This is a genomic window from Bradyrhizobium cosmicum (genome assembly GCF_032290525.1).
Taxonomy (GTDB): Bacteria; Pseudomonadota; Alphaproteobacteria; order Rhizobiales; family Xanthobacteraceae; genus Bradyrhizobium; species Bradyrhizobium cosmicum_A.
On record NZ_JASXTA010000005.1, the window covers coordinates 111034 to 167374 of the forward strand.

General features: G+C 64.6%; 55 protein-coding genes and 1 pseudogene (2 of these 56 running past the window's edge). 20 read left to right on the plus strand and 36 right to left on the minus strand.

Features of this window, described 5'->3' with window-relative positions:
• The 7 genes from QSV46_RS11105 to lptF all read right to left on the minus strand — a co-directional run.
• Positions 1-533 carry the 5' portion of an alcohol dehydrogenase gene (locus tag QSV46_RS11105; RefSeq protein WP_314950235.1) on the minus strand. 526 nt of this gene lie to the left of the window's left edge, so 533 of the gene's 1059 nt are visible here — the first part of the coding sequence; its start codon is at positions 531-533; its stop codon lies beyond the left edge, outside the window.
• A 25-nt stretch (positions 534-558) separates the two neighbouring features.
• Positions 559-1413 (minus strand): 16S rRNA (adenine(1518)-N(6)/adenine(1519)-N(6))-dimethyltransferase RsmA, encoded by an 855-nt coding sequence (gene rsmA / locus QSV46_RS11110; protein ID WP_314950236.1) that lies wholly within the window; start codon positions 1411-1413, stop codon positions 559-561.
• Entirely contained in the window at positions 1413-2426 is a 1014-nt protein-coding gene (gene pdxA, locus QSV46_RS11115) for a 4-hydroxythreonine-4-phosphate dehydrogenase PdxA (RefSeq protein WP_314950237.1), read from the minus strand. Before pdxA ends, rsmA begins: the two co-directional genes overlap by 1 nt.
• Positions 2426-3361 (minus strand): SurA N-terminal domain-containing protein, encoded by a 936-nt coding sequence (locus tag QSV46_RS11120; protein ID WP_314950239.1) that lies wholly within the window; start codon positions 3359-3361, stop codon positions 2426-2428. Before QSV46_RS11120 ends, pdxA begins: the two co-directional genes overlap by 1 nt.
• A 67-nt stretch (positions 3362-3428) precedes the next feature.
• The gene (locus QSV46_RS11125; RefSeq protein WP_314950241.1) at positions 3429-5915 is read right to left on the minus strand and encodes an LPS-assembly protein LptD; all 2487 of its coding nucleotides are present in this window, start codon (positions 5913-5915) and stop codon (positions 3429-3431) included.
• Positions 5915-7012: an LPS export ABC transporter permease LptG gene (lptG, locus tag QSV46_RS11130; RefSeq protein ID WP_314950242.1), complete on the minus strand. Its 1098-nt coding sequence runs from the start codon at positions 7010-7012 to the stop codon at positions 5915-5917. Before lptG ends, QSV46_RS11125 begins: the two co-directional genes overlap by 1 nt.
• Entirely contained in the window at positions 7009-8178 is a 1170-nt protein-coding gene (lptF, locus tag QSV46_RS11135; RefSeq protein ID WP_314950244.1) for an LPS export ABC transporter permease LptF, read from the minus strand. Before lptF ends, lptG begins: the two co-directional genes overlap by 4 nt.
• A gap of 339 nt (positions 8179-8517) precedes the next feature.
• Between lptF and QSV46_RS11140 the strand changes: the two genes are divergently transcribed.
• From QSV46_RS11140 to QSV46_RS11150, 3 genes are all read left to right on the plus strand, one after another.
• Positions 8518-10017 (plus strand): leucyl aminopeptidase, encoded by a 1500-nt coding sequence (locus tag QSV46_RS11140; protein ID WP_314950245.1) that lies wholly within the window; start codon positions 8518-8520, stop codon positions 10015-10017.
• A gap of 6 nt (positions 10018-10023) precedes the next feature.
• Complete coding sequence (locus QSV46_RS11145) at positions 10024-10476, plus strand: DNA polymerase III subunit chi (protein ID WP_314950247.1); 453 nt, start codon at positions 10024-10026, stop codon at positions 10474-10476.
• Between the two features lie 168 nt (positions 10477-10644).
• Positions 10645-11130 carry a hypothetical protein gene (locus QSV46_RS11150; RefSeq protein WP_314950249.1) on the plus strand — a complete coding sequence of 162 codons (486 nt, stop codon included), beginning with the start codon at positions 10645-10647 and terminating at the stop codon, positions 11128-11130.
• A gap of 18 nt (positions 11131-11148) precedes the next feature.
• On the opposite strand, the gene QSV46_RS11155 is transcribed toward QSV46_RS11150, so the two are convergent.
• The 8 genes and pseudogenes from QSV46_RS11155 to QSV46_RS11190 all read right to left on the minus strand — a co-directional run bounded on the left by QSV46_RS11155 (position 11149) and on the right by QSV46_RS11190 (position 17489).
• Positions 11149-12132 carry a hypothetical protein gene (locus QSV46_RS11155; RefSeq protein WP_314950251.1) on the minus strand — a complete coding sequence of 328 codons (984 nt, stop codon included), beginning with the start codon at positions 12130-12132 and terminating at the stop codon, positions 11149-11151.
• A gap of 113 nt (positions 12133-12245) precedes the next feature.
• Positions 12246-12598 (minus strand): annotated as a pseudogene (locus QSV46_RS11160) (ABC transporter ATP-binding protein); the annotation flags it as partial.
• Positions 12595-13557: a tripartite tricarboxylate transporter substrate binding protein gene (locus QSV46_RS11165; RefSeq protein ID WP_314950252.1), complete on the minus strand. Its 963-nt coding sequence runs from the start codon at positions 13555-13557 to the stop codon at positions 12595-12597. The pseudogene QSV46_RS11160 and the gene QSV46_RS11165, both read right to left, overlap by 4 nt.
• Positions 13558-13653: 96 nt before the next feature.
• The gene (locus QSV46_RS11170) at positions 13654-13965 is read right to left on the minus strand and encodes a helix-turn-helix transcriptional regulator (protein ID WP_314950253.1); all 312 of its coding nucleotides are present in this window, start codon (positions 13963-13965) and stop codon (positions 13654-13656) included.
• 526 nt (positions 13966-14491) lie between these two features.
• Complete coding sequence (locus QSV46_RS11175; protein ID WP_314950255.1) at positions 14492-14770, minus strand: hypothetical protein; 279 nt, start codon at positions 14768-14770, stop codon at positions 14492-14494.
• A gap of 114 nt (positions 14771-14884) precedes the next feature.
• Positions 14885-16747, minus strand: a complete 1863-nt coding sequence (locus QSV46_RS11180) for an ABC-F family ATP-binding cassette domain-containing protein (protein WP_314950257.1) — start codon at positions 16745-16747, stop codon at positions 14885-14887.
• A gap of 100 nt (positions 16748-16847) precedes the next feature.
• Positions 16848-17021 (minus strand): hypothetical protein, encoded by a 174-nt coding sequence (locus QSV46_RS11185; protein ID WP_314950259.1) that lies wholly within the window; start codon positions 17019-17021, stop codon positions 16848-16850.
• Positions 17022-17231: 210 nt separating this feature from the next.
• Positions 17232-17489, minus strand: coding sequence for a sulfur globule protein precursor (locus tag QSV46_RS11190; RefSeq protein WP_314950260.1), 258 nt, complete (start codon positions 17487-17489; stop codon positions 17232-17234).
• Between the two features lie 323 nt (positions 17490-17812).
• Between QSV46_RS11190 and ndk the strand changes: the two genes are divergently transcribed.
• Together ndk and QSV46_RS11200 are read left to right on the plus strand one after the other, a co-directional pair.
• Positions 17813-18235, plus strand: a complete 423-nt coding sequence (gene ndk / locus QSV46_RS11195; protein ID WP_092294601.1) for a nucleoside-diphosphate kinase — start codon at positions 17813-17815, stop codon at positions 18233-18235.
• A gap of 41 nt (positions 18236-18276) precedes the next feature.
• Positions 18277-19137: a TerC family protein gene (locus QSV46_RS11200; RefSeq protein ID WP_314950265.1), complete on the plus strand. Its 861-nt coding sequence runs from the start codon at positions 18277-18279 to the stop codon at positions 19135-19137.
• 45 nt (positions 19138-19182) lie between these two features.
• Here the strand turns inward: QSV46_RS11200 and ppx are convergent, their stop codons facing one another.
• The 4 genes from ppx to QSV46_RS11220 all read right to left on the minus strand — a co-directional run bounded on the left by ppx (position 19183) and on the right by QSV46_RS11220 (position 24348).
• Positions 19183-20685, minus strand: coding sequence for an exopolyphosphatase (gene ppx, locus QSV46_RS11205; protein ID WP_314950267.1), 1503 nt, complete (start codon positions 20683-20685; stop codon positions 19183-19185).
• 15 nt (positions 20686-20700) lie between these two features.
• Complete coding sequence (locus QSV46_RS11210; RefSeq protein WP_314950941.1) at positions 20701-22893, minus strand: RNA degradosome polyphosphate kinase; 2193 nt, start codon at positions 22891-22893, stop codon at positions 20701-20703.
• Positions 22894-23036: 143 nt separating this feature from the next.
• Positions 23037-23714, minus strand: a complete 678-nt coding sequence (locus tag QSV46_RS11215; protein WP_314950269.1) for a DnaA ATPase domain-containing protein — start codon at positions 23712-23714, stop codon at positions 23037-23039.
• A 91-nt stretch (positions 23715-23805) separates the two neighbouring features.
• Positions 23806-24348: a CDP-alcohol phosphatidyltransferase family protein gene (locus QSV46_RS11220; protein WP_314950272.1), complete on the minus strand. Its 543-nt coding sequence runs from the start codon at positions 24346-24348 to the stop codon at positions 23806-23808.
• Positions 24349-24501: 153 nt separating this feature from the next.
• Between QSV46_RS11220 and purM the strand changes: the two genes are divergently transcribed.
• Positions 24502-25575, plus strand: coding sequence for a phosphoribosylformylglycinamidine cyclo-ligase (gene purM / locus QSV46_RS11225; RefSeq protein WP_314950273.1), 1074 nt, complete (start codon positions 24502-24504; stop codon positions 25573-25575).
• A 14-nt stretch (positions 25576-25589) separates the two neighbouring features.
• Complete coding sequence (purN, locus tag QSV46_RS11230; protein WP_314950944.1) at positions 25590-26243, plus strand: phosphoribosylglycinamide formyltransferase; 654 nt, start codon at positions 25590-25592, stop codon at positions 26241-26243.
• 14 nt (positions 26244-26257) lie between these two features.
• Here purN and QSV46_RS11235 read toward each other — a convergent pair whose 3' ends face one another.
• A complete protein-coding gene (locus QSV46_RS11235; RefSeq protein ID WP_314950275.1) occupies positions 26258-26470 on the minus strand; it encodes a hypothetical protein in 213 nt (70 codons plus the stop codon).
• Between the two features lie 98 nt (positions 26471-26568).
• On the minus strand, positions 26569-26775 hold the full coding sequence (locus tag QSV46_RS11240; RefSeq protein WP_007591938.1) for a cold-shock protein: 207 nt from the start codon (positions 26773-26775) through the stop codon (positions 26569-26571).
• A gap of 378 nt (positions 26776-27153) precedes the next feature.
• Between QSV46_RS11240 and QSV46_RS11245 the strand changes: the two genes are divergently transcribed.
• Positions 27154-28314, plus strand: coding sequence for an autotransporter outer membrane beta-barrel domain-containing protein (locus tag QSV46_RS11245; protein WP_314950289.1), 1161 nt, complete (start codon positions 27154-27156; stop codon positions 28312-28314).
• An 18-nt stretch (positions 28315-28332) separates the two neighbouring features.
• Here QSV46_RS11245 and QSV46_RS11250 read toward each other — a convergent pair whose 3' ends face one another.
• A complete protein-coding gene (locus QSV46_RS11250; RefSeq protein ID WP_314950290.1) occupies positions 28333-29373 on the minus strand; it encodes a LysR family transcriptional regulator in 1041 nt (346 codons plus the stop codon).
• A gap of 71 nt (positions 29374-29444) precedes the next feature.
• Here QSV46_RS11250 and QSV46_RS11255 point away from each other — a divergent pair, with 71 nt between their 5' ends.
• The 5 genes from QSV46_RS11255 (at position 29445) to QSV46_RS11275 (ending at position 33007) form a co-directional block, all read left to right on the plus strand.
• On the plus strand, positions 29445-30062 hold the full coding sequence (locus QSV46_RS11255; protein WP_314950291.1) for a hypothetical protein: 618 nt from the start codon (positions 29445-29447) through the stop codon (positions 30060-30062).
• Entirely contained in the window at positions 30049-30669 is a 621-nt protein-coding gene (locus tag QSV46_RS11260) for a GNAT family N-acetyltransferase (RefSeq protein ID WP_314950293.1), read from the plus strand. The genes QSV46_RS11255 and QSV46_RS11260 overlap by 14 nt, the downstream gene beginning before the upstream one ends.
• Before the next feature lie 25 nt (positions 30670-30694).
• Positions 30695-31258, plus strand: a complete 564-nt coding sequence (locus QSV46_RS11265; RefSeq protein ID WP_314950295.1) for an isochorismatase family protein — start codon at positions 30695-30697, stop codon at positions 31256-31258.
• Between the two features lie 34 nt (positions 31259-31292).
• Positions 31293-31463, plus strand: coding sequence for a hypothetical protein (locus QSV46_RS11270; protein ID WP_314950297.1), 171 nt, complete (start codon positions 31293-31295; stop codon positions 31461-31463).
• 161 nt (positions 31464-31624) lie between these two features.
• Positions 31625-33007 (plus strand): aspartate aminotransferase family protein, encoded by a 1383-nt coding sequence (locus tag QSV46_RS11275; protein ID WP_314950299.1) that lies wholly within the window; start codon positions 31625-31627, stop codon positions 33005-33007.
• Between the two features lie 155 nt (positions 33008-33162).
• Here the strand turns inward: QSV46_RS11275 and rnd are convergent, their stop codons facing one another.
• The 6 genes from rnd to QSV46_RS11305 all read right to left on the minus strand — a co-directional run bounded on the left by rnd (position 33163) and on the right by QSV46_RS11305 (position 40620).
• A complete protein-coding gene (gene rnd, locus QSV46_RS11280; RefSeq protein ID WP_314950301.1) occupies positions 33163-34347 on the minus strand; it encodes a ribonuclease D in 1185 nt (394 codons plus the stop codon).
• Between the two features lie 583 nt (positions 34348-34930).
• Positions 34931-36262: an ABC transporter substrate-binding protein gene (locus QSV46_RS11285; RefSeq protein WP_314950303.1), complete on the minus strand. Its 1332-nt coding sequence runs from the start codon at positions 36260-36262 to the stop codon at positions 34931-34933.
• Between the two features lie 11 nt (positions 36263-36273).
• On the minus strand, positions 36274-37143 hold the full coding sequence (locus QSV46_RS11290; protein ID WP_314950304.1) for a carbohydrate ABC transporter permease: 870 nt from the start codon (positions 37141-37143) through the stop codon (positions 36274-36276).
• Positions 37140-38090 (minus strand): sugar ABC transporter permease, encoded by a 951-nt coding sequence (locus QSV46_RS11295; RefSeq protein WP_314950306.1) that lies wholly within the window; start codon positions 38088-38090, stop codon positions 37140-37142. Before QSV46_RS11295 ends, QSV46_RS11290 begins: the two co-directional genes overlap by 4 nt.
• Position 38091: 1 nt before the next feature.
• Positions 38092-38940 (minus strand): phosphodiesterase, encoded by an 849-nt coding sequence (locus QSV46_RS11300; RefSeq protein ID WP_314950308.1) that lies wholly within the window; start codon positions 38938-38940, stop codon positions 38092-38094.
• A 204-nt stretch (positions 38941-39144) separates the two neighbouring features.
• Positions 39145-40620, minus strand: coding sequence for a protein adenylyltransferase SelO (locus QSV46_RS11305; protein WP_314950310.1), 1476 nt, complete (start codon positions 40618-40620; stop codon positions 39145-39147).
• Positions 40621-40815: 195 nt separating this feature from the next.
• On the opposite strand from QSV46_RS11305, the gene aspS reads away from it, so the two are divergent.
• Positions 40816-42588, plus strand: a complete 1773-nt coding sequence (gene aspS, locus QSV46_RS11310) for an aspartate--tRNA ligase (protein ID WP_314950311.1) — start codon at positions 40816-40818, stop codon at positions 42586-42588.
• A 156-nt stretch (positions 42589-42744) separates the two neighbouring features.
• Here the strand turns inward: aspS and QSV46_RS11315 are convergent, their stop codons facing one another.
• Positions 42745-44700: a hypothetical protein gene (locus tag QSV46_RS11315; protein ID WP_314950313.1), complete on the minus strand. Its 1956-nt coding sequence runs from the start codon at positions 44698-44700 to the stop codon at positions 42745-42747.
• 246 nt (positions 44701-44946) lie between these two features.
• On the opposite strand from QSV46_RS11315, the gene QSV46_RS11320 reads away from it, so the two are divergent.
• Positions 44947-47256: an NADP-dependent malic enzyme gene (locus QSV46_RS11320; RefSeq protein WP_314950314.1), complete on the plus strand. Its 2310-nt coding sequence runs from the start codon at positions 44947-44949 to the stop codon at positions 47254-47256.
• Positions 47257-47432: 176 nt separating this feature from the next.
• Positions 47433-47885, plus strand: a complete 453-nt coding sequence (locus QSV46_RS11325; RefSeq protein WP_314950315.1) for a DoxX family protein — start codon at positions 47433-47435, stop codon at positions 47883-47885.
• Here the strand turns inward: QSV46_RS11325 and QSV46_RS11330 are convergent.
• The 4 genes from QSV46_RS11330 to QSV46_RS11345 form a co-directional block, all read right to left on the minus strand.
• A complete protein-coding gene (locus QSV46_RS11330; RefSeq protein ID WP_314950317.1) occupies positions 47870-48433 on the minus strand; it encodes a dihydrofolate reductase in 564 nt (187 codons plus the stop codon). The genes QSV46_RS11325 and QSV46_RS11330 overlap by 16 nt on opposite strands.
• Before the next feature lie 7 nt (positions 48434-48440).
• A complete protein-coding gene (locus QSV46_RS11335) occupies positions 48441-49466 on the minus strand; it encodes a polysaccharide deacetylase family protein (protein WP_314950318.1) in 1026 nt (341 codons plus the stop codon).
• Positions 49467-49631: 165 nt separating this feature from the next.
• The gene (locus QSV46_RS11340; protein ID WP_314950319.1) at positions 49632-50201 is read right to left on the minus strand and encodes a glutathione peroxidase; all 570 of its coding nucleotides are present in this window, start codon (positions 50199-50201) and stop codon (positions 49632-49634) included.
• An 89-nt stretch (positions 50202-50290) separates the two neighbouring features.
• Positions 50291-51940, minus strand: coding sequence for a L,D-transpeptidase (locus tag QSV46_RS11345; RefSeq protein ID WP_314950321.1), 1650 nt, complete (start codon positions 51938-51940; stop codon positions 50291-50293).
• Between the two features lie 209 nt (positions 51941-52149).
• On the opposite strand from QSV46_RS11345, the gene QSV46_RS11350 reads away from it, so the two are divergent.
• Positions 52150-52698: a CreA family protein gene (locus tag QSV46_RS11350; RefSeq protein ID WP_314950323.1), complete on the plus strand. Its 549-nt coding sequence runs from the start codon at positions 52150-52152 to the stop codon at positions 52696-52698.
• On the opposite strand, the gene QSV46_RS11355 is transcribed toward QSV46_RS11350, so the two are convergent.
• The gene (locus QSV46_RS11355) at positions 52688-52894 is read right to left on the minus strand and encodes a hypothetical protein (RefSeq protein WP_314950325.1); all 207 of its coding nucleotides are present in this window, start codon (positions 52892-52894) and stop codon (positions 52688-52690) included. The two genes, QSV46_RS11350 and QSV46_RS11355, sit on opposite strands and share 11 nt — an antisense overlap.
• A gap of 405 nt (positions 52895-53299) precedes the next feature.
• Between QSV46_RS11355 and QSV46_RS11360 the strand changes: the two genes are divergently transcribed.
• Together QSV46_RS11360 and QSV46_RS11365 are read left to right on the plus strand one after the other, a co-directional pair.
• On the plus strand, positions 53300-53479 hold the full coding sequence (locus QSV46_RS11360; RefSeq protein WP_314950967.1) for a hypothetical protein: 180 nt from the start codon (positions 53300-53302) through the stop codon (positions 53477-53479).
• A gap of 35 nt (positions 53480-53514) precedes the next feature.
• Positions 53515-53880 carry a hypothetical protein gene (locus QSV46_RS11365; RefSeq protein WP_314950327.1) on the plus strand — a complete coding sequence of 122 codons (366 nt, stop codon included), beginning with the start codon at positions 53515-53517 and terminating at the stop codon, positions 53878-53880.
• A 4-nt stretch (positions 53881-53884) separates the two neighbouring features.
• Here the strand turns inward: QSV46_RS11365 and QSV46_RS11370 are convergent, their stop codons facing one another.
• Positions 53885-54130, minus strand: coding sequence for a DUF6719 family protein (locus QSV46_RS11370; RefSeq protein WP_314950329.1), 246 nt, complete (start codon positions 54128-54130; stop codon positions 53885-53887).
• A gap of 67 nt (positions 54131-54197) precedes the next feature.
• Positions 54198-55667, minus strand: coding sequence for a PLP-dependent aminotransferase family protein (locus tag QSV46_RS11375; RefSeq protein WP_314950331.1), 1470 nt, complete (start codon positions 55665-55667; stop codon positions 54198-54200).
• Positions 55668-55743: 76 nt separating this feature from the next.
• Here QSV46_RS11375 and QSV46_RS11380 point away from each other — a divergent pair, with 76 nt between their 5' ends.
• A protein-coding gene (locus QSV46_RS11380) for a pyridoxamine 5'-phosphate oxidase family protein (RefSeq protein ID WP_314950333.1) crosses the window boundary here: on the plus strand, positions 55744-56341 show its 5' portion. It continues 128 nt past the right edge of the window; the window shows 598 of its 726 coding nt (coding positions 1-598); its start codon is at positions 55744-55746; its stop codon lies off the right edge, out of view.

Consider the following 56341-nt stretch of genomic DNA (forward strand, 5'->3'; position numbering starts at 1 on the left):
TGGCGCGGACGATCGACCAGGCGCCTGAGCGCGCCATAGGCGGTGACGCCGGAGCACATCAGGGTCGCAGCCTGGTTGACCGGCAGGGGATCGTAGTCGAGCAGATACTTTGCGTCGGGCACCAGCACGTGGCTGGCGAAGCCGCCGTCGATGGAGACGCCGAGGAAGCGCTGCTTCGCGCAGAGGTTCTCGTCGCCATTGGCGCAATCGCGGCATTGGCCGCAGCCGATCCACGGGAACACCGCCTTCTTCGCTCCGACGAGGCTTGCCGGCACGTCGGAGCCGACCTCGTCGACGACGCCGGCGATCTCGTGGCCGAGCGTGAAGGGCAGCGTCATGCCGCGCGTGGTGTCGAGCTTCCTGCCGCCGCCGAGATCGGCATAGCCGTCCTGGATGTGCAGATCGGAATGGCAGAGGCCGCAGCGCTCGATGCGCACCAGCACCTCGGCGCCTTTCGGCTTCGGCGTGTCGACGATGGTCTCGCACAAGGGCGCATCGAACTTGACCAGGGACTGCCGACGCATCAACGCCATTTTCTTTCCTCCGGAATTTTCATTCTCACGTTTCGGCTCGTATATCCGCCAATTCACGCGCCATGGCAACAAAGCCGGAAATCGGAATGGTCTCCGCCCGCCGCGTCGCATCGACGCCGGCGGCGGCCGCGAGCCGCGCGGGATCGGTGCCCAGCGATCTCAGGCTCTGGCGCAGCATTTTCCGGCGCTGGCCAAAGGCTGCGGCCGCGACCTGCTCGAGCATCCTGCGATCGCAGGAAAGCGGCGTTTCGCGCGGTGTTAGCCGCACGACGGAGGAGGTCACCTTCGGCGGCGGCACGAAGGCGGACGGCGAAATGTCGAACAGGATTTTCGTCTCGCAGCGCCAGTTGGCGAGCACGCCGAGGCGGCCATAGGCCTCCTCGTCCTCGCGCGCCACGATGCGCTCGCCGACCTCGCGCTGAAACATCAGCACCATCATGTCATACCAGGGCGGCCAGGGCTCGGTGGTGAGCCAGTTGATCAGGAGCTGGGTCGCGATGTTGTAGGGCAAATTGGCGACGATCTTTGCGCGTTGGCCTGCGAGCCGCGGGCGCGGGTCGAAGCTCATGGCATCGCCATGCACGATCTCGAGCCGGCCGGGATAACGCGCGGAAATGTCCTCCAGCGCCGGGATCGCGCGCTCGTCATGCTCGATGGCGATGACGCGCCTGGCGCCGAGCGCGAGCAGCGCGCGGGTCAGCCCGCCGGGGCCGGGACCGATCTCGACAATGGTGGAGTCCTCCAGCGGCGCTGCCGCGCGCGCGATGCGCGCGGTGAGATTGAGGTCGAGCAGAAAATTCTGGCCGAGCGATTTGCGCGCCGACAGCGCGTGCTGGCGAATGACCTCGCGAAGCGGCGGGAGGTCGTCGATCGCGCTCATCAGCTTGTCGCAGCCGCCATGCGGCGCGCGAGCATCAAGGCCGCGATCAGGCTCGCGGGATTGGCCTTGCCGGTGCCGGCGATGTCGAAGGCGGTGCCGTGGTCGGGCGAAGTGCGGATGAAGGGCAGGCCGAGCGTGACGTTGACCGCGTCGTCGAAGGCGACCGTCTTGATCGGGATCAGCGCCTGGTCGTGATACATGCAGACCGCGCAGTCGTAGTTGTTTCGCGCGGCCTCGTGGAACATGGTGTCGGCTGGCAGCGGACCCCTGGCCTCGATGCCGTCGCCACGTAGCGTCTTGAGCGCCGGTGCAATCACCGTCTGCTCCTCGTGGCCGAGCGAGCCGTCCTCTCCCGCATGCGGATTGAGGCCGGAGATCGCGATGCGTGGCCTTGCGACGCCGAAGCGGGACTTCAGCTCGGCGGCGACGATGCGCACGGTCGAGACGATCAGCTCGCTGGTGAGCTGGGCCAGCGCATCGCGCAGGGAGACGTGGATGGTCACCGGCACCACGGCGAGCCGCGGCGACCACAGCATCATCACCGGCTGCGGCACGCGGCCGCCGTCCGCGGCGAGCTCGGCGAGGAATTCGGTGTGGCCGGGATGGCGGAAGCCCGCGCGGTAGAGCACGCTCTTGGCGATCGGATTGGTGACGACGGCGCTGGCGCGGCCCTCGCGGACATCCGCGACCGCCTGCCGGATCGAGGCCAGCGCGGCCGGTGCGCTGGATGCATCGGGCGTGCCGGGCGCAGCCGTCGCGCGCTCGCCGGTCGCAACCACGGGCAGGGCGTCGGTGAAGGCTGCTTCGGCCTCACCGGGACTCACGGAGGCGATCCTGACATCGGCGCCGAGCGCTTTGGCGCGGCGCGCGATCAGCGCCTCGTCGCCGAGCAGATAGAAGGCGGGCAGGTTCAGTTCGCGGCGCCGGAGCCAGGCTGCGATCGTGATGTCGGGGCCGATGCCGGCGGGCTCTCCCAGGGTCAGGGCGAGGGGTTTTATCGCGTCGTTGGCCATCAGCGGTTGCGATATTCGATCATCGCCGCCTTGCGAAGATCGTCGAGATAGGCCTTCTGAGTCTTCTCGTACTTCTCCTGATACATCTTCTCGCGGACCTCGCGCTTCTTCGGCGTGTCGATCATGGTCGGCTTGCGCGAGCACAGCACCACCATCTCGATGCCCGCCTTGGTCACCTCGGGCGCGGTCAAATGGCCGATCGCAGTGTCGTCGAGCACTTTGCGAAGTGCCTCGGGCAGCTCCGCGGTGGTCTTGGTGACGGTGTCGCGGATGGTGGCGTTGGGCGTCGAGCGGAACAGCGAATTGGCTTCCTCGCAGCTTCCGACACGCGAGCGATAGGTGTCGGCTTCCTTGCGCCGCGTCTCCAGGAGGGCCGGGGACGAGCCGCGCGGCACGATCAGCACGATCGGCTGCATCTTGTACTCGGTGCCCTCGATCTGAAGCTTGTCGCCGGTCTGGGCCTGCACGGCCTGCGCGACGTCGCGCTCGCCGACCATCAGCTTCTCCTTGAAGCGGCCGCGCACGAGGCTGGTCCAGACCATCTCGGCCTTCATGCGGCCTTTCAGCGTCTCGGGGCGGACGCCCTTGGTCTCGAGCGACTTGGTGAGCTGGTCCGGCGAGATGCGCATGCGTTGCGCCATGCCCTCGTAGGACTGGTTGATGTCGGAAATTCCGGGGTCGACGCCGTACTTCTTGCCTTCCTTGAGCTTCACCTTGTCGTCGATCAGCTCGTTGATGACCTGTTCCCGGGTCGGGGTCTTCTGCGTCGTCAGCGTGTCCAGCTTGGAGCGCTGGTCGATGTCGAAATCGGTGATCGGATCGCCGTTGACCATGACGACGATGTTCTGCGCGCCCACCGGCGCGGGCACGCCGGTCAGGACCAGCCCGGCAGCGAGGGCAAGGACAAGGCGGAAGACAGGCAATGGGGTCGTCATGATTGTCGCTCGGATGTCGGCCGGGATGAGCCTGCAATCGGGAACACGCCGCCGGCCCTTCAGACGATTACTGGAGGCCGGCAGAATTGCTGCTACCGCTTGAGGTCGCCAGCGTGCGCAAGCCGATCTGGAACATGAACGCGTGGCTCAGCACGGGCGGCGTCGTGCCCGCGGAATAGCTATACGAAGTTACATAGTTCGCCGCCAGCACGAAGCAATCGTCGACATAGCCGGCGCCGAGCACATATTGGTTGATCTTGTTGGCCTCGAGGTCCCAGCGCGCCGAGCCCGTCACCACCCAGTTGGCGGCGACCTTGATCGAGCCGCTGGTGAGGATGCCCTCACGGCGAGTCAGATAGCCGAGCTCCGGCTGCGGCGCGTAATTGCCGTACATCACGCTCATCGACCAGCGGTTGAAGTTGGCGCGGCCTTCCGCCTCGAAGCGCTGCACGTTCGTGGTCTGCTCGTCCATGCGGGAGCGGACGCTGAACGTGTAGGTGCTGTTGGGCGAGTAGCTGGCGCTCGCCACGTAATCGGAGCGCGGCTTGTCGAGGCCGGAGTCGAGGCCGGTGTTGATGGAGTCCTGGACCGCATAGGAGTTCATGCCGAACAGCTGGTAGGACTGGCCGAACAGCACCTTGACGGCGCCGCCCTTGTCGAACTGCGTGGTGGCCTGCACGCCGACATTGGCGCGGCCGCCGCCCTCGACGCGGTCATAGCCGGAGAATTTGTCGACGCTGAACAGGTTCGAGGTGTCGAACACCATGCTCTGGGCGTCCTCGTTCGGAAGCTTGCCGGCATAGGTCTCGTTCGGCCGGACGATGATCTGCGCGATCGGCTCGATGGTGGTGGAGCCCCAGGGCTGAACGTTGATGAAGGGATAGCGGTATTCCAGACCGACGGTCGGCATCAGGCGGAATGCCTGGGTGTCGCCGACGGGCAGGTAGTTGGACACGCCCGGCTGGCTGGAGACCGAGGAGTTGATCGCGTCGGCACGAAGACTGGCGAATGGCGTCCAGATCTGGCCGAACGGGTCGGTGAAGGATTTGCGCCACTGCGCTTCCGCCGTGAGGCGGGTATAGGTGCCGGGGAAGCCGCGCAACAAGCACTGCGAGGGCGTGCGCGCGAGCGGATCGGCCGACGCCGTCGTGCACAGGCTGCCGGTGTTGGCGAGCGTGGTGATCGGATCGAACACCGGCGCGTCACGCGACAGGTTCAGGAAATTGGTCTTGTAGCTGAATTCGCCGCCGAACACCGGATAGTTGAGCACGTTTGAGTAGTCGATCACGGGGTAGACGACCGGCACCTGGCTCTGGTTACCCGAATAGCTCAGCCAGTACATCGTGCGCGCGTCGAAGAAGCTGCGGTTGCCGACGCCGGTCAGATAGAGCTGCGAGACCGCGTCCGTCGGCAGATTCAGGAACGAGCCGAGCGGATCGCGGTATTGATAGAGCCGGTAGTCCGAGAAGAAATAGTAGTCGGACATTAGGACGCCGTCCCAACCCCAGACCCATTTGTCGTTCAGCGCGAACTGACCCTTGGTATCGACGGCGCCGCGGAACTGGCGATCTCCGGGCTGTCCGGCAAACGCTCCAGGATCGAGCTGGTCGATGCCGTAGGCGCGGATCTGATAGGCACCGTCGATCAAACGCTGACGGAATTCGCCTTGCAGCATTACACCTTGCCGCGACATGAAGCGCGGAGTGAAGGTTGCGTCCATGTCGGGCGCGATCGCCCAATAATACGGGACTTCGGCGCCGAAGCCGGTGTTCGTCGTGCCCGGAAAATAACCGGGCATCAGAAAGCCGCTCTTGCGCTTTACGGTCGGGTCGGGCGTCGAGAAATAGGGCATGTAGGCGAGCGGCACGCCGAAGAACTCGATCTGCGCCGTCTCGAAATACAGCATCTTCTCCTGCTGGTCGTGGATGATGCGCGCACCCTTGACCTGCCAGAGCGGCGGCTTCTTCGGATCGTCCTTACATGGCGCGCAAGCCGTGTAGACGCCGTTCTCGAACACCGTGTAGTTGCCGCTGGAGCGGTCGGCGCGGCTCGCTGCCATGCGGGTCTGGTCGGCGGTGTCCACGCGCAGCGAATCGACGAAACCGTCGCGGTAGTCGTCGCTTAGATCCATGATCTCGGCGTAGGTGATCTTGCCGTCGGCATCCGTCATGCGGATGTTGCCTTCGGCATGGAGGCGCTTGGTCTTCTGGTCGTAGATGACCTTGTCGGCCTCGACGCTGGTGCCGTTGTAGAACAGCTGGACGTTACCGACCGCGGAGACGCGCGAATTGTTGTAGTCGTAATCGACCTCGGTCGCCTGAACCAGCATCTGGTTGTCGTTGGCGACTTTCGGCGGCTTCGGACGCGGCGGCAGCGGATTGTACGTGAAGCTCTGTGCGGAGGCGGGGGCCACGAGGGCTGCGTCCATCACGCCGAGCGATGCAACGGCGGCGACGGCCAGCAGGAACCTGCGCGCGGACAAGCCGCAGCCGTTCGCGCGCATCACGATGCGGCGCGTCAAACGAGACACGGGTCCTCGATGGACGGCAGTCACTAACCGTCCTCCTGGTACAACAAGGCCAAAAAGCCGGTGAGGCCGCCCACCACCACGGGCAACCACGCCGCAGCGATCGGATGCATCAACTCAGCCTTGCTCAAGTCTTCAGTCACTTTCGACAAAACGTAGAGCAGAAAGCCTGCACCCACGCCACTCAAAACCATCTTCTGCACGCCGCCCATCCGGAAGAAGCGCAACGACACGGAGGCCGCGAGCATCACCATCGCGGCCAGCAAAAACGGCTGTGCCAGCAGCTTCTGATACTGGAGTCGGTAGCCGGCTGTCGCGAAGCCCGAGCTTTCGGAGGAGCGGATGTAGCTCGGTAGTTGCCAAAAAGACACAGTCTCGGGTGTGGAAAAGCTGTTGCGGATCTGCGCCTCGGTCAGCGCCGTCGGAATTTCCAACGTCGCCTGGTCGATCGGCGGCGAATCCAGCGAGTAGCGGCGGACGGTCTTGAACAGCCAATGGCCGGCCTCCAGCGTCGCCTCGCGCGCCTCGATCCGCTCCTTGAAATGCCAGTCCGTATCGAATCGGAACAGGGTCAGACCGGTCAGCCGGACGCCCTGCTGCTCGCTGCGCGCCGCGTTGATGATGACCTGGCCGTCATTGGTGACTTGGTTGAGCCAGAAGCCGGAGGCGTCCTGGATGCCGCCGCCGGGGGCCGAGCCGAACAGCTCGGCTTCCATGCGCTTGGAGAGCTCGCGCAGGTTCGCCGACATCGGATTGTAGGCGACGGTGGCGATCACCCCGATCAGCAGCGCGCTGCCGAGCGCCGGCGAGATGAACTGCCACGCCGAGACGCCGGCGGCGCGTGCGACCACGAGCTCGAGCCGGCGGGAGAGGGCGAGATAGCAGGTCATGGCGCCGATCAGCATGCAGAACGGCGTCAGCTTCTCCAGCAGCTGCGGCACCCGGAACAGCGAGGTCTCGGCCACCATGATCGCGGAGGCGGATGCGAGGCCTGAGGTCTTGCGCACCATCTCGATGTAGTCGACCAGCACCAGCAGCAGGAAAATGCTCGCGAACACGCCGAGCGCCGCGACGACGAAGCGTCCGGCGAAATAGCGCCCGAGTGTGTTGGTGAGCATGCTCATGCGGCGGCCGGCCGTCCGAACAGCCGCGCGATGCGCGCGTTCGACCTGTTGATGGCCTCCATGAGACGGGGCGGCGGCTCGACCACGACCCCGCCGATGATCATCCACAGCCCGATGCCGATGGCGCCCATGACCATCGCGTATTGGAGCAGCACCGGCCCAGGCGACTTCACCGCCATCACCGAGCAGGCAAATCCCGCCATGCGCAGGCCGAACACGGCGAGCACCGAGCCGCCGATCGAGAAGTTGCGGCTCTGGCGGGTGGTGCGCGGCGCGCCGAGGAAGGCGAAGGTCAGCACGGCAAAGCCGAAAGGATAGATCGGCGCCAACAGGCTGTCGTGCAAGGCCGAGCGGAACTGCCCGGGAATCTGCTTGTAGACGGGGTCGTCCTCGGACGGTGCGAACAATTCCCAGAGATAACGCTCGCGGATGCCGAGGGTGACGTCGTGGCCCTGGCCCGAGAACTTCGACATGTCGAAGCCGTAGCGGCCGAACGCCACCAGCGCAGGATCGCGCTTGCCGGTTTCGAAGCGCTGGAGATTGCCGTCCTTGAGCACCAGGAACGAGCCGTTCGCGTTCTTCACGACCTCGCCTTGCTCGGCGACGATCGAGACGCGCTCCCTCGGATCGCGGCGATCGTCGATGAAGATGCCGGCGAGAATGCCGCCGGGCTGGCGTTCGCGGATCCGGATCGTGAGGTTTTTGTCGAGCTGGGCGAAGCGCCCGGGCTGGAGGATGTTGGTGAGCACGTCGGCGGTGATCTCGGCGTCCCACTGCTTGATCCGCCGCATGCCGTCGGGGGCGAGATAGGCGGCGATGAAGGCGACCAGCAGTGCCACGACGCAGGTGGCGTAGACGAACGGATAGAACAGCCGGAACGGCGAGAAGCCGGCGGCATTCATCACGATGATCTCGGAATCGGTCGCGAGCTTGTTCAGCGTGTGCGAGATCGCGATCATCAGCGCGATCGGCGAGATGATCAGGACCAGGGCAGGCACGACGAGGCTGGTGATGCCGAGGAAGGTCAGGATGGTCTGACCCTGGCTCGTCATCAGGTCGATGCCGCGCAACGCCTGCGTAATCCAGATCACGCCGGTGAGGCTGACCAGGACCAGCGCAAACGACGCCAGCGTCGTGCGGAAGATATACCTATCGATTGACCCCATGCGCTACCGCACGAATCCCCACCAAAGCCCCAATGCAGTCCCGGGAATTTCCGGCTGTCCGACCCATCCCCAAAGGGATCCCCAGGGTCGCGCAGCCATCTTGTCCGCCGGCTAACTCTCTCACTACCATCCCTTTGATCCGTCAACAAAATGGCTGCCCCGTGGCACCCTCATTATATGGTTAATATTTCCCTCGTTGTGGCCTGGCGGCCACGGGGTGCTTGGCATCTGCCGGGCCGGTGGCCCATAGTGGGGAAAGTCCAGTGAATCGCCGTTCAGCTCCGGCCCGTGGCCGGGACCGCTGAGCGGCAAAAGCCCCATGTTTTTGAGGAGTTCCCTATGTCCGATGCCATCAAGGTCGGCTTTGTCCCGTTGTCATCAGCCGCCCGTGGCATCCTGGTCGTGTTCTGCGACGACGGCTTGAAGCTGGGCCCGGCGACAGCCAAGGCGCTCGGCGGCGCCACTGAGCTGGTGAAGCGGGCGGCCTCCGCCGCCGGCTTCAAAGGTAAAAGCGGCGCGGCCCTCGACATCCTGGCGCCGGAGGGGGTCAAGGCCACCCGCCTGGTCGTGATCGGGGCCGGCAAGGCGGCCAGCCTGAAGGGCAACGACTTCCTCAAATTCGGCGGCGTTGCGGCGAGCAAGCTGTCGGCCGGCTCCGCCGCCATGACCATCGTGGCGGAACTTCCCAATGGCGCCATGACGAGCGAGCAGGCGGTCGCGATCGCGTCGGGCCTGCGGCTGCGCGCCTACAAGTTCGACCGCTACAAGACGAAAAAGAAGGACGGTGAGGAGGGCGGCTTGCACGCTGACGTCTCGTTTGCCGTCAGCGATGCCACAGCGGTGAAGAAGGCGTTCGCCTCGGCCGGCCATGTCGTCGACGGCGTGATCATCGCGCGCGACCTCGTCAACGAGCCGCCGAACGTGCTGTTCCCCGAGGAGTTCGCCCGCCGCGCCGGCCAGCTCCGCAAGCTCGGCGTCAAGGTCGAGGTGCTCGACGTCAAGGCGATGGACAAGCTCGGCATGGGCGCGCTGCTCGGCGTCGGCCAGGGCTCGGCGCGGCCGAGCCGCACTGTGATCATGCGCTGGGACGGCGGCAAGAAAGGCGAGGCACCGGTCGCCTTCGTCGGCAAGGGCGTCTGCTTCGATACCGGCGGCATCTCGATCAAGCCGGCCGGCAGCATGGAAGACATGAAGGGCGACATGGGGGGCGCGGCCTGTGTCGTCGGCCTGATGCACGCGCTGGCGGCGCGCAAGGCGAGGGCCAACGTGGTCGGCGCCATCGGTCTCGTCGAGAACATGCCCGACGGCAATGCGCAGCGGCCGGGCGACATCGTCACGTCGATGTCGGGCCAGACCATCGAGATCATCAACACCGACGCGGAAGGGCGCCTGGTGCTGGCCGACGTGCTCTGGTACGTCGCGAAGAAAACCAAGCCGAAATTCATGGTGGATCTGGCGACGCTGACCGGAGCGATCATGGTCGCGCTCGGCACCGAGCATGCCGGCATGTTCTCCAACAACGACGAGCTCGCCGAACGCCTGCTGGCGGCCGGCATCGAAAGCGGGGAGAAGGTCTGGCGCATGCCGCTCGGCCCCGAATACGACAAGCTGATCGATTCCCAGTTCGCCGACATGAAGAACACCGGCGGCCGTCACGGCGGCTCGATCACCGCGGCACAGTTCCTCCAGCGCTTCGTCGACGGCACGCCGTGGGCGCATCTCGACATCGCCGGCACCGCGATGGGCGCGCCGAAGACCGACATCAACCAGAGCTGGGGCAGCGGCTATGGCGTCCGCTTGCTCGACCGGCTGGTCGCCGACCATTACGAGCGCAAATGACCCAAGATGACTGAAGTGCTGTTCTACCATCTGCAAAACATGACGGTGGAGAACGTGTTGCCGCCGCTTCTCGAGAAATCGCTCGAGCGCGGCTGGCGCGTCGTGGTGCAGTCGACGTCGGAGGAGCGCGCCGACGCGCTGGACGCCCATCTGTGGACCTATCGCGACGATTCCTTCCTGCCGCACGCGACCTGGTGCGTGAGCGATGCCGCCGATCAGCCGATCGTGCTGGCGGTCGCGGAGGACAATCCCAACGGCGCCAATGTCCGCTTCCTGGTCGACAACGCCGCACTGCCGCAGGACGCGCATGGCTATGATCGCATGGTGCTGCTGTTCAACGGCGACGATCCGGACGCGCTCGCGCTCGCCCGCAGCACCTGGACGGATTGCAAGGCGAAGGGATTTGATGTCACCTATTGGCAGGCCGACGAGCGCGGCCGATGGCAGAAGCGAAATTAGCGCGGTCGTTCGCAATTAATGATAATTTGCACTTTTCGGGCGACGATGGTTTTGGTCACCTTCGTGCCGCAAAGTGATGTTGGGACAAACGCTTAGGGTCGATCCTTCACGCGGGGAATTTAGTTTATCGTGCGACATCAAAAGCTTCCCAGCTCGCTCATAGTTGCGTTGGCTGCCGTAGCACCGCTGGTCGCGGGCTGCTCGGGGACCGATCTGCTGTCCAAGGACGCTCAATGGTTCAACACGCCGAGCCGGCTGTTCATCAAGAGCATCTCGATTGAATCGCCGCCTCTGACCCCGGACAAGCCGGTGACCGCCGAGGATATGGTGAGTGCCGACGGGGCCTGTCCCGGCATGGCGCCGCCCCCTGGGCCGGCTGATGCCAATGCTTCGACGACGGCGCCGGCCATGGGCGGCACGGTCGCGCTCGGCCACACCGAATGCGACGTGGTGCGCGGCATCGGCGCGCCCTCGACCGTCAATCTCTCCAACGACGCTGCCGGCCGCCGCGTCGCCGTGGTGACCTGGACCACCGGTCCGCGCGCCGGCATCTACACCTTCACCGCCGGCCGCCTGTCCTCGATCGAGGGTACGCCCGAAGCGCCGGCGATGCCGAAGGCGACCAAGCCGAAGCCGAAGAAGAAGTCGGCGTAAGGCGAGCGTACGGGCCGGCTATGGCCGTCCTTTCATGGCATCTTCGAACGAGAGGATCTGACCGCTCGGTCCCCGGAATATGGTTTTCTCGGGCCAGATCGTCTCGATCTCGTTGAGGAGATGACGGGCGAGCGGTTTCCAGTCCGAGTCTGGCTTCAGCGAGTAGATGCTGAGCATCATGCCTTCATCGGCACGAGGCGAATGCGCCCGTGCGAGCCACGGCTCGTCGTAGACATTGATGCTGATGCCGGCCTCGTTGCACAGGTCCAGTGTGCGCCATGTGCTGCGTCCGTTTCGAAGCTGTTCGTCGCCGCGAATTGACAGCGCATGCGTCTGACCAAAATCAGCGAAAGTTTGCTCGAGCTTTCTCCAGTCTTCGGCAGGCACCTTCAAATTTGCATAAACCTGCGGCCCTACGGACGTGCGCCCGTCTCTGAAGAGATTGTGGCAGCTTCTGTCCCTTACGACGATCGGTAAGATGATGACGCCACAGGTCAAAAGGGCGGCAGCGGAAACCACACCCCACGATCTCCGGGAGGTCCCGGACCGCATAGCAGCCCAAAAAGTGAGGCCGCCAACAAGGCCCAACAAACCGGCCAGTCCTATGGTGCGAATGTACCCAATCCAGAAATACAGGGTCGGCACGCCGTTGACGACTGTTGGCTTGCCATCGGTCCAGGCATTCTGGACACCGAGCATGGACACCAATGCCAGGACACCGAATGGTATTGCCGCGACGGCGAAGCCTCCGAGGGCGCAGGCTGCAATCCCGACGTGCGATCGCATGCGGCGAACAAGAAGAAAGAGAGGAAGACCGAGCAGCACGGCGTGAGCGATTGCGACCATGAACATCGTCATCGTCAAGTTCAGCACTTGCGTGACGACGAGGATGTTGATCGGCTCTTCGATCTGCATGCAAAATGGGATGACGAACGCTGCGGTCGCGCCGAACGCTGCAAGCAGCGCCGCTCCAAACAGGTGCAAATGTTGCCGAAGCCGCATGTCTCGCCGTTGCCCACAGGTTGTCGTGGTGGATCTCACAACTGACCAACCTAAAGCATGATGCGGAAAAATGCGAAGTGGTTTTCCGGAGAGATCATGCGCAACCAACAACCTAAAGCGTTATGACGATCCGCGATGCGCTTCTTCAGCGAGCCACGATTGTCCGATCTCGGGCGCTGCGTTTTCTCGCTTGGCGCGCTGCGCTCGCGCGGAGCGGGCTCGCTGTTGCGCGAGGACGGCAACAGGCGGCGTACTCGTCGAGATCGCCGTCGTAATTGGTGACGGTGCGGTCGGCGACGATCCAGAGCCGGTCGGCCGCCTTGCCGGAGAAGCCGATGGCGCCGGCGCGTGCGCGCACCTTGGCTTCCGGCGCGTCGCCCATCAGCTTGCGGACGTGGTCGTAGGCGTCCTCGTCGAGCTCATGCTGCGCGAAATAGGCGATCGACAGCTTTTCGGCGCCGGTCACTGGATCGGCGCGATTCCCACCCGTCTGATCAGTTCCGCCCACTTTGGCGTTTCGGCCCGGATCTCGGCGGCGAACTCGTCCGGCGTGCGCGTGACCGTTTCCATGCCAAGCGCAGAGAACTTCTCTCGCGCGGCCGGTGTTGCTGTCGCCTTCTGCGCCTCGTCGTGCAGAAGCGCGATGACCGAAGCCGGCGTTCCCGTAGGTGCCATAAGGCCGAACCAGGCGGTGGCATCAAAGCCGCGGAAGCCCAGTTCATCCAGCGTCGGCAGATCGGGCGCGGCCGGCGAGCGCCGCAGCGACGTGACCGCCAGCGCGCGAACTCCACCGTCGCGGACCTGCGGCAGCACTGACGCGATGCTGCCGAAGAACATCGTGACGCGGCCGGCCGTGAGATCGCTGAGGAGTGCCGCGCTGTCGCGGTACGGCACGTGCTGCACCTTGATGCCGGCCATCGTCTGGAATAGCTCGCCCGCCAGATGGGTGGAGGTGCCCACGCCCGCCGAGGCGAAGGTGAGGGGGGTACGCCGCGCCAGATCGACCAGCTCCTGGACGCTTGCCGCCGGCACGTCCTTGTTCACGACGAGGAGGTTCGGTGCGCTCGTGATCTGGGCCACGGCGACCAGATCGTGCGCCGGGTCATACGGCAGCTTTGCGCAGAGAGTCGGGTTGATCACGATCGCCGCATTGCCCGCCATCAGCAGCGTGGCTCCATCCGGCGCCGATTTGGCGACATGGTCCGCTGCGATATTGCCGCCCGCGCCCAACATGTTCTCGACCACGACCGGCTTGCCCCACTTCGCCATGAAATGTGCGGCCAGGATCCGGGCCGCGACGTCGGGCGCACTTCCCGGACTGAAGCCCAGGACAATGCGAATGGTCGATTGCGGGTAGATCGGCTCCGCTTGCAGCGGCTGCGCCAGCCACAGAAGCGACATCAAAGCAAGCACAGGCCGTATCATGATCGCTCTCCCTGTCCGGGCAGACTCTCCATATCGCCCGGTCGTTCGTCATCACCCCATAGGGTGACGAAGGCCTCGTGCGCGGCTGAGCGGACGTTACACCGAGGGATCGAGCGTCCGAGCGATTTGGGCAATCGACTGCACCAGCTCAGCGTGGCCGCGGATTCCGATCTTCGCGTATATCCGCTTGGTGTGGGATTTGAGCGTGTTGGAGCTGATGCCAAGCATGGCCGCAGTCGCCTGCATGCCGCTGGTCTGGGTGAGCGCGGTTGCCACCCGCAATTCGGCCGGCGTCAGCCCGTGGCGGGCCCGCCAGCAGCGCGCTCGCCGCCTCGCGGCTGCGCGATATGTCGACGAGGAACGCGATTGCGGCAGGACAAGCGGTCTTGTGATGCGACGGGTGATCAAATGCGCGCCCCCGCACCGGCGTCACGGTGATGCTCGTTTCGCTGCCGTTCGGCTGCGGCAGTCGACTTGTTCCTCCGGTGCCGTTGCGGACTGCATCCGCGACAAGTGCACGGACGCTGTTCACGACCGCTGGCGGACCCGACATTTCGCGGCCGGCGTGAATTCGAAGCGATAGTTCTTCGCATCGCGTCCGGGCCGCGGAGTTGGCGAACAGAACACGCAGCTCCGCATCAAAAGTGATAACTCCAGTCGACAATGCATCAAGTGCGTCACGCTCGCTCTGTGCCGCCTCGCGGTAGTCCAGCATGCGCAATCGCAGCTCGCAGGCGCCGCAAATGTGGCAGCAGCGAGCTCAAGATCGCAGTGTCTCGTTCGCTGAAGGGACCGCTCTGCTCGCTGCGTTCAACGTTGAGCGAAACCCGGAATTCCGGACGGCTCACCAGGTTGACGATCGAGCCGTGCGCGAGGTTCTGCGGCCGAAGCACGTCGTCGTAGAAGGCGGTCCGCTTAAGCTGAGGCAGCTCGATCAGGTCGTCGGATTGCACCACCCGGCCTGCCGGAAAACGGCCCGACCGCATCCAGGGATTGGCCACATGATAAAGTTCGTGGCGCCGCTTGCGATCCGGGCGAGTTCGTGGAACGTGTACAGCTCGCGATCGACGTGGTAGCCGTGGATCAGCGCCGCTGCGCTGTGCGTGATGTCGGCGATGCCTTCCAGAGCAGCGCCCCAGAGCGAGCCGTCGAGCACGGCATCATAGATCAGGCCAACAAGTGCGTCTCGCCTCTCTTCAAAGTCGGGCGGCATCCGCATTCCTTCCGCAACCGCGCCAGAATCGCCGATGCCAAAGCAATCTGCAAGCCGTTTCAGCTCCGCCGCTCGAGGGAACTCGCGTGCGCGAGGCAAATGTCTGCCCGATTGTTAGCCAACCGTCTCATCATACTGCGTGCTTGCCTCGAGCCATTGCTCTTCCGCGCGTGCCAGCGCGTCGGCGGCATTGGCGCGCGCCTTTGACAGTTGGGCTGCCTGCTTGGGGTCGCGGGTAAAAATGTCGGGCAAAGCGAGCGCGGTGTCGATCTTGGCGATGATGTCGGTGACGCGCGCGATCTCGCTCTCGGCTTCCGCGATGCGCTTCTTCAGCGAGCCACGATTGTCCGATCTCGGGCGCTGCGGTTTCTCGCTTGGCGCGCTGCGCTCGCGCGGGGCGGGCTCGCTGTTGCGCGAGGACAGCACCAGGCGGCGGTACTCGTCGAGATCGCCGTCATAATTGGTGACGGTGCGGTCGGCGACGATCCAGAGCCGGTCGGCGCAGGCTTCGATCAGATAGCGATCGTGCGAGACCATGATGACGGCGCCGGGGAATTCGTTGATCGCTTCTGCAAGTGCTGCGCGGCTGTCGATGTCGAGATGGTTGGTCGGCTCGTCCAGGATGATCATGTTGGGGCCGAAGAAGGTCGCAAGGCCCAGGAGCAGTCGCGCCTTCTCGCCGCCCGAGAGCTTACCGACCCTGGTGTCGGCTGCCTTGCCGGAGAAGCCGATCGCGCCGGCGCGTGCGCGCACCTTGGCTTCCGGCGCGTCGCCCATCAGCTTGCGGACGTGGTCGTAGGCGGAGCCGTCCTCGTTGAGCTCGTCGAGCTGGTGCTGCGCGAAATAGGCGATCGACAGCTTGTCGGCGCGTGTCACCCGGCCGGAGAAGGGCGCGAGGCGGCCCGCTAGCAGCTTGACCAGCGTCGACTTGCCGTTGCCGTTGGCGCCGAGAAGCGCGATGCGGTCGTCATTGTCGATGCGCAGTGTGACGCGGCCGAGCACCGGCGCCGCCGGATCGTAGCCGACCGCGGCGTTGTCCACGGCGATGATCGGCGGTGAGAGGATCTTCTCCGGCGCGGGAAAGCTGATCTCGCGCACGTCCTCGGTGACCAGCGCCGTGATCGGCTTCAGCCGCTCCAGCATTTTGACGCGGGACTGCGCCTGGCGCGCTTTCGAGGCCTTGGCCTTGAAGCGATCGACGAAGGCTTGCAGGCGCGCGCGTTCGGCTTCCTGACGCTTGACCTGCTTGGCGTCGAGCAGCTCGCGCGCGGCGCGCTGCTCCTCGAAGGAGGAATAGGTGCCCTTGTACAGCGTGAGCTTGCCGCGCTCCAGATGCAGGATCTGGTCGACCGAGCTTTCGAGGAGATCGCGATCATGGCTGATCACGATCACCGTGCGCGGATAATGCGCGAGGTGATCCTCGAGCCACAGCGTGCCTTCGAGGTCGAGATAATTGGTGGGCTCGTCGAGCAGCAACAGGTCGGGAGCCGCAAACAGCGTCGCGGCGAGTGCGACGCGCATGCGCCAGCCGCCGGAGAATTCGGCGCAAGGGCGAAGCTGATCGGCGGCGGAAAAGCCGAGGCCGGAGAGGATGGCGGCCGCACGGCTCGGCGCCGAATGCGCGTCGATGTCGACGAGGCGGGTCTGGATCTCCGCGATCCGGTGCGGATCGGTCGCGCTATCGGCTTCACGCAACAGCGCGTCGCGTTCGAGGTCGGCCTTGAGCACGACCGAGATCAGGCTTTCGGGGCCGTTCGGCGCCTCCTGGGCGAGGCTGCCCACGCGCCAGCGCGGCGGCAGCGTCACCGAGCCGTGCTCGGCGGCCAGCTCCCCCCGAATGACCTTGAACAGGGTGGACTTGCCGGTGCCGTTGCGCCCGACCATGCCGACGCGCGATCCGGGCGTGATCTGCACGGAACTCTGGTCAATCAGAAGGCGTCCGGCGAGGCGGATGGAGAGGTCGGTGATAGCGAGCATGCGGCCTTGTCACCGCAAGGCGCGCCGAACGCAACCCGTTTTTCCGTGACGCCAATTCGGGCGAGGTCGGCCCGGGTCGGGCCAGGCCGGCGCTGATCGGTCAGTGCGAATCGCGCTCGCGCCGCTCCAACTCGTCGAGCAACTGCTCGAGATGCGTTGGGAGCCGGGGTTCGGGGCGCAGGCTCTGGCGGAGCCTTTCGCCCACGGCATCGCAAATCGAGCGGCTGGTGCGCCGGTCGATCTGTTCGCTGTCAGTGGCAAAAAGGCCAGCCATCGCAGGGTTCCGTGTTCTCAAAGTAAAGATACGGTACCAAGTCCTTGGCCCCCAAATGGTTTCGCCACTCGCGGAGATTGCCTGGCGTTCTCGTGAAAGTCGTACGAACTTGTCGTATCCGCCCAAATACAAAGCCCCGGCGAAGGGGTCGCCGGGGCTTCGCTCGGAAGGCACCTTGGGGGCAGGTACCTCAGGGAGGTGCTGTCGGGCTCAGTAGCAGCGGTTGATCAGCCGCCAGCGGGGTCCCCAGGGGGTCGGGACCAGCCGGCGCACGTAGCAGCCGCCATAGCCGTGGGAAACGACGGGGCCGCGGGCATAAAGGCGCGGTCCACCCCAGCCGTGGTGCCAGCCACCGCCGCCGCCGCCGTGCCAGCCGCCGCCATGCCAGTGAGCGGAGGCGGAGGTCGGTGCCAGCGCGGCACCCAGCGCAACCGCGGCGACAGCGGCAAGCGAAAGTTTCCTCAACATAATGATCTCCTCAGAACTGCCGGCGCGGGGCTATCGCGCCGATGGAAAGGCCGCCGAAACGGTCCGCCTCATGATCAGGCTCGGCGATCAGGGCTCGGGTTTCGATGGGCTCACCTTACGCCGGCGAAGCTGAACCGAACCCCGACGGAGGTTTCAGACTGGGTTCATCTGGGTGAAATTGTTGTAATCCATGCTGGAATTCGGACGCGGACCCTGCGGCGAAGCGCCTGTGAGGCCGTTTGGGCGGTCGCTTGCCGGATGACGATGGCGCCGATATAAGCCCGGCAACTCCGAACCACCGCTTTCTTCCCAAGGACAAGATTATGGCCATCGAACGCACTTTCTCGATCATCAAGCCCGATGCGACCGCGCGTAACCTGACCGGTGCGGTCAACGCCGTGATCGAAAAGGCGGGCCTCCGCATCGTCGCGCAGAAGCGCATCCGCATGACCAAGGAGCAGGCCGAGACCTTCTATGCGGTCCACAAGGCCCGCCCGTTCTTCGGCGAGCTCGTCGAGTTCATGACGTCGGGTCCGGTCGTGGTCCAGGTGCTGGAAGGCGAGAACGCCGTCGCCAAGTACCGCGATGTGATGGGGGCGACCGATCCGTCCAAGGCGGCCGACGGCACCATCCGCAAGCTCTACGCAAAGTCGATCGGCGAGAATTCGGCTCACGGTTCGGATGCGCCGGAGACCGCCGCGATCGAGATCGCGCAGTTCTTCTCGGGCAACGAGATCGTCGGCTGATCCATCAGCCGATCAATTAATTTCGGGCGAAAGGACGTCTTGTGAACTGGCTCTGGCAAATCTTCGATCCCGCTACGATCGGGGTATTTTTCACCCAGTTTCGCAACGAGATGGCCGAGCCGACCTTCTGGATCGCGGTCGGCAAGATCATCTGGATCAACATCCTGCTCTCCGGCGACAACGCGCTGGTGATCGCGCTGGCCTGCCGCGGTCTCTCGCCGCGGCACCGGCTGTGGGGCATGATCTTCGGTGCCGGCGCAGCGGTGCTGTTGCGGATCATCTTTACCGGCATTGTCGCCACCCTGATGGAGCTGCCGTATCTCAAGCTTGTCGGCGGTCTCGCGCTGATCGTGATCGCGGCAAAGCTGCTGGTGCCCGAAAACGAGGACGAGGACGACGTCGAGTCCGCCTCGCATCTGTGGCAGGCGATTCAGATCGTCGTCGTCGCCGATATCGTCATGAGTCTCGACAACGTCATTGCGGTCGCTGCCGCTGCCAATGGTAGCGTGCCGCTGCTGATCCTCGGCCTTGCCATCAGCGTGCCGCTGATCGTCGCCGGTGCGGCGCTGATCATGGCGCTGCTCGCAAAGCTGCCGGTCCTGGTCTGGGCCGGTGCGGCGCTGCTCGGCTGGATTGCGGGTGAGGTGATCGCGACCGACCCCGCTGTCGCGCCGAAGCTGCACACGCTGTTCGACGGCCCGTTCGGTGCTTCGCTGGACAGCATGCTCGGCGCGCTGCGCATCCCGCCGCAGTTCGGCCACGGCGGCGGCGGCGGCGAATATCTCTGCGCGGCGCTCGGCGTCATCGTGGTGCTGGTCGTCGGCAGCATCTGGCGCCGGCGCAGCCTGAGTGCCGCCGCACTGGAATCGTCCGAGCGGCACGCGAAGGCGTCGGCGGAGTAGAGCTTTTCGAGGGACGTGCAGTTCACCTCCAAAGGGAGAGGTGAACTACCGCCGCACGATCGAGCCGGCGCGGCCGACCAGGCGCGCCAGCTGCTTGAAGCGGCTGCCGACGCGGTCGGCGACGATGTCGCCGAGGCGATGCTCGAACACCAGCATCAGATTGCGGCCCTGGCTGCGGAAATGCGTCGCAGGCAGCACGCCCGGGCGCGCCGCCGAGATCAGGTGGGCGACGCGGAATGCCGCGCCCAGCAGGCGCGCACGTTCGAGCTGGGCCGGTGTCAGCAGTTCCTGCGTGGTCACTGGTGGCTGATTCTCCTCGCTCAGCCCCGCATAGCGATAGAACACGGAGAGGCCGACGAAGGCGCGCTCGGTGTGGGTGATCGCGCCGAAATTGCCGTTGACGACCAGGCTCAGCGTCTGCTCGCCGCGATGGTCGGGGTGCACGCGCCAGCCGATGTCGGAGAGCAGGCACGCGGTGTGACGCAGGCGGCGGTCTTCCTCGGTCTCGCGCAGCTTCACCACGCGCACCAGGCGATCGGTCCAGGCGATCAGCTCGCGGGCGTGGCGCGCCGAGCGCGACAGCAACTGGTTCAGCTCTTCGGCCGCGCAGATCAGCCCGTCCTTGTTGCGCTCGGCTTCCGGCAGCTTCTCGTGCAGCAGACCCTCGCGTACGCCGAAGGTCGAGAACACGATGGTCTTCGGCTTTGCCACGCGGATGATATGCTCGAGCACCAGCGCGGCATAGGTGAGGAGCGGGCGGCGCGCGTCGGCGACGATCTCGATGTCGGCCAGCATGTCGGCAGCCGCGAGACGGCGGAGACGACGCGAGAAGTCGAGCGCCTCGGCGGCCGAAATCGAATAGCCGTGCATGACCTGGAGCGGATAGCCGCTCTGGATGATGTGGATGCGCGCAAGCGCGCGCCAGGTGCCGCCGACTGCATAGAAGGTGCGGCCGCTGCCCGCCTTGAGCTGCGGCACCTCGTCGATTTCCTCGCGGACGATGCGGTCGGCGCGCTTGAGCGATTTGTGGGCGAGATCCTGCAGCGCCAGGCCGCCCAGCGGCAGCGTCACGCCGCTGCGCACGCTGTTCCTGCGCACGTCGATCAGTTCGAGCGAGCCGCCGCCGAGATCGCCGACGATGCCGTCGGGATGGTGGATGCCGGAGATCACGCCGAGCGCCGACAGCCGCGCCTCGCGCGGGCCCGACAGGATCTCGATCTTCACGGCGCAGATGCGCTCGGCCTTCGCAATGAAGTCGGGACCGTTGGAGGCATCACGGCACGCCGCGGTGGCGATCGCGAACACGCGCCCCACCTGCATCACCCGGCACAGCGCGCGAAATCGCTTCAGCGAGGTCAGCGCCTTGTCGACGGCGTCCGGCGCAAGCAGGCCGGTGCTCTGCACCTCGCGACCGAGGCCGCACAGCGTCTTCTCGTTGAAGATTGGAATGAGGCTCCGCGTCAACCCCTCGTAGACGACGAGACGGACCGAGTTGGAACCGATATCGATGACAGCGACGCTCGAGCCGCGCTTGCGCGGCCGCTTCACGTCGACGATCCCGGATCAGGATTGATGACGTTCATTACGGCGCGTGAGACGGCGCGGCGAGGATTCCTTGAGCGACTTTCCACGGCCAGACAGACTCGGATTCGTCATGAAGTAGTTGTGGACGTTGAAAGGCTCCTCGCCTTTCGCGGTCTTCATACGCGTTGAGGACCCATCCGGCAACAATTGCCAACTCTGCTCATTATCCTTCAGGTTGGCGACCATGATCTGTTCGAGAACCTGCTGATGCACCGTGGGATTTTGCAGCGGACACAGCACCTCGACGCGGCGGTCGAGGTTGCGCGGCATCATGTCGGCCGACGAGATATACACAGCCGCTTTCGTGCTCGGCAGGCCTTGGCCCATGCCGAAGCAATAGATTCGGCCGTGTTCCAGGAAGCGTCCGATGATCGACTTGACGCGGATGTTCTCCGACAGGCCGGGGATGCCGGGCCTGAGACAGCAGATGCCGCGCACCACGAGCTCGACCTGAACGCCGGCTTGTGACGCCTCGTACAGCGCGTCGATGATGTCGGGGTCGACCAGTGCGTTCATCTTCATCCAGACCGCGCCGGGACGGCTGTGCCGGGCATGTGCGGTCTCGCCCTGGATGTGCTCGATGATGCGCTTGCGCAACGTCAGCGGCGACACCGCCATCTTCTCCAGATCGCTCGGCGCTGCATAGCCGGTGATGAAGTTGAAGACGCGCGCAGCGTCGCGGCCGATGGTCGGATCCGAGGTGAAGTAGGAGAGATCGGTGTAGATGCGTGCGGTCACGGGGTGATAGTTGCCGGTCCCGGTGTGGACGTAAGTCGTGAGGCTGCCGCCCTCGCGGCGCACCACCATCGAGAGCTTTGCATGCGTCTTCAGCTCGAGGAAGCCGTAGACGACCTGCACGCCGGCGCGTTCGAGGTCGCGCGCCCAGCGGATGTTGGCTTCCTCGTCGAAGCGCGCCTTCAGCTCGATCAGCGCCGTGACGGATTTGCCAGCTTCGGCGGCTTCCACGAGCGCGCGCACGATCGGCGAGTTGCTGGAGGTGCGGTAGAGCGTCTGCTTGATGGCGACGACGTCGGGGTCGCGCGTCGCCTGCTGGAGAAATTGCACCACTACGTCGAAGGATTCATAGGGGTGATGGACGACGAGATCCTTCTGCCGGATCGCGGCGAATATGTCGCCGCCTTGCTCGCGCACGCGCTCCGGATGGCGCGGAACGTAAGGGGTGAATTCGAGGTCAGGCCGGTCGAGGCGGGTGAGCTGCGAGAGCTCGTTCATGGCGAGCACGCCGTCCACGAGGAATACCTCGTCGTCGGCGGCCGAAAGCGCATGCTGCACGAAGTTGCGCAGCTGCTCCGGCATCTTGGCATCGATCTCGAGGCGGATCACCGAGCCACGGCGGCGGCGCTTCAGCGCGGTCTCGAACAGGCGGACGAGGTCCTCGGCCTCTTCCTCGATTTCGAGCTCGGAGTCGCGGAGGACGCGGAAAGCGCCCTGGCCGTGCAGATTGTAGCCGGGGAACAGGCGGTTGATGAACAGGGCGGTCGCCTGTTCCAGCGAGATCAGGCGCACCACCTTGCCCTCGGTCGGCAGCCGAATGAAGCGGTCGATCTTGCCGGGCATGCGGATCAGCGCGTTCATCTGCTTGCCGTCGGCGGCGCGCGTGAGTTGGAGCGCGATGGTGAAGCCGAGGCTCGGAATGAACGGGAAGGGGTGTGCCGGGTCGATCGCAAGCGGCGTCAGCAGCGGGAACACGTTGCTGAGGAAATAGTCCTCGATCCAGGTCCGTTCCGCCTTGGTGACGTCCTTGCCCTCGACCAGCGCGATGCCGACCTCGGCCAGCGTGCCACGCAGGTCGCGCCAGATCGCCTGCTGGTCGGAGGCTAGCTCGGAGACGGTGCGGTTGATCAGCATAAGCTGCTCGGACGGCGTTAGGCCGTCGGGGCTGCGTTCGGCGATGCCCTCGCGCACCTGGGCCTTGATGCCGGCGACGCGGACCATGAAGAATTCGTCGAGGTTATTCGCTGAAATCGACAGGAAGCGCACCCGCTCCAGCACGGGATGGCTGAGATTGACCGATTCCTCCAGGACGCGGCGGTTGAAATGCAGCCACGACAGCTCGCGGTTGATGAATCGCTCGGGGCTCGAGGCGATCGCCGGCAGGCTCTCGGCTTCTGGGGCTTTTTCTTTAACTTCAACAGCTTGCGCGGAGTCCATGAGAAGTCGGTCCATCCAGTTCGCCCCACTTTGCGACTTAAGCGCAAAACCGGCGGGAGCATGTGTTAGTGCGATGACGTTTCGATGACATTGACGTTCCGCCGCGCCGCCGCGTCAAGCGGCCTCGGAGGCGGTCGGTCGGGTCAGGCATCCCGAAGCAGCTCGACGGCGAGTGCCCTTGTGACCGGGCGGCCGAGGCGGAGGGCTTCGCTGTCGAGCAGTTCCACGGCCTGCCGGGCGGCGGCCGAAGATCGCTCCAGGCGGGTGGCGAGATAGCCGACCACGCTCTCATCCACGGCGAGCTGGCGATCGGCGCAGAATTTGACGATCAGGCCGCGGAAGAGCTGGTCATCCGGCGGCAGCAGCGAGACGACAGGCACCGCACGCAGGCGCGAGCGTAGGTCGCGCAGCTCGATCTCCAGCGCCGCCGGCACCTGGCGGCCGGTGCAAAGCACGTAGGCGCCGTCCTCGCGGGCGAGGTTCATCAGGTGGAACAAGGCCCGCTCGTCGAACTCTCTGGCTTTGAGATCCTCGACCACTAGCGCGCCGGTGGCGAGCGCGCCCGGGACGGCTTCGGCGGTCAGTCCATTGGCCGCGGCCGAGCGGGCGCCGGCATTGTCGGCCCAGATCGCTGCAAGATGGCTCTTGCCACTGCCCTCCGGACCGGCGAGCCACATGATCCGGTTTGGCCATTCCGGCCAGGCGTCGATGAGGGCCAGACCGGCTTCATTGGCGGGGCCTTCGAGGAAATTGTCCCGGCTGAGGCTCTCCGCATGCGGTAGCGAGAACGCCAATTGTCGGGGATGAACGCGGCCTGCCACGCTAGATTTGCTCCGTGCCGGATGGCCGGCTTGCTTAAAAGATTCGATCCAATCGAGCCCGAGTTGGCCTTTTGCGGGGCGGTATCCCCGCTCACTTGCCGTCAACCGTGCTCATGTGGCGCAGCCACTCGACGAGATACAGCGAGACGGACGAGAGTGTGAAGACCGTAACCAGGCCCATCAGGAGTATGTCATAGGGCGCCGGCTTGAAGCCGAAGGCAAGCGCGGCCAGCACCAGCGAGGCGTAGGCGACCTGAGCGGCTGTGTTTAGCTTGGATACTTTCGACGGCTTCATCTCGACCGGCTTGTCGAACAGCCAGGACACGATCACCGCGGTGACGATCATGATGTCGCGCGACACCACCAGGATTACGATCCAGCGCGGGATGTCGCCCCAGATGCCGAGCGCCAGGTAGATCGAGACCAGCAGCGCCTTGTCGGCGAGGGGATCGAGCAGGGCGCCGAGCTCGCTCGCCATGTTGAAGCGCTTGGCCAGGAAGCCGTCGACGGCGTCGCTGATGCCGGCAATGAGGAAGACGCCGAACGCCACCTCCATTTGGCTCGACACGATGGCCCAGACAATGATCGGGACCAGCAGGATGCGGCCCAGAGTAATGATATTCGGAATACTCACGCGGCGCTTCCCGGCACCCGGCCTGACCTCGAATCCAGCCCGTTTGAGGCTGAACCCGTTGATATCTACATAGTATGGCTGGGAGCGCCATGCGAGCCATTGCGCGTCCCCGGAATTCGACGTAACCAGCCGCAAACCCACTGGAAATCGGGCATGACCGACCGCAAAAACGGCCTTACCTACGCCGATTCAGGCGTCGATATCGACGCGGGCAACCGCCTGGTCGACCTGATCAAGCCGATGGTGCGCGCCACCGCTCGGCCGGGCGCCGACGCCGAGATCGGCGGATTCGGCGGCCTGTTCGACCTCAAGGCGGCCGGTTTCAAGGATCCCGTCCTGGTCGCCGCCACCGACGGCGTCGGCACCAAGGTCAAGATCGCGATCGAAACCGGCCTGCATGGCGGGATCGGCGTCGACCTCGTCGCCATGAGCGTCAACGACCTCGTGGTGCAGGGCGCCGAGCCGCTGTTCTTTTTGGACTATTTCGCCTGCGGCAAGCTCGACCCGGAGGCCACAGCCTCGATCGTCGCCGGCGTCGCCGAAGGCTGCCGCGAGTCCGGCTGCGCCCTGATCGGCGGCGAGACCGCCGAGATGCCCGGTCTCTACAAGGACGGCGATTACGACCTTGGCGGCTTTGCCGTCGGCGCTGCCGAGCGCGGTACGCTGCTGCCGCGCAGGGATATCGCCGCGGGCGATGCGGTGATCGGCCTCGCCTCGTCGGGTGTGCACTCCAACGGCTTCTCGCTGGTGCGCAAGATCGTGGAACAATCGGGCCTCAGCTTCGAGGCGCAGGCGCCATTCGCGCCGGTCATGACCCTCGGCGGTGCGCTGCTGACGCCGACGCGGCTCTACGTCAAATCCTGCCTGCGCGCGATCCGCGAGACCGGCGCGGTGAAGGGGCTCGCCCACATCACCGGCGGCGGTTTTACGGACAACATTCCGCGCGTGCTGCCAAAGGATTTGGGCGTCGGCATCGATCTCGCGCGGCTGCCGGTGCTGCCGGTGTTCAAATGGCTGGCAGCGCAGGCCGGCATCGCCGAGCTCGAAATGCTGCGCACCTTCAACTGCGGCATCGGCATGATCGCGATCGTCGAGCCGGACAAGGTCGATGAGGTTATCGAGGTCTTTACCGAGGCCGGCGAGACGGTGATGCAACTCGGCACCGTGATCCCGGCCGAGGGCGAGCACCGCGTCGTCTATAACGGCCACCTCGACATGGCACTGTAATGACCGGCGCTGTGATGAAGCGCCGCGTCGCCATCCTGATCTCCGGTCGCGGTTCCAACATGTCCGCGCTGATCAGGGCCGCCGCCGCGCCGGATTTTCCGGCCGAGATCTCGCTCGTCATCTCGAACAAGGCCGACGCACTCGGGCTCGAACGGGCCAAAGCGAGCGGCGTGAATACGCTGCTGATCGAGAGCAAGCCGTTCGGCAAGGACCGCGCCGGTTTCGAGAAAGTGCTGCAGGCAGCGCTCGACCAGCACGGAATCGAGCTGATCTGTCTCGGCGGCTTCATGCGCCTGTTCACGGCCGACTTCACAAAAGCCTGGTACGGGCGGATGCTCAACATCCATCCCTCCCTGCTGCCGTCGTTCCCGGGCCTCGACCCGCATGGTCAGGCTTTGCGCGCCGGCGTAAAACTGTCTGGCGCGACGGTTCACTTCGTGATCCCCGAGACCGATGCGGGTCCGATCGTGATGCAGGGGGCGGTGCCTGTGAGCGACCACGATACCGGGGCCACGCTGTCGGAGCGTATCCTCGAAGTCGAGCACCGCATCTATCCCGAGGCGCTGCGGCTGCTCGCGACCGGCAAGGTCCGGATCGAGGGCGATGTCTGCAAGACGGCGGGGAGCGCGGCGTCGGAGAACTTTCTGATCGCGCCGGTTGTAGGGTAAAGACGGTCTCTGGCTCACGAGCCACGAAATAGCAGGTCGGCCGGATTGTAGATTTGCCGGGGCTGATCGAACACACCTTCGAACGTCTCATCGGGAAGCTCCGACCCGAAAACGTCGAAGGCAGTATTCACCACGACATGAGTGCCTGCGGTATCGTGCGCCGAAGCCGAGCGTTGCTGCTCATCAGTCGTCATCGGTGGTGGCTTGGTGGTGATGGCCGGCTCCAAAGCAACGGCGTTTTTCGTTTATATCATCCAACAGAAACAAAACCCCCGGCAGAGCCGGGGGCAACGTCATGATCTCTCGCGCGTTGGCTTGAGAGAAATCAGGAGACCTTGAGGTTCTCCGCGGACGCCTTGCCGCGGTTCTCCACGAGGTCGTATTCAACCACCTGATTTTCATTGAGGGTCGAGAGTCCGGCGCGCTCGACGGCGGAGATATGGACGAACACGTCCTTATCGCTGCCGTTCGGCTTGATGAACCCATAGCCCTTGGTCGGGTTGAACCATTTGACGGTGCCCTTTTGCGGCATCGGTAGTCTCCTCCGCTAGATATAAAAAAGACGCGGCCGCTTTTCGCGTGCCACGCCACAAACGGGCTTCCGGAAGTCTGTTCGAGTCTTGAATCTCAATGTCGCGAAACGCACAGCCGAGCGCCAATTCCGATTGTGTCCGATATTGCAACATGAAAATCGCGCGTTAGCAAGTCGCGCGCGGATTTCAAGACCGGGCCGAATGTCGCCATCTGCAATTTGTGACCTGTGGCAACGGAACCACAATCGTGCGCAATAGGCTCGACCATCACGCCCCAACCCGTTGACCCTCCGTGGCAGTTCGGCACAAATCGCCGCACGCGCCGCAGATCGTGTTGCATTTTTGCGCGGTGCCACTTTGCTTCGGGATTCATCGTCATGTGCTGCACCGCGCTGCCCTCTGGGACACGGCAGACGATCGGGCTGGACCGTGTCCGCCGGATCGCGGCTGCGATTGCGACGCTGTTCGTGCTCGTCGTGACGATGTCGGCCGTGGCGTCGCCCGGTTTCGCGCAAAGTCCGACCCCCGTACCATCGCCGACGCCCACGCCGTCACCGACCCCGGTCCCCACGCCGTCCTCGACCAATTACGACCAGTCGGCCGGCAGCAGCGCGCTCAATCTCGGCTCGAATTTCCTGGAGCGCCTCGGCAATCAAGCATCCGGCGGCGTCAACCGGGCGTTCCGCACCAATTCCGGCGGGGGCGGCGCATCGGCCAGCACGGAAGACCCGCGCTATCGCACCTGGTTCGAAGGCTACGGCATCTCGGTGCGGACCGATGCGCAAGGCGACTTCGTGGGCGACAAGCGCAAGACCGTTGGCGGCGTTGCCGGCTTCGGTGCTCGGGTCGCACCGGGCGTCAATCTCGGCTTCTCGGTCGACCAGAGCCACACCGACATCGACGTGCCGCTGGCGCTGCAGTCGGCGACGCTCGACCTGACGCAGATCGGCTTCAACGGCTCGGTGGACAAGGGACCGTGGACCTGGGCCTTCGCGGTGGTGCACGGATTCGGCAAGGTCCATTCCAGCCGGGACACCGGCTTTGGTGTTGCGACCGCCGGCTATCGCGCCGCCGTCGACGGCGCGCTGACCGAGATCAGCTATTACTGGACCAAGGATCAGATGCGCATCGTGCCCAAGGGTGCGGTCGAATATGTGCGCGCCACCAGCGTGGCGTTCCAGGAGGCGGGCGGGCTTGATCCGCTCAATGTCGGCTCGACCTTGCTGTCGCGCGCGCGTGTGATGATCGGTGCGGAGATCGGGCGTTACTTCATCCTCGAGCAGAAGATCCTGGACCTATCGGCCTACGGCAAGTTCGTCGACAATTTCTACCAGAACCTTGGGTCGGTGCAGGTCAGCCTGGGGAGCCAGAGCATCGTCGTGCCCGGCATCGGCGAGAGCCGCTACGGCATGGATGCCGGCGCCTCGGCCTCGCTCAGCCTGACCAGCACCGCACGGCTCTACATTAACTATGATGGCAAGTTCCGCAACGAGCTGACGTCGCACCAGGGCACGGCGGGCTTCGAATATCGGTGGTGAGGCGCAGCGCGTCTGCGCTTAGCCCGGCGTCACCGCGACATAGCCGGTCAATCCAAAGCCTTCGCGGGCGGCCCTCATCATCGGCACCAGTGCGTTTGGATGGATGAACTCGTCGCGGAAGCAGGGATGGATCTTGGGATCGAAGATCTGCTTCAACCAGTCGACCACGATCTTGTGGCGCTCGGAGGTGCGGAACTCCTTGTGATAGGTGAGCCAGAGATCGGCGTGATGGCTGACGCCGAGATCGACGGCAACGAGCGGTGCGCCGAGCGCGATCGAGACGGTCGGCAGGAAGCCGATGCCGGCGCCGCGCTCCACCGCATAGAGCGCGCCGACCGAGGAGTTGGTCTTGATGCCGACGATGCCCTCGAGCGATTTCAGTCCGAGGATGCGCGCATAGGCGGTGTCGTCGACTTGCGGCGCGGTCTGCTTGACGATCCTGTGGTCCTTCAATTCGGCGAGCGTCGCCGGCAGGCCGTAGAGGGTCTGGTATTCCTTGGAGACGAAGGGATAGATGTGCAGCCGGCCGAGCTTGGCGACGATCAGATCAGGATTGGTCGGCGGCTCGAGCTGGATCGCAATGTCGGATTCAAGCCGCGCGACGTCGGCCTGCTCCATCGCGCAGCGCAGGTCGACGGTGATCTTGCGATACGTCTTCTGAAAATCGATCAGCCGCGGCAGGATCCAGAAATTGCCGGGCCCTTCCGTCACCGCGACGCGTACGGTGCCCGCGGTGTCGCTCGACGATCGCGAAGCGCGACGGAAGACGTTGAAGGCATGACGCTCCATATGCGCGACGTCGGCGATCATCGCGGTGCCTTCATCGCTGAGCGTGAGCCCGCTCTGATCGCGCAGGAACAGCTTGCAGCCGATGCTCTCCTCGAGCCGGTCGATCCTGCGCATCAGCGTGGTGGAGGTGAGCGCGAGTTCTTCGGCGGCGTTGCGGAAACTTTTATATTTTGCGCAGGCCAAAAACAGTTTCAAATCGTCCCAGGACGCGTCCAGGGATTCTTCACGGTGCTGCATCATCGCAGCACCCCGGTGCAATAACTGCTGCATACGCCTGATCCCCAGCCGCTAAGCTCAACGCCGTAGCGGGGCACTAAAGCCTCGAACGATAGAGGCGTGACATGGCTATGGAAAGGGGCTCGTTTGCCGCAAGGCATGATTTCGATGCCTTGCCACCGAGTCCGGACGTTGATGTCCGTTGCGCGCAATTTTCCGAAATTGCCGCGCTTTCCGAAATGGCGCAGCGACTGGTCCCGGGCGTGCAGATCGGGACTGCCGAGCTCGCGAAGTACTTCGCGTTCGATCCCCACAGCATCCTGACGTTCAGCCGCAAGGGCAGTCTGCTCGGCGGCATGGCCTTCCTGTTTCTGAATGATCGCGGACACGATGCGCTGCTGCTCGACGAGATCTGCCTCACCGCGCCCGAGACGCACTATCTCGCTTCCGCGAAGGAGGACGTTGCCGCCATCTACATCTGGGCGCTCGCGGCGACGGGCCGAGGCATCGCCGGTCTGGGCAAGGCTGCGGCTCATCTGCGTCAGATAAGATTTCGCGGCGCCGATTGCTATGCGCAGCCGTCAACCGTGGCCGGACGCGAGATCATGAAGGCGACGGGCTTTGCGCCCGTCCCGAGCTTCCAGCCTGACCTCTGGTGTTACGAGCGGCCCTGGCATCGGCAGCCGATGCGCATGCCGGGTGCGATCATCCAAGCAAGGAGTTTTGCAGATGCACGGCACTAGGATTCCTCTCGCGAAGCCCGACTCCCGCGCCATCACCATCCGCCTCGCGCGCGATCTCGGCGATCTCATGCTCGTCACCTCCATCCGTTCCGCGGTTTACCTCGCCGAGCAGGATTGTCCGTTCGATGAAGAATTCGACGGCAACGACATGGTCGCGGCGCATTTCATCGGCTACGTCGGCAATGAGCCCGCGGGCTGCCTGCGGGTGCGGTTCTTCGGCGATTTCGCCAAGGTGGAGCGGCTTGCGGTGCGGCACCAATTCCGGCGCTCGCGCGTTTCGTTCAAGCTGGTGCAGGCGAGCGTCGATTATGTGAAGCGCAAGGGCTTTCGCAAGATTTACGGCCAGGCGCAGGACCGGCTGGTCGATTTCTGGGCTCATTTCGGCGCCAAGCCGCTCGGCCATAACCGCAAGATCACCTTCTCGGATTTCTCCTACACGGAGATGCTGCTGGAGATCGAGCCGGGGCCGGACGCCATCACGCTGGACAGCGATCCCTATGTGATCATCCGTCCCGAAGGCGATTGGGACCGGCCCGGCGTCCTCGACGCGTCGGCGGGACGGGCCGCGACCTCGCCGCTGCGGGACCTCGCACTCGCCGACCGCTGAAACTGGTGCAGCTCCGCGCAAGATAATGCTGGATTCCATCACCGATCATCCGCCGATCCTGGTTTGTGCGGATCTCCAGGTCGAATATCTGACCCCCGGGCGTCGCCACGTCATCCTCGATGGTGAGACCGCCACCGCGCGCTGCCTGGAACTCCTGACACTGTGGCGTACCAACCTCTGGCCGGTGATGCATCTGAAGCGCATCGCCCAGGCCGCCTGGTTCAATCCGGCATCCAGGTTGACCGATTGGATCGCGGAGGCGAAGCCGCGGCCCGGTGAAATGACGTTTGAGCACCCGCTGCCGTCGGCCTACAGCTCCTCGCGGTTCGTGGACTGCATGTCAAATATCCGCAATGTGCGTTGTGTGCTCGCAGGCTTTTCCCTGGACGAGACCATCCTGGCCACGGCTGTGGACGGGTTTCACCGCAGTCATCGCTACCAGGTGGTCGGCGATGCCGTAGCCTGCCGGCAGCCGGGCACGGGCGATGCCGCGGCCTACAAGCATGCGGTGGTGAATGTCCTCGGGAATTTTGCTACAATTCACGCCAGCGCCGAACTGATCAGAACCAGCGGCGCCGTCGCGGTGTAGGCGGCCGCTACCGGCGGATGGATGGGGTGGGACATTGGCACGGGGAGAACAGCTCAAGGAGCTGGCGCGCGATTTGTCGCGTGCCGTCGAAACGGCGCGCCGTGTCGGTTTGCCCACCACGGTCTATCTGCTGTCGATGGCGCTGGTCGAGGTGAAGGAAGCTGTTGCCGCCGCCGACGACGGTGATGATGACGGCGCGGCCTGAGAACTGCCTGCTTTACAAGCGACTTGTGTACGGCTTTGTGCATCGCTGCTGAGCGCTTGCTGCCGACGAATTGGCGTTGCAAGTTGTGCCTCCGCGCAATAGCCAAGTAGCCTGCAGGTGAATGATGCTGGCCGCACCGGCGACTTAAGGGATCTCCGCAAATGTCCATGCTGCCCAATTCGCAAGAAGCCCGTGATGTGGCCTACCAGCTCCACCCCTACACCAATGCGCGCGCCCATCAGCAGGCCGGTCCCCTGGTGATCGAGCGCGGTGAAGGGCCGTATGTGTTCGATGCGTCGGGCAAGCGCTATTTCGAGGCGATGGCGGGCCTGTGGAGCGTCGGGCTCGGCTTCAACGAGAAGCGGCTGGTCGAGGCCGCGCACAAGCAGATGCAGGCGCTGCCGTTCTATCACACGTTCTCCGCCAAATCGCACGGGCCCTCGATCGACCTCGCCGAGAAGCTGGTGGCGCTCGCGCCTGTGCCTATGAGCAAGGTGTTCTTCACCAATTCAGGCTCGGAAGCGAACGACACCGTCCTCAAGCTGATCGCCTACCGCTCCAACGCGCTCGGCCAGCCGCAGCGCAAGAAGATCATCAGCCGCATGCGCGCCTATCACGGCGTCACCATCGCCTCGGCAAGCCTCACGGGCCTGCCGAACAATCATCGTTCGTTCGACCTGCCGCTACCCAACATCCTGCACACGGGCTCGCCGCATTTCTACAAGGACGGCGCGCCCGGCGAGAGCGAGGAGGCGTTTGCCACGCGGCGGGCCGAGGAGCTCGATGCGCTGATCCAGAAAGAAGGGCGGGATACGATCGCCGCCTTCTTCGGGGAGCCGGTGATGGGGGCAGGCGGCGTCATCGTGCCGCCGGCGACCTATTGGGACAAGATCCAGAAGGTTCTCAACAAATACGACATCCTGCTGGTCGCCGACGAGGTGATCTGCGGCTTCGGCCGCACCGGCAAGATGTTCGGCTGCGAGACCTACGGCATCAAGCCGGACGCGATCGTGGTTTCCAAGCAGATCACCTCGAGCTATTTCCCGCTCTCGGCGATCATCCTGAACGACCGCATGTTCGAGCCGATTGCGGACGAGAGCAACAAGATCGGCGTGCTCGGCCACGGCTTTACGGCGGGCGGCCATCCGGTCGGCTCGGCAATTGCGCTGGAGAATCTCAAGATCATCGAGGAGCGCGGCCTGGTCGCCCATGCCGCCGAGCTCGGCAGCTATATGCAAGGCAAGCTGCGCGAGCTCGCCAGCCATCCGCTGGTCGGCGAGGTCCGCGGCGTCGGCCTGATCGCGGCGATCGAGCTCGTGCTCGACAAGGGCCGCAAGACGGCCGCGACGACGCCCGGCGCCGTCGGCGGAATCGCCAGCCGCATGCTCCAGGAGCGCGGCGTGATCTCGCGCAACATGCTCGACGCCATCGCCATCTGCCCGCCAATGATCGTCACCAAGGCCCAGATCGACGAGCTGGTTGCGGCGATATCGGGCGTGCTGAACGACATGAAGGGCGACGTGGCAAAGCTGACGCCGGCGTAAGGAAAGCCGGCGCGTCAGACTCCGTCATTGCGAGCGAAGCGAAGCAATCCAGACTGCCTCCGCGGAAAGACTCTGGATTGCTTCGCTGCGCTCGCAATGAGGATTGTGGCAGTCACGGGTGCCTAATCTAACTCCGTCACCCCGAGGTGCGCGCCTCAGGATGACGGTGTGGTTGTTGGTATCGCGACGCGCTCCGCCCGCTGGACCCCAACCACGCGACCTTTCTCGATCGCCAGCGCCAGCTCGCCGCGCTTGAGCTTCAAGGCGGCATCGCCGAACAGCTCGCGGCGCCAGCCGCGCAGCGCCGGCACGTCGGCCTCGTCGTCGGCTGCGATCTCCTCGAGATCGTCAACGGTGGCGATCACCTTGCTTGCGACCGCATGGCGTTCCGCGGTCATGCGCAGCAGCACCTTCAACAGCTCGACGATGGCAGCGCCATTGTTGTTGTTGCGCGGCTTCTCCAGCTTCGGCAACGTCGCAAAATCCCGCGCCAGGCCGCGCTCGACCGCAGCAACGATATCGGCGCCCCATTTGGATTTCTCAAAGCCCTTCGGAACCGAGCGCAGATGGGCGAGCTTTTCCAGCGTGTTCGGCGCGTGGGTGGCGATATCGCTGACGGCCTCATCGCGCAGCACGCGGCCGCGCGGCACGTCGCGGCTCTGCGCTTCCTGCTCGCGCCAGGCCGCGACCTCCATCAGGACGGCGAGGTCCTTCGGCTTGCGCACACGCGTCTTCAGCCGCTCCCAGGCGCGCTCGGGGTGGAAGTCGTAGGTGCGGGGCGAGGTCAGGACCTCCATCTCGATCGAGACCCATTCGCTGCGGCGGCGCTTCTTGAGGTCGGCATCGAGCGCCGCGAAGACGTCGCGCAGATGGGTGACGTCGGAGACAGCGTAATGCATCTGCTCCTTGGTCAGCGGACGGCGCGACCAGTCGGTGAAGCGGTGGGTCTTGTCCGGGCGGTGGCCGGTGACCTTCTCGACCAACGCGTCATAGGCGATGCTGTCGCCATAGCCGAGCACCATGGCCGCGACCTGGGTGTCGAAAACCGGGTGCGGGATGATGCCCGCCTGGTGCCAGATGATCTCGATGTCCTGGCGGGCGGCGTGGAAGACCTTCAGCACACCCTCGTTGCCCATCAGCTCGAAGAACGGTTTGAGGTCGATGCCCTCGGCCAGGGTGTCGATGACAATGGCTTCCTCGGCGCTGGCCATCTGCACCACGCACAGCAGCGGGTAGTAGGTGGTTTCGCGCAGGAACTCGGTATCGACGGTAATGACGGGGTGCTTGGCCAACCGGCTGCAGGCAGCCGCAAGGTCAGCGGTGGTGGTAATCAAATCCATGAACGGCCCATGACGAGACCATCAGCCGTTCTGCCGAAAGCGCTGTGATGTCAAGGGGCTCTTGACGAATTCGAGGCTTGCATTTGGGCCGGAATCGCACTTTTCCGCCGAAAGTCCTACTCGTAACGGACCCGCTGCGAGGATTTCCGGGCGCAGGGCAGCGCCACCACAAGCACGCACATGGCGACCAGCGCGAGTCCCAAAAACTCGAAAACCAACAGATCCACGGCAAAACCCCTCAGAAACATTGCTAGACTTGTCTGGGGTGCGTTGAGGGTCTGTTAATTCTCGTGGTTACCGGCGGCGCGCCGGGCCGGATGGTGGACGCGGGGTTAATGGGGCGGGGCTGCCAGGGTGGACTAGTCAGTTGGCCCGGAGGGCACCGTCGGCGCGTCGACCCATTGAACCTTTTCGGATTTGGGCCGGGCCCATTTGCTGAAGCCGTGCTCGGAATCAGCTTTGAGGCGGCCGCCGATGAGGTGCCCCAGGACCCACCGTTCTGTCGATCATGATTGGGTCTTCCAAAACGTTTTCGGCGCCCCGCATGGCGGAGCGCCGAATGTTGTTCGCGCGATGAGCCGGCCTACGGCAACTTCAGCGACGTCTCCGCATTGTACGGCTTCAGCGTCTCGTCGGCGGCCTTCTGCGCGGCGACCAGAGCTTCCTTCGGCTGCTTCTTGCCGTTGAGGACCAGCATCACCTCGTCCTCGAGGTTCTTGCGGACGGGGACGGTCTTGTAGGTCGCAAACCAGGGTTTTGCGACGTCGAGCTGCTCGACGGCGGTCTTGGCGTCCGGGTTCTTGCTCAGGAAGTCGACCATGTCAGGCGTCTTGTAGGCGGCCATGTTGGGCGCGAAATAGCCGGTGGCGCGGCTCCACCAGGCGCTCTTCTCGGGCGAGGTCATCCACTTGATCAACGTCCAGGCGGCCTTCTGCTTGTCGGCCTCAAGGCCTGCCGGAACGATCAACGAGGCGCCGCCGATCGGCACTGCGTTGCGGACGTTGCGCGGGATGAAGGCGACCTTGTAGTTGAACTTGGCGTTGTCGCGCACGTAAGTGAGCGAGCCCGTGGAGAGCATCATCATCGCGGCATTGCCGGAGATGAAGGAGGTGCTGACGGCCGGGCCGGGCGTGGCGCCGGGCGGATGCACCTTGTGCTTGGCGACGAGGTCGTTCCACCAGGAGAGCGCGCCGAGCATCGAGGGCGTGTCGTAATAGACCTCGCCGCCGAACTCCTCGTTGTAGTAGCGCCCGCCATTGCTCATGGTGAGCGTTTCCATCATCCAGCCGCAATAGTCATAGGCGCAGGGGATCGCGATGCCCCATTGGGTCACCTTGTCACCCTCGCGCTTGGTGAGCTTCTTGGCCCAGTCGGTGAGCTCGGCCCAGGTCTGCGGCGGCTTGCTCGGATCGAGGCCGGCTTCCTTGGCCTTGTCGGCGTTGATGTAGAGCAGCGGCGTCGAATTGTGGAACGGCACGCCGTAGACCGAGCGGTTGATCACCGCGTTGCCCTGCAGCGCCGGGAAGAACTGGCCGAGGAACTGCTCCTTGGTGGTACCGTCGGCCGCGATCAGGCTGTCGAGATTGGTGAGCTCGTTCTCGATCTGCATGTCGAGCAGGAAGTTTGCGGACATGATCACGGCGGACGGCGGCTTGCCGGCCTTGATCGCGGCGCGCGTCTTGATCAGCGTGTCGTCATAGGAGCCGGTATAGACGGCGGTTGCCTTGATGCTCGGATGCCCCTCGTTGAACTCCTTGATCAAGGTGCCCATGTCGCGGGCGAGCTTGCCATCGACGGGAACGGGGAAGAACAAATCGATCTCGGTCGGACCTTCGGCCAGCGCCGGGGAGGCGAGGGCGCCTGCCATAGAGCCTGCGATGGCAAGGCCGAGCATGAGCCTGCGGGAAAACAGCATCGAGAAATCTCCTATTTGATGCCTGAGGTGACGAAAGAACTGATGAAGCGCTTCTGGAAGATCAGGAAGGTGACGAGCAGCGGCGCGATCACCATCAGCGTGCCGGCGGCGATGGTGCCCCAGGCCTGGGTGCCTTCGGCGGTCGCGGTGAACACCGAGAGACCGACCGTGAGCGGCCGCTTGTCCGGCGAATTGATCACCATCAGCGGCCACAGGAAGTCGTTCCAGTGGCTGGTCACGGAGATGATCGCGAACGCCGAGAAGCTCGGCATCGACAGCGGCACGTAGATGTGGCGAATGCGCTGAAAGAGACTGGCGCCGTCGATCAGGGCGGCGTCTTCGAGCTCGGTCGGAATCGCTTCGAACGCCTGCCGCATCAGGAAGGTGCCGAAGGCCGAGGCGAAGAACGGCATCATCACGCCGGCGAGCGTGTCGTAGAGACCGAGCTGCGCCACCAGGCTCAGATTCGGTACGATCAGCAGCACCGGGACCAGCATGAGCTGCATCAGGAACAGATAGAAGATCAGCGTCTTGCCGGCGAAGTCGAGCCGCGCAAAGGCAAAGCCCGCCAGCGTGATCGTGACGAACTGGACCAGCAGGATGCCGGCGCAGATGATGGTGGTGTTGAGGGCATAGCGTGGGAAATCGCCGATCTCCCAGGCATCCCTGATATTGTCGAGCGTGGGTTTGAGGTTCGGCATCAGCTCGGCCATCAGGTTGATGCCGTCGGACGCCGGGCGAAATGTCGCTACGCCCATCCAGAGGAACGGAATCAGCCAGACGATCGCGAGCAGCACGGTCAGCACGAAGCCGAGCTTCGGCGTGATCTCGCGGCGGGTGGCGAGCGGCGCGTCCCTGAACAGCCAGTCGATCAGCTTCATGGCCCGCCCTCGCGGTTCGCCATGGTGCGGAAGGAGAGTGCGGTGAGGCCCATCAGCGCCGCGAGCGTCAGCAGCGTCGCGGCCGAAGCCTTGCCGATGTCGTAATGCTCGACCGCCTGCTGGTAGATGTAGAACAGCATGAGATTGGTTGCGTTCGACGGCCCGCCTTTGGTCATGACGAAGACGTGGTCGACCTGCGTGACCGCGTTGAGCGTGGCGATGACCGTGACGAACAGGAAGGTGGGCTTGAGCTCCGGCAGGATGATATGGCGCAGCCGCTGGAACGGCCCGGCGCCGTCGAGATGGGCGGCTTCCATGACGTCCTCGGGCACGGACTGGAGCCCGGCCAGGAAGAACAGCATGTAGTAGCCGGCGTTCTTCCAGATGGTAATCACCATGATCGCATAGAGCGCGATGTCGGAATCGCCGAGCCAGTTCGGCAGCACCGGCAGGAACCGGCCGATGTAATAGTCGAGCAGTCCGACGTTCGGCAGGAAGATGAAAAGGAACAGGGCCGAGGCCGCCACCATCGGGATCAGCACCGGCAGGAACAGCGCGGCGCGCAGCGCGCTGGTCACGACGCTGGTGCGTGCCAGCGCCAGTGCGAACAACAGCGCCAGCGCGATGCTCGGGATCGCGGTGCCGACGGCATAGACGAGATTGTTGACGACCGCGCCGGTGAAGGCGGGATCGGCTAGCACCGCACTGATATTGTCGAGGCCGACGAAACGGACCGGCGCTTTCGGCGTGGCGCGCTGATGGAGCGCGTCGATAAGCACGCGACCCATCGCGCCATAGGTGAACAGCGCGAGGAAGACCAGCGATGGCAGCAGCAGCAGATAGGCGGGGAGCGAGGCTTTGAAGCGGCTCGAGAACCGCTTCAGGACATGCAGACGCGGTGTCGCCGAAGTCGCGACCGGGAGAGCCGCGGGTTCAGCGAGGCTCATCTCACCGCGCCGGAAACTTGAGCGCATAGTCGCGGCCGTCCACTCCCACGGGTGGTTCGAAGGGGAAGCGCAGACTGGTGTCGAGGAAGTCGTGGCTATGCACGACCAGGTTTTCGCTGTCGATCAAAACCACGCCATAGGCCGGCGGCTCGTGGCTGGCGAGGTGCGGTGCGGAGGCGTCGAGCTCGAACCAGACCTGATGGTTGGTGCCGCGCAGGGTCGAGAACGGGATCTTGCCGTAGCTGCCGAAGATGGGACGGTGCACATGGCCGAAGAAGAGATGGCGGATGCGCGAGCGATAGGGCGCGATGACTTCCGCGAATTCAGCGCTCTGCGCCAGCGCGATCTCGTCCATCGCGTGCACGCCGACCGGGAAGGGCGGATGGTGCATGAAGACGACGAACGGCATGTCGGCCGGCGCGGCCGAGAGTGTGCTCGCGAGCCAGCCAAGGCGCTTGGCGCACATCTCGCCGGCGTGGCTGGTTTCATCCAGCGTGTCGAGGAAGACGAACTGGCCGTGCTCGGTGGTCCGCGTGCCCTGCACAAAGCCGTTGGGATCGCGCGGGGCGGCCCTCAAGCCGTCGAGGCAGGCCACGCGCTTGTCGTGGTTGCCGACCATGGCGATATACGGGATTTTCAGCGCCGCCATGGCGTCGGCAAAATTACCGTAGGATTCAGGCTCGCCCCAATGGGTGAGATCGCCGGTCACGACCGCGAAGGCGGCGTCGGACTGGTGCTTGTTGATATCCGCAATCGCCGCATCGAGACGGGCGCGCGGGTCGAGGCCATAGAGCTTCAGCCCGGGGTTCGCGAGATGCGTGTCGGTGATGTGGATGAACTTGAAAGGCATGGCGCGCTTGTCGGGGCTGTTGGAGGATGGGCGCCTCCGGCAGGACGGCCCAGACAGTGCGGTTAGAGCGCGTGTGTTTCAGTTTGATGACAGCGGTTCCCGCGGCGGGCGGCGTCCACAAGGTCGTCACGCGCAGGATGAATCAGCCGAAGGCGTGATTCACCCTGCAACCCAATTGGTGGTAGTCGAGCGGAAAAGTTCGCCTCACGTCCCGCAGAACGTCTGCAACACCCGCTGGTCCGGCAGCGGAGGATCGGCGTAGGCGGCATACTCCGGCTGGTCCTCGTATGGCTTAGCCAGCATCTTTACCAATTCCTCGAACGGCGCGTAGTTATCATCGTTAACTGCGGCCTGGATCACGGCTTCGACGCGGTGGTTGCGCGGGATGAACATTGGGTTGACGGCGTGCATGGCCGCTTGCCGCTCGGCTGCGGTCTGCGGCTCCAGCGCAGTGCGTTCATGCCAGCGCTTGGCCCATTCGTCGAAGGCTGCGGGGTCCATGAACTCTGCCCGCGCGTCGTCCGCAGCCGGATCGCCTGCGGCGTCACCGAGCTTGCGGAAGGTGAGGGTGAAGTCAGCCTGGTTCTTCGCCATGGCGTCGAGCAGGTCCTGGATCAGCGCGTCGTCGCCGTCGCGCATCGTGAACAGGCCGATCTTTTTGCGCAGGCCCGCCTGATAGGCGACGCTGAACGTCTCCGAGAAAGCGCCGAGGATGTCCTGCGCTTCGGCGACCGCCTTCTCCTGCTCGTCGGAGAACAGCGGCAGCAGGCATTCGGCCAGCCGAGTCAGATTCCACAGCGCGATTCGCGGCTGGTTGGCATAGGCGTAGCGGCCCATCTCGTCGATCGAGGAAAACACCTGCGCCGGATTGTAGGCGTCCATGAAGGCGCAGGGGCCGTAGTCGATGGTCTCGCCCGAGATCGAGGAGTTATCGGTGTTCATCACGCCGTGGACGAAGCCGACCAGCAGCCAGCGCGCGACGAGCTCAGCCTGGCGCGCCACGACGGCGCCGAGCAGGGCGTGATAGGGCCGCTCGGCACGGAACAGATCCGGATAGTGCCTGCTGATGACGTGATCAGCGAGCCGGCGAACCGCCTCGGTGTCGCGGCGGACGGCGAAGAACTGGAAGGTGCCGACGCGGATGTGGCTCGAGGCGACGCGCGTCAGCACGGCGCCGGGCAGCGCGGTCTCGCGTATGACATGCTCACCGGTGACGACGGCGGCAAGCGAGCGCGTGGTCGGAATGCCGAGCGCGTACATGGCTTCACTGACGATGTATTCGCGCAGCACCGGGCCGAGCGCGGCGCGGCCATCGCCGCGGCGGGAGAACGGGGTGGGTCCCGAGCCCTTGAGCTGGATGTCGCGGCGGAGGCCGTCCTTGTCGATGACCTCGCCGAGCAGGATCGCCCGGCCATCGCCGAGCTGCGGCACGAACTGCCCGAATTGGTGGCCGGCATAGGCCATGGCGATGGGATCGGCGCCGGCGGGAACCGTCTTCCCGGCCAGGATTTCGGCCCCCTCGGGGGTCTCCAGCATATCGGGGTCGAGCCCGAGCTGCGCCGCCAACGCCCGGTTCAGCTTGATCAGCCGAGGCGCTGCGACCGGGGTCGGTGCGACGCGGGCAAAGAAGCTGTCCGGCAGCGCCGAATAGGAGTTCTGAAAAGGAAAATGGACCGTCATGGCCTCAAGATAGGGCTGGAACAGCAGATGGCAAAGGCTTGAGGCCGGATCGGCCAAAAATGGGCGCTTCGGGCCCAAAACGAGCCGTTCCCTTGGTTGCCGCCTCCGGCCTCGTCGGGTAAACCCTGCCGCAACTTCGGACCGGTCGTTTCAGGCCGTCCGATTCGTTTCCTCAGACATCATTTTGGGACGACCATGCATCGCTACCGGTCACATACATGCGGCGCGCTCCGCGAGAGCAACATCGGCGAGACGGTCCGCCTGTCAGGCTGGGTCCATCGCGTCCGCGACCATGGCGGCGTGCTGTTCATCGACCTGCGCGACCATTACGGCCTGACCCAGTGCGTGGTCGATCCGGACTCGCCGGCGTTCGCGCAGGCCGAGAAGCTGCGCTCGGAATTCGTGGTGCGGATGGACGGCAAGGCCCGCCGCCGCCCCGAAGGCACCGACAATGACGATCTGCCGACCGGCAAGGTCGAAGTCTATGTCAGCGAGATCGAGGTGCTCGGCCCTGCCGGCGACCTCCCGCTGCCGGTGTTCGGCGACCAGGAATATCCTGAGGACATCCGCCTGAAGTACCGCTTCCTGGACCTGCGCCGCGAAAAACTGCACCAGAACATCATGACGCGCGTCGAGATCATCAAGTCGATGCGCCGGCGCATGGAGGGGCAGGGCTTCTTCGAGTTCAACACCCCGATCCTGACCGCGTCCTCGCCGGAAGGCGCGCGCGACTTCCTGGTGCCCTCGCGCATCCACCCGGGAAAATTCTACGCGCTGCCGCAGGCGCCGCAGCAGTACAAGCAGCTGCTGATGATGTCGGGCTTCGACCGCTACTTCCAGATCGCGCCCTGTTTCCGCGACGAGGACCCGCGCGCCGACCGTCTGCCGGGCGAGTTCTATCAGCTCGACGTCGAGATGAGCTTTGTCACGCAGGAAGACGTGTTCGCGGCGATGGAGCCCGTCATCACGGGCGTGTTCGAGGAGTTCGCCAAGGGCAAGCCGGTGAGCAAGAACTGGCGCCGGATTCCATTCGCCGAGGCGCTGCGCAAATACGGCAGCGACAAGCCGGATTTGCGCAACCCCATCGAGATGCAGGACGTCTCCGAGCATTTCCGCGGTTCCGATTTCAAGGTCTTCGCGCGCATGCTCGAGAACCCCAAGAACCAGGTCTGGGCGATCCCGGCACCGAAAGGCGGCTCGCGAGCGTTCTGCGATCGCATGAACTCCTGGGCGCAGGGTGAAGGCCAGCCCGGCCTCGGCTACATCATGTGGCGCGAAGGCGGCGAGGCCGCCGGCCCCATTGCAAATAACATGGGGGTTACTCGAGCGAGAGCGATCCGCGACCAGCTCGGTGTGAAGGAGGGCGATGCCGCCTTCTTCGTCGCCGGCGACCCCGACAAGTTCTGGAAGTTCTCGGGCCTGGCACGCAACAAGGTCGGCGAAGAGCTGGACTTGACGGAAAAGGACAAGTTCGAGCTCGCCTGGATCGTCGACTTCCCGATGTACGAGTACAACGAGGACGACAAGAAGGTCGACTTCTCGCACAACCCGTTCTCGATGCCGCAGGGCGGTCTCGATGCCTTGAAGGGCCAGGATCCGCTGACGATCAAGGCGTTCCAGTACGACATCACCTGCAACGGCTACGAGATCGCCTCGGGCGGCATCCGCAACCACGTGCCGGAAGCGATGGTGAAGGCGTTCGAGATCGCAGGTTACGGCGAGCAGGAAGTGGTCGACCGCTTCGGCGGCATGTACCGCGCCTTCCAGTACGGCGCTCCGCCGCATGGCGGCATGGCCGCGGGTGTCGACCGCATCGTGATGCTGCTCTGCGGCACCAACAATCTGCGTGAGATCTCGCTGTTCCCGATGAACCAGCAGGCCATGGACCTGCTGATGGGCGCGCCGTCGGACGCCACCACCAAGCAGCTCCGCGAGCTGCATGTGAAGGTGAACCTGCCGCAGAAGTGAGTGGTCTCGTGCCCCGGACGCCGCGCAGCGCTTCTTCAGCGGTGCGCTGCAGAGCCGGGGCCCACGCCTCCAAGGGCAATCAGTGCCGCGTTCTGGGTCCCGGCTCTGCGCAGCAGCGCTCGCGCGCTGCAGCGCGTCCGGGACACGAGAGCCTGCCTACAGCCCCGTTGACGCTTCGATATTGAACTGCGCGAGCGTGCCCTCCGGGTCGGCATTGAAGAGCTGCATCAATTGCATCAGCGGTACCTTGGCGCGGGGCGTGACCTTGATGACGAGCGTCTGGCCCGGCGTCTCGATGAAGCTTGCGATCGCGTCCACCGCCGTGCCCGCCTCCGGATTGGCGGCGGCGACATCCGCTCGGTACACCCTGACGCTGTCGACGAGGGTCTGGCGCGCGGCGTCGCGGCTGACATTTCGCCCTCGTGCATTCTGCGCCACCGCGGAATCGACGAAACCATTGTCGCGCACTGAGAGCTCGAGCGCGACAGCTTCAATCCGGGCCGCCTGACCCATAAGCTGGGCGGGATCGGTCGAAAACACCTCGCGTGGTACGTTGCTGAGCGCGACACGCAATTGCACTTTTGCGATCCCGATGTCGAGCGTCGCGGGCGTCAGAACGAAGTTGTTGGACGACTCTGTCCACGCCGCGCCGAGATCCAGGTTGATCGCGAGCTTGTCGATCCCGCTGAGGATCAATGTAAGCTGCTTCGGGTCGGATGGATCGGTGGGCATGACTATCTTGGCGACCGCATGTACCTTGCTCGGGATCGAGCCGATCAACTGCCCCCAGTCCAGGCTCAGCGTGTCGATCGTGACCAGCTTTTTGGTGTTCTTGTACGGCACCGACACGCCCCTGATCTCGGCGCCTTCGAGCACTCGGAAGAGGCCCAGCATCTGATCCGGCGAGGGCGCCTGGCCGGGATTGCTGAGGCTTGCTGCCCAGCGCATCAAATTCGCCGTGCTGAAGGATTTGAGCGCGAAGCGCTCCATCTTGAACTGTCCCTGCGGCGACGGCGTGTCGACGCCTTCGACCGCGAACTCGCCGTCGCGATATCGGACGGCATTGACCTTGGCCGTTCCTTGCGGCGTGCCTATGGACATCTTGCCGATTTCGGCCTTACCGATGCGAAGACCCTCATAGATTCCGGCGAGCTTCTCCAGCAGCTCGCGTGCCTGTGCCGGCGTGGCCGATTGATCCCGTGGCAGCGCGACGAATATTTCGGCCAGCCGGAATTTCGACGGCTGCACGGCGATGTCTTCCATGATGAAGCCGTCGACATCGACTCGCATCCCCTGTGCTGATTTGAGTGCATAGGGGCCTGTCGAAACCTGCCGGTACACCCGGCGGTAGCTGTCGTCGCTGGCCGCCTGCGGATCGAGCGCGGCGAGGATCGCGGTCGCGTCGAAATCGTTGACGATGATGTTCGACAATTCCCCCGTCAGCTTGTCCGGCCTGCCGGGCTGTTTCACGTCGACCGAAATCACGGCGCGGTCCGCCTTCATCGTGTCGATCTTGCCGTGCTTCAGGTTCTGGATCGCTAGTCCGGAATAGGTGACCTCGCCGCTGCCGGCGGCGCCGGAATCGAAGCTGATCGTGAGGGTCGGGGCCGTGAGCGACGATGCAGCGACACTCGCATATTGGCCGAGCACGTAGCGGTACATGTCGACCAGCGAGCCGTCCGCGGGCACCTGACCTGCGTGAGCAGCACCGGCATAGTCACGCATGACCAGTTGCGGGATCTTGTAGGCGAGCTTCAGCTTGGCAGCGCCGATCTGGTCCAGCACAACCTCAAGCCCGGTGATGTCGATGTCGTCGGCCGAGAACCTATTCTCGTCGATCTGGCGAACGCCCGTGCCCTTGATGGCGGCGATCCTGATCTGCGCCTGCGGCTCCTTGCCGGGTGTAACAGCGATGTTCTCGATCGTGAGGGTGCGCGTGGGCAGATCGAAGGCGATCTTGCCGTGGCTCGCCTTGCCGCCCTGCTTGCGAATCTGCTCGAACGCCGCCTCGACCTCGGCGGTGGCGCGATGCTGGATGTAGAGGTTGAAGCCGAACCATCCGCCCGCGGCGAGTACGGCTGCCGCGACCAGGCCGATCAGGATTCGCTTCATTCTCAGCTCCAGTTGCTCGTTTTGCACTGCGCAACCTGCCATATTCTGGAAAGGCCGCGCGGTCTAGGGAAAGCTAGTGCTGTCAGATATTTGACCGGTCACCCTGTTGATGGGCCCGCAATCCGATGTTGCCACCGGGGCGCCTGCCGTGCTTCATCCCGTTTCCACGGCCCGGAATACCGCCCGCTTTGGACGGCCGCTCCGGATGATGCATTTTGAGGCCGGTAACGCGAGGCGAGACACCGCATGTCGTCCTATTCTGATGATCTCCACCAGGCGGCGCTGGCCTATCACCGACTGCCGCGCCCCGGAAAGCTCGAGATCCAGGCGAGCAAGCCGCTCGCCAACCAGCGCGACCTTGCGCTTGCCTATTCTCCGGGCGTTGCCGCCGCCTGTACCGAGATCGCCAAGAATCCGGCTGAGGCCGCCACGCTCACCACGCGCGCCAATCTGGTCGCCGTGGTCTCCAACGGCACCGCGGTGCTCGGCCTCGGCAATATCGGCCCGCTGGCGTCCAAGCCGGTGATGGAGGGCAAGGCCGTCCTGTTCAAGAAATTTGCCGGCATCGACGTGTTCGACATCGAGATCGCGGCCGACACCATCGAGCGCGTGGTCGAGACGGTCGCAGCACTCGAGCCGACCTTCGGCGGCATCAATCTGGAAGACATCCGCGGACCGGAATGTTTCGAGATCGAGGCGCAGCTGAAGGAGCGCATGAAGATCCCGGTCTTCCATGACGACCAGCATGGCACCGCGATCATCGTTGCCGCCGCCATCACCAATGGCCTCAGGCTGAACGGCAAAAAGCTGTCGGACGTCAAGATCGTGGCGTCGGGGGCAGGGGCTGCCGCGATCGCGACGCTGAACCTGCTGGTGTCGATGGGCGCGCAGCGCAAGAACATCTGGGTCTGTGACATCGACGGTCTCGTGCATGAAGGTCGCAACACCACGATGGACCGCTGGAAGGCGATCTATGCGCAGAAGACCGACAAGCGCACGCTCGGCGACGTGATCGGCGGCGCCGACATCTTCATCGGGCTCTCGGCACCGGGCGTGCTCAAGCCGGAGATGGCCAAGGCGATGGGCGACAAGCCGCTGATCATGGCGCTCGCCAACCCGACTCCGGAGATCATGCCGGAGGAGGCGCGGAAGGTGCGCCCCGACGCCATGATCTGCACCGGCCGCTCCGACTACCCGAACCAGGTCAACAACGTCCTCTGCTTTCCCTTCATCTTCCGCGGCGCGCTCGATGTCGGCGCCAGCGCCATCAACGAGGAGATGAAGCTCGCCGCCGTCGAAGCCATCGCGCAGCTCGCGCGCGAGGCGCCGTCGGATGCGGTCGCGCAGGGTTTCGATACCGGCGAGACGCAAGGTTTCGGGCCGGGCTCGCTGATCCCCAGCCCGTTCGATCCGCGCCTGATCCTGCGCATCGCGCCGGCGGTGGCGAAAGCTGCGATGGAGTCGGGCGTTGCCACGCGCCCCATCACCAATTTCGACGAATACACCGCGCTGCTCGAGCGCTTCGCCTTCCGCTCCGGCCTCGTCATGAAGCCGATGTTCGCCAAGGCCAAGACCCAGCCGGTGCGTGTGATCTACGCCGAAGGCGAGGACGAGCGCGTGCTGCGCGCCACGCAGGTCGTGCTGGAGGAGAATCTGGCGCGGCCGATCCTGGTCGGACGTCCGTCGGTGGTGGACGCCCGCATCAACCGCTTCGGCCTCTCGATCCGTGCCGGCAAGGACTTTGACCTCATCAATCCCGAGGACGATCCGCGCTATCGCTCCTACGTGCAGTCCTATGTCGAGGTCGCCGGCCGCCGCGGCGTGACGCCGGATGCGGCGCGCACGGTGGTGCGCACCAACAACACGGTGATCGCCGCGCTCGCGGTGACGCGCGGGGAGGCGGATGCGATGCTCTGCGGCGTCGAAGGCCGCTACATGCACCACCTGCGCCACGTCCGCGAGATCATCGGCTTCTCGCCTGATATCAGCGATTATGCCGCGCTGGCGCTGCTGATCACCAGCAAGGGCGCCTTCTTCATTGCGGATACGCAGGTGCGCCCCAATCCGAGCGCGGAAGAGCTCGCCGAGATCGCCTCGCTGGCGGCAGTCCACGTCCAGCGCTTCAACATCAAGCCGAAGATCGCTTTCGTCTCGCATTCGGATTTCGGCAGCTACGACACCGACTCCTCGCGCAAGATGCGCCGCGCGACCCAGCTGTTGAAGGAGAAGCATCCGGAGATCGAGGCCGACGGCGAGATGCAGGGCGACACCGCGCTCTCGGCCGCGGCACGCAAGATGGTGCTGCCGCACTCCAAGCTCGAGGGCGAGGCCAACATCCTGATCATGCCGAGCCTCGACACCGCCAACGTCGCCTACCAGATGATCAAGTCGCTGGCGGATGCCTTGCCTGTCGGTCCGATCCTGATCGGCCCGGCGCGCCCGGCGCATATCCTCACGCCCTCGGTCACCGCGCGCGGCATTCTCAACATGACGGCCGTTGCGGTCGTGGAAGCGCAGGAACGCGCGGCCCGGCAGCAGCCGACGTTGTTTACCTGAGATGTGAGTTTTTCACCTCGCCCCGCTTGCGGGGGCGAGGGAACGGACTTCGGCGCTTCAATCCTTTCAAACGCTTTCGCCATTTCCCCGTTTGTAAACCGGCGCACGACTCTCCATAATCGCCCGGTGCGTTCGTCGAAATTCCGATTTCAAAAGCCTGAGCCAAGAGGCCGATCATGCCAGCGTTCGTGACTTTCGGGCGGATCCTGTTCGCCGTGCTGTTCATCTACACGGGCGCAACCAAGCTCTTCGCCATCCAGGCGACGGCGGACTTCATCGCCACCAAGGTCGTCGTGCCGGACGTCATTGCGCCCTACGCCAGGCAGATCGAGACGGCGACCGCCATGACCACGCCGCAGCTTCTGGCGATCGCCGTCGGCGCGCTCGAGATCGTCGCAGGCCTGATGATCGCGCTGAATTTCGGCGCGCGCTTCTTCGCGTTGCTGATGATCATCTACCTCGCGGTCGCGACCGTCCTGTTCTACGATTTCTGGAATCAGCCGGCGCCCGACAACGCCAAGATGCTGGTCGACGCGCTGAAGAATCTCTCGATCATCGGCGCGCTGTTCATGATCATGGGCTATGGCCGCACCACGCGCCCGGCCGAGGCGGCTTACGGGGACGTGTAGGCTCTTCGCCACGGCGTCACGGTCACGTCATGCGCCGCATCGAGCAGGTAGGGCGCGCCCGGCTTCATCCCGTGTGAGGCCAGCACGTCGTGCGGCGTCCGCTCCGGCACGCCCACAAAACAGCCTTCGCCGTCGGGCAGCTGCACATGCGGGGCCTCCGACAACCAGAACGTGTCGTACCGGTCCATGAACATGTCGAACACGACAGGGCCGCCGATGATCGCAACGGTGCCGCAAGCCACGTCGGCGAAGGCGCAGGCCTCCTTGAAGCCGGCATGATCCGGATTCCACAATGTCGCGTTCGGCATCTCGGGATCGACGGTGAGCGCCTTGATCTTGCGAGTCAGGACCAGCCGCTTGCGCTTCGCCGAATTCGCCTGCTGTTCGTGCGAGTGCCGGCCGTGCACGACCAGCGCGGCGCGGTCGAGCGCCTGCTCGAAGAACAGTTTGTCGCCCTCGAATTTCAGGCTGTCGGGCATGACGTGCATCGGGTCCGCGAGCATGCCGTCCGCGGAGATGATGACGTAGCCTTCGAAACGGAAAGACAATTGCCTTCTATTCGGAAACAGTCGTTACCACGGAGTTGACCGGGCGCTGGCTCACCGTCGGCAGCTTGGCGTCCTTGAGCAGCTCCTGATCGTATTCCGGCAGCGTCGAGGCTGGGAATTTGGCGCGCATCGCCACTACCTTGTAGCCGCCGGCCTTCAGGCGCTTGAGCAGCTCGGGCAGGGCTTCCGCCGTGTGCTTCTGAAAGTCGTGCATCAGGATGATGCCCTTGCCCTTGTTGTCGAGCTTCTTCATCACGGTTTCGACCACCTTCTCGGGCTTGCTGGCCTTGAAGTCGAACGAGTCGATATCGCAGGAGAAGATCGCGACGTTGCGGTTGCCGAGATAGGTGACCATCTCAGGCGGATGCTGGAGCGCCGGGAAGCGGAAGAACGGCGAAGGCGAGATGCCGCCGAGCGCCCACTTCACCGCCGAAAAGCCCTTCTCGATCTCTTCCTTGCGCTGCGCTTCCGTGAGCTTCTTGTTGTTGAGGTTGGCGTGCGACCAGGTGTGCGCACCCACGGTATGGCCGGCCGCGTAGACCTGCTTGAGGATCTCGGGCTCGTAGGTGGCGTGCTTGCCGATGGAGAAGAAGATGCCGGTGGTGCATTCGTCGGCCAGCGCCTTCAGCACCGCCGGCGTGTTCTTCGGCCAGGGACCGTCGTCGAAGGTCAGCACCACCTCGTGGTCGCGCAGGAAGTCGAGATCCTTGAAATGCTCGAAGCCGAAGCCGGGACCACCCGTGGTGTCGATCTCGACCGTGCGGGCGACGCCGAGCGCGCCCGGTGTGTTGCAGGCTGCGCGCGTCGGCTGAGGCGCCTGTTTGGGCGGCGGCGGCGGATTGACGAAGCCGGCCGGCTGCGCGACGGCGGGAGCGGGGGCCGGAGCTGCAGCGGGCGCTGCCGCAGCCGGTGTCGCCGCCGGCGCAGCCTGCGTGGCGGCCGGAGGCTTCGCAGCCGGGGTCTGTGACCACGCCGCGCCGCTCATCGCCAGAGACATCGCGCTCGCTAAAATCAGTCCTGCCGCCACACGCATGGTGTTGTCCTCGAGATTGATCCCGTTGTTCCGCCGTAGCTTTTTCGCCTCCGGCAAAACCATCCTGCCCCAAACGATCCTAGCCTAGATGGTGGGCCCTCGCCATTGCAACGGCTGTTTGGCACCGCGCTCTAATTGTGCCCAGCCCGATTGGATCAGATTGCGTCAACTGTCGGCCAGCGCCTTGGCTATGGCCGTCTTGATCCGCGTGTCGGTTGGATCGACTGCGGATGCAAAGACCTCGGCGATATGGCCGTCGCGGCCGATCAGGTATTTGTGGAAGTTCCAGCGCGGAACTTCCTTGGGGCGCGCCTCAGCCGCCCATTTGTAGAACGGATGCGCTTTCGATCCGACCACGACTGCCTTGGCCGTGATCGGGAAGGTAACGCCGTATTGGTGGTGCGCGGTCTCCGTGATCTCGCCGGTGCCACCGGGCTCCTGGCCACCGAAATCGTTGGAGGGCACGCCGATCACGGTGAGTCCGCGCCCCCTGAACTCGCTCCAGATCTCTTGCAGGCCGGCATATTGCGGGGTGTAGCCGCACAGCGAAGCGGTGTTCACGATCAGCAGCGGTTTGCCAGTGAAGGCGGCGAGGCGGATGTCGTCGCCGGACAACGCTGCGAAGGAGAAGGCGTAGGCCGGGATCCGGCTCATGCCGCCATCGGCGAACGACCGCGTTGCCGGCGCAAATGTGCCTGCAAGCGCCGCCGCGAGCATGGCTCTGCGATTCATCATGACGGCATCCCCCGAAATGATCCCGGCGCACTTTACTCCGCAGGCGCGACGCGCCTCGTCAACACCGCGTTATCGGACGCGACGGAGCTCTAGTACAGGCGGACGATGAAGTCGGTGCCTTCGCCGGTCTCGCCCTGGTTGATGCCCTGATCGGAGATGATGATCGAGCCGCCCGACGTCAGCATCTCGTTGATCTTCGCCATGGTGTCGGCGGGGATCGAGATGCGGTCGAGGGCTTCGGCCGGGCTGTCCGGCGTGACCACGGGCTTGGCTGTAACAGGCTTGGCTGCGACGGGGATCACGGCGGCGCCGCGCGGGCGGTGCGTCAGGCGGCTGTCGTCCTCGCGCGCCGCGGAGCGCGCGGAGACGGGCAGCGACACCACCGACCAGCGCAACGCATTGGCATCGGTCTTGTTGAGCTCGGCGGTGAAGACATGCGTGCCGAGCGGCCGGTCGCTCGCGGCGATCGTGACGGGGGCCTCGAACAGCGGCGCAAAGTTCTGCCGCACGTAGAGTTTGGAATCCTTGCGGCTGATGAAGACCGCGATCTGGCCGGCCCGCCTTGGCGCTTCCGGCTTTGCGGCCGGTGCCGGCTCGGCAATGCGGCTCTCGTCCTTCTTGGCATCGGGCGAGGCGGCGAAGGCCGGAGCATCGGGCTTCTTCGTGGAGTCGGCCGCTTCGGTCTTGGTAGGTTCGGTCTTGGTAGGTTCGGTCTTGGCCTCGACCTTGCCGTCGGGCGTTGTCGAAGCCTTGGGCGCTTCCGCGACCTCAACCGGCTTCGCATCAATGTTCGCGGGCTTTTCTTCGGACTCCGGCTTGGCCGCGTCGGAGGCTTCGGCAGTCCCGGTCCCGGGCTTTGCCTCGACCTTGCCTGCCGTTGTGGCGGCGTCCTCGCGGGCCGCTGCATTGCCGGTGGTCACATCCGACATCACGGTGTGGCCGACCGACGAGCGCAGCTCCAGCGCGGTATCGGCGCTGGCGGTTTTCGTCTCGACCGGTTTGGCTTCCGTGACCTTGGTGTCGGTGGCGCCCTTGTCGGCCTTGTCGTCGACATTGCTCTGCGGCACGAGGCTGGCCGCGGGCTGCGGCGGCAGGCGCACCGAGGCGAGCAGCGGATGCGAGAAGGTCTGCGGCGACATCTGGCCGGGTGTAACGATCACGCGTGCACCCATCCTGGTCCAGTTCCACATCTTCATCGCGAATGACATGGGCATGCGGATGCAGCCGTGCGAAGCGGGATAACCCGGCAGCACGCCGGCATGCATGGCGACGCCGGACCAGGTGATCCGCTGCATGTACGGCATCGGCGCGCCGCTATAGATGTTGGAATGGTGGAATTTGTGCTTCTGGATAATGCTGAACACACCCATCGGCGTCGAATGGCCCTTCATGCCCGTCGACACCGGCGATTCCGCGAACATGCCGTTGCTGTCGTAGACCGTGACCTTCTGGCGGTCGATCGAGACGGCGATAACGAGCGGCCCTTGCGGTTTCGTGCCGGCTTCCTTTTCGACAACGACCTCTTTCTTGCCGGCCGCATTGCGCTTCTGCGGCTTCTGTCGCGGCTCCTCCGGATGCCGCTCCTGCCGGCCGTAGGAGCCGTCGGAATAATCCGTCCAGTAATAAAATGCCGCATCCGCCTGGCTGGCCATACCAATCGCACCCGCCGCCGTCAAAATGGCGACCTGCCACAGCCGGGCCGGCGCGGCCGAAAAACGGGACCCGTTCACGCTATTCATTCCTCGAATCCACAATTCAAATCAGACGTTAGTCTCGCAGAGGGTATACGCGTTCACCAGCAAGGCAGTTCTGCCATCAGCTACATTTGTCCAACACGTAGCAAAAAAGCCTCACGGAGCGGTAAACGGAGGCCGCGACGGGCGGCCTGTCGTCTTCCTGAGCGGCCGTCGCCTCCCTACATTACGGGGACTTGCTACCGGAGAACTTCATGTCATCCCGTTTCCCCGGTCTTTCCAGCATCCGCTTGAAAGGCCTCGCATTATTCCTCCTGGCTCTGGCCGTGCCATTGGCTTCCGCCTCGGCCGCCGATGAGCCCGATCTGATCTTCCGCCGCTCGACCGTGTTCAAATGGATGAGCCCGAACGACAAGCTCGCGACCTATGGCCTCGACGACCCCGAAGTCGAGGGTGTCGCCTGTCATTTCACCGTGCCGGAAAAGGGTGGCTTCAAGGGCTGGCTCGGTCTTGCCGAGGAGGTCTCGGACATCTCGCTCGCCTGCCGCCAGGTCGGGCCGATCAAGTTCAAGACCAAGATGGAGCAGGGCGACGACATGTTCCGCCAGCGCCGCTCGCTGTTCTTCAAGAAGATGCAGATCGTGCGCGGCTGCGACGCCAAGCGCAATGTGCTGGTCTATATGGTCTATTCGGACAGGCTGATCGAGGGCTCGCCGAAGAACTCGACCTCGACCGTGCCGGTCATGCCGTGGGGGCCGGCGGACGCGAACGTCCAGAAGTGCGGCGAGTTCTTCACTCCGTGACGACGGCGCGGCCGGCGCGCGGTTTGGCGAGGTGCGAGCCGGTCAGTCGCCCGAACGCCTGCGGCGTGGCCTCGTAGCCGCGGCTCGATTGCTGCGCCATTTCGCCGGACGAAGGGGCGCGGCCGCGAGCAGGCCGCTGATCTCCGCGGTCCGTATGTTGCTCCGCGTCGCGCGCCGTTGCGCGATCTTGCGCCATGATATTGGCCTTCCCTCACGTGAACGCGCCCGATGGTGTGATTCGGGCGTCTCGGTCTCGATGGCTTGGGTCGCAGCCGATGCGTGCCCGGTTCGACGGGCCCAGCCTCGTTTGGCCCTCTTCAGCAGAAAAACGTAAAATGCATGTGAAGTGCGGAAGGCATGAATGTGACCGTGCGCGGTGCAGCGTGCATTTCCGCGCCCGAAGGAAGCTTGGCAGTTGGCTTTGAGCGGCGGCGCGACCCATCTGAAATGATTGGGGTTTTCTGCCCAATATGTCGTCGCGCCGGACCGGACGAAACAATTCTCATGGAGACGAAACCATTTTCCCCTTTTGGCGCATCACGCGCGAAACCGCCCGTGGTTATCAGCTTCACAACGACGACGGCGCACCGCCGGACACGGATTGGAACACACGATCATGCGCGCGCTCAGCTTCATCCTTGCCTTCGGTTTTGTGCTCGTCGGCTCCTCGTTCGCGGGTTCGCCGGACGGCAACCTGCCAGGTGTCGGCACCTTCCAGTACAGCGGCTCGCCGGTCACCACCATGGCGCCGCAGCCGATCGTGGTCGCCGCGCGCTTCTGACCGTCAGCAATAAAAATCAGCCGATAAAGGCCGTCATGATGGTCCGTTTCTGCGCCGCGGCGTTCATATCCCTCCTGACGATCAGCGCCGCGGAAGCACAGGTGCGCACTCCCTCCAGACTTCCGGATCCCCGCAGCGAGTTTGTGCGTCAGTGTGCGCCGCGCATGCTAGGACGCTGGCAGCATCCGGAGGAGGTCTGCGGCTGCCTGCATGATCATGCCGCCGCGGCCGTCGAGGACCGCGATCTGCGCGAGGCGCTGCTGCGCGGCATCAGCGAGACCGGCGTGCCGACGATCGAGACCGATTGGGTGCCGGCCTCCAAGCAAAGCGAGATCGGCCCAACCTTCACAAAGATCGCCAGGCCGACCCTTCAGTGCATGTTCGATCCGGCGAAGTCTTGAGCCGTCACTTCGTTTTCGGACCGTAGCGCGGCACGCAGGCGGCAGTTCGCGCCACGCCCTTGTCAGTCATCTTGGCGCCGCGCACTTCCTTGACCTGCCCGGCGGGGCAGGTTCCGTCATCCACCTGCACGCGCTGGCCGAGCTTGAGATCGGTAATGTCCTGTTCGCGTCCGACGGTGGCGGCATGCGCCGTCGTCGCAAGCGCGACCGAAATCAGGAGCGAGAGGCAGGCTGTCCGGCGGAGAAGCATGGCGAAAGGTCCCGGCATCGATGGAGCAATGTAGGGACCGGATCGTGATTCTGATAGGGAACCTTCGTCACGCCCGCCGGGCCGATTTGACCTTCGCACGCAGGGCAGCGCGCGATTCTCGCGCCAACTGTTCCGCCGATGCCACGAGTTCGGGAACTGCGTGCCCGGAAAATCCCAGAACGAATCCGGGCAGGGGACGCGCGCGCGAATAGGTGTCGGCCAATAGCCAACCCTCCGCTGCGGCGGCCTGCTTGGCCTGTGCGGCCACGGACAGATCCACAGACGGATCGAACCGGGCGACAAGGTGGAGCCCTTGCGAGGGCACCGGCACCGACAGCGCGCCGTCGGACGCTGCCTCCAGCGTCTCGGCCAGCGCATCGCGCGCCTCGCGATAGAGTTTTCGCACGCGCTTCAGGTTCGCGGCGAACGCGCCGGAATTGAGCATGTCGGCCACGGCGCCCTCCATCAGCGTGCCGGGAAAGCGATCGAGCGCGGCGCGCGCAGCGGTCACATCGGAGATCAGGCGCTCGGGCAGGGCGCAGTAACCGATGCGCAAGCCGGGAAACAGCGTTTTGGCGAAGGTGCCCATGTAGATCACGCGCTGGAGATGGTCGATGCCGGCGAGCGACATCAGCGGCGCGCCGTCATAGCGGAACTCGCTGTCGTAATCGTCCTCCAGCACGAAGGCCCCGGCTTGCCTCGCCCAATCGAGCAGCTCGAGCCGCCGCGGCATCGACATCTGCACGCCCAGAGGAAACTGGTGCGACGGCGTCACATAGGCCGCGCGCGCGTTGGGGCCCGCAGTGCGGCCCTTGGCGACACGCATTCCGTGCTCGTCAACCGGAACGGCCACGGCGCGGTAGCCGCAATGCGCGATGGTCTTGCGCGCGGCGGGATAGCCGGGGTCTTCGCACCAGACCTGGTCGCCGGGCTTGAGGATCGCACTCAGCACGATGCGTAGCGCGTGCAGCGTGCCTGACGTCAGCATGATCTGATCGGGATCACAGCGGAGTCCGCGCGCCGACAACAGGTGGTCGGCAATCGCTGCGCGCAGCTCGCGGCTGCCGCGGGGATCGCCATAGTGCAAATGCTCCGACCCGAAGGCGCGCATGCGCCGGCCGACGAAGGCACGAAAACGCTGCACGGCGCGTTCGTCGATATGGGTGCAGCCGAGCGAAAATGCGCCTTGCCGCGGCGCCTCGACCACGATCTTCGGCTTCTTCGGCTTGGCCGCACGAGCCGGAATGCGGGCGGCGACGAAGGTGCCGGAGCCGACGGTTGCGTCGGCAAAGCCGTCGGCGATCAGGCGCTCATATGCGGTGACGACAGCGTTGCGGCGGAAGCCGGTTTGTTCGGCCAGCGTCCGCGAGGGCGGCAGCGGCTCGCCCGGCTTGACGAGGCCGGCGACGATCATCTCGCACAGCGCCTGGTACAGCCGGTGCGCCGCGGAGGCACCTAGCGTGATATGCGCCCCGGTGAGGTCGAGCGGCAATTCAGTCTTGGTGGGCGAGGAAGAATTGGTCGGAATTTTTTGCATGGAATTGGCACTATCGCAGACCAAATCGGCCGCTACAACGGCTCTGGAATTGTTCCAATCCTCGACAGGAGCGGCCGTGAGCCAGACCGAGAGCCAGAATTCCTATCCGACATCAGCGCGCAACCAGGTGAAGCGCCGTCACGACCGAGGCTTCTACGATCACGCGACCGTTCACCGCATCCTGGATTCCTCGATGCTCTGCCACGTCTCCTACGTCATCGACGGCCAACCCTATTGCACGCCGACCTTCTTCTGGCGGGAAGGAACCAAGCTGTACTGGCACGGGAGCAGCGCCAGCCGCATGCTGCGCAACCAGACCAGGGGCGAGCGCGTCTGCCTGACGGTCGCCCATCTCGACAGCCTCGTTTTGGCGCGCTGCGGCTTCAACCACTCCGCCGACTACCGCGCCGTGATGGCGTTCGGCACGGCCTATCTCGTCACCGATCCCGAGGAGAAGGAGCGCGCCGCGATCGCGATGGTCGACCGCTTCTTCCCGGATCGCACCGCGAGCCTGCGGGCGAGCAACACGCAGGAGATCAAGGCAACGTCCTTCATCGCGATGGAGATCGAGGAGGCCTCCGCAAAAATCCGCGCCAAGGGTGTGGCCGACGACGACGAGGACTACGAATTGCCGATCTATGCCGAGCGCATTCCGGTGCGCACCGTGCTCGGCG

Coding starts and splice junctions, on each gene's coding strand:
- rsmA (WP_314950236.1), bottom strand. CDS start 1,413: ATGAGCGCGATCGACGACCTCCCGCCGCTTCGCGAGGTCATTCGCCAG.
- pdxA (WP_314950237.1), bottom strand. CDS start 2,426: ATGGCCAACGACGCGATAAAACCCCTCGCCCTGACCCTGGGAGAGCCC.
- QSV46_RS11120 (WP_314950239.1), bottom strand. CDS start 3,361: ATGACGACCCCATTGCCTGTCTTCCGCCTTGTCCTTGCCCTCGCTGCC.
- lptG (WP_314950242.1), bottom strand. CDS start 7,012: ATGAGCATGCTCACCAACACACTCGGGCGCTATTTCGCCGGACGCTTC.
- lptF (WP_314950244.1), bottom strand. CDS start 8,178: ATGGGGTCAATCGATAGGTATATCTTCCGCACGACGCTGGCGTCGTTT.
- QSV46_RS11140 (WP_314950245.1), top strand. CDS start 8,518: ATGTCCGATGCCATCAAGGTCGGCTTTGTCCCGTTGTCATCAGCCGCC.
- QSV46_RS11145 (WP_314950247.1), top strand. CDS start 10,024: ATGACTGAAGTGCTGTTCTACCATCTGCAAAACATGACGGTGGAGAAC.
- QSV46_RS11155 (WP_314950251.1), bottom strand. CDS start 12,132: ATGCGGCTTCGGCAACATTTGCACCTGTTTGGAGCGGCGCTGCTTGCA.
- QSV46_RS11165 (WP_314950252.1), bottom strand. CDS start 13,557: ATGATACGGCCTGTGCTTGCTTTGATGTCGCTTCTGTGGCTGGCGCAG.
- QSV46_RS11175 (WP_314950255.1), bottom strand. CDS start 14,770: ATGCCGCCCGACTTTGAAGAGAGGCGAGACGCACTTGTTGGCCTGATC.
- QSV46_RS11180 (WP_314950257.1), bottom strand. CDS start 16,747: ATGCTCGCTATCACCGACCTCTCCATCCGCCTCGCCGGACGCCTTCTG.
- QSV46_RS11185 (WP_314950259.1), bottom strand. CDS start 17,021: ATGGCTGGCCTTTTTGCCACTGACAGCGAACAGATCGACCGGCGCACC.
- QSV46_RS11190 (WP_314950260.1), bottom strand. CDS start 17,489: ATGTTGAGGAAACTTTCGCTTGCCGCTGTCGCCGCGGTTGCGCTGGGT.
- ndk (WP_092294601.1), top strand. CDS start 17,813: ATGGCCATCGAACGCACTTTCTCGATCATCAAGCCCGATGCGACCGCG.
- QSV46_RS11210 (WP_314950941.1), bottom strand. CDS start 22,893: ATGGACTCCGCGCAAGCTGTTGAAGTTAAAGAAAAAGCCCCAGAAGCC.
- purM (WP_314950273.1), top strand. CDS start 24,502: ATGACCGACCGCAAAAACGGCCTTACCTACGCCGATTCAGGCGTCGAT.
- purN (WP_314950944.1), top strand. CDS start 25,590: ATGAAGCGCCGCGTCGCCATCCTGATCTCCGGTCGCGGTTCCAACATG.
- QSV46_RS11240 (WP_007591938.1), bottom strand. CDS start 26,775: ATGCCGCAAAAGGGCACCGTCAAATGGTTCAACCCGACCAAGGGCTAT.
- QSV46_RS11245 (WP_314950289.1), top strand. CDS start 27,154: ATGTGCTGCACCGCGCTGCCCTCTGGGACACGGCAGACGATCGGGCTG.
- QSV46_RS11250 (WP_314950290.1), bottom strand. CDS start 29,373: ATGCAGCAGTTATTGCACCGGGGTGCTGCGATGATGCAGCACCGTGAA.
- QSV46_RS11255 (WP_314950291.1), top strand. CDS start 29,445: ATGGCTATGGAAAGGGGCTCGTTTGCCGCAAGGCATGATTTCGATGCC.
- QSV46_RS11260 (WP_314950293.1), top strand. CDS start 30,049: ATGCACGGCACTAGGATTCCTCTCGCGAAGCCCGACTCCCGCGCCATC.
- QSV46_RS11265 (WP_314950295.1), top strand. CDS start 30,695: ATGCTGGATTCCATCACCGATCATCCGCCGATCCTGGTTTGTGCGGAT.
- QSV46_RS11275 (WP_314950299.1), top strand. CDS start 31,625: ATGTCCATGCTGCCCAATTCGCAAGAAGCCCGTGATGTGGCCTACCAG.
- rnd (WP_314950301.1), bottom strand. CDS start 34,347: ATGGATTTGATTACCACCACCGCTGACCTTGCGGCTGCCTGCAGCCGG.
- QSV46_RS11285 (WP_314950303.1), bottom strand. CDS start 36,262: ATGCTGTTTTCCCGCAGGCTCATGCTCGGCCTTGCCATCGCAGGCTCT.
- QSV46_RS11290 (WP_314950304.1), bottom strand. CDS start 37,143: ATGAAGCTGATCGACTGGCTGTTCAGGGACGCGCCGCTCGCCACCCGC.
- QSV46_RS11295 (WP_314950306.1), bottom strand. CDS start 38,090: ATGAGCCTCGCTGAACCCGCGGCTCTCCCGGTCGCGACTTCGGCGACA.
- QSV46_RS11300 (WP_314950308.1), bottom strand. CDS start 38,940: ATGCCTTTCAAGTTCATCCACATCACCGACACGCATCTCGCGAACCCC.
- QSV46_RS11305 (WP_314950310.1), bottom strand. CDS start 40,620: ATGACGGTCCATTTTCCTTTTCAGAACTCCTATTCGGCGCTGCCGGAC.
- aspS (WP_314950311.1), top strand. CDS start 40,816: ATGCATCGCTACCGGTCACATACATGCGGCGCGCTCCGCGAGAGCAAC.
- QSV46_RS11315 (WP_314950313.1), bottom strand. CDS start 44,700: ATGAAGCGAATCCTGATCGGCCTGGTCGCGGCAGCCGTACTCGCCGCG.
- QSV46_RS11320 (WP_314950314.1), top strand. CDS start 44,947: ATGTCGTCCTATTCTGATGATCTCCACCAGGCGGCGCTGGCCTATCAC.
- QSV46_RS11325 (WP_314950315.1), top strand. CDS start 47,433: ATGCCAGCGTTCGTGACTTTCGGGCGGATCCTGTTCGCCGTGCTGTTC.
- QSV46_RS11335 (WP_314950318.1), bottom strand. CDS start 49,466: ATGCGTGTGGCGGCAGGACTGATTTTAGCGAGCGCGATGTCTCTGGCG.
- QSV46_RS11340 (WP_314950319.1), bottom strand. CDS start 50,201: ATGATGAATCGCAGAGCCATGCTCGCGGCGGCGCTTGCAGGCACATTT.
- QSV46_RS11345 (WP_314950321.1), bottom strand. CDS start 51,940: ATGAATAGCGTGAACGGGTCCCGTTTTTCGGCCGCGCCGGCCCGGCTG.
- QSV46_RS11350 (WP_314950323.1), top strand. CDS start 52,150: ATGTCATCCCGTTTCCCCGGTCTTTCCAGCATCCGCTTGAAAGGCCTC.
- QSV46_RS11355 (WP_314950325.1), bottom strand. CDS start 52,894: ATGGCGCAAGATCGCGCAACGGCGCGCGACGCGGAGCAACATACGGAC.
- QSV46_RS11365 (WP_314950327.1), top strand. CDS start 53,515: ATGATGGTCCGTTTCTGCGCCGCGGCGTTCATATCCCTCCTGACGATC.
- QSV46_RS11370 (WP_314950329.1), bottom strand. CDS start 54,130: ATGCTTCTCCGCCGGACAGCCTGCCTCTCGCTCCTGATTTCGGTCGCG.
- QSV46_RS11375 (WP_314950331.1), bottom strand. CDS start 55,667: ATGCAAAAAATTCCGACCAATTCTTCCTCGCCCACCAAGACTGAATTG.